Source organism: Mariniphaga anaerophila (assembly GCF_900129025.1).
GTDB lineage: Bacteria > Bacteroidota > Bacteroidia > Bacteroidales > Prolixibacteraceae > Mariniphaga > Mariniphaga anaerophila.
In genome coordinates this window covers 115,344-173,014 of record NZ_FQUM01000003.1, presented here as the reverse complement: position 1 = coordinate 173,014, position 57,671 = coordinate 115,344, and the positions used below count along the sequence as shown (strand labels likewise).

The 57,671-nt window shown below is 42.9% G+C and carries 40 protein-coding genes, 1 tRNA gene and 1 other RNA gene (2 of these 42 cut by a window edge); 11 read left to right on the top strand and 31 right to left on the bottom strand.

From position 1 onward, the window contains the following. The 3 genes from BUB08_RS06800 to uvrA form a co-directional block, all read left to right on the top strand. Positions 1-255: the 3' end of an alpha-N-arabinofuranosidase gene (locus BUB08_RS06800; RefSeq protein WP_083570629.1), read on the top strand. It extends 1,290 nt beyond the left edge of the window; the window shows 255 of its 1,545 coding nt (coding positions 1,291-1,545); the start codon falls outside the window, past its left edge; the stop codon is at positions 253-255. Positions 256-443: 188 nt separating this feature from the next. Further along, positions 444-1,376 (top strand): lytic transglycosylase domain-containing protein, encoded by a 933-nt coding sequence (locus BUB08_RS06795; protein ID WP_073000163.1) that lies wholly within the window; start codon positions 444-446, stop codon positions 1,374-1,376. A 58-nt stretch (positions 1,377-1,434) separates the two neighbouring features. After that, positions 1,435-4,311, top strand: a complete 2,877-nt coding sequence (gene uvrA / locus BUB08_RS06790; RefSeq protein WP_073000835.1) for an excinuclease ABC subunit UvrA — start codon at positions 1,435-1,437, stop codon at positions 4,309-4,311. Positions 4,312-4,421: 110 nt separating this feature from the next. Here uvrA and BUB08_RS06785 read toward each other — a convergent pair. The 8 genes from BUB08_RS06785 to BUB08_RS06750 form a co-directional block, all read right to left on the bottom strand. Next, positions 4,422-4,498, bottom strand: a tRNA-Asp gene (locus tag BUB08_RS06785). 137 nt (positions 4,499-4,635) lie between these two features. After that, positions 4,636-5,577, bottom strand: a complete 942-nt coding sequence (locus tag BUB08_RS06780; RefSeq protein ID WP_073000162.1) for a metallophosphoesterase — start codon at positions 5,575-5,577, stop codon at positions 4,636-4,638. Between the two features lie 115 nt (positions 5,578-5,692). Next, entirely contained in the window at positions 5,693-6,373 is a 681-nt protein-coding gene (locus BUB08_RS06775) for an NUDIX hydrolase (protein ID WP_073000159.1), read from the bottom strand. A gap of 168 nt (positions 6,374-6,541) precedes the next feature. Next, entirely contained in the window at positions 6,542-9,835 is a 3,294-nt protein-coding gene (locus tag BUB08_RS06770; RefSeq protein WP_073000158.1) for a S41 family peptidase, read from the bottom strand. Between the two features lie 201 nt (positions 9,836-10,036). Next, the gene (locus BUB08_RS06765) at positions 10,037-10,600 is read right to left on the bottom strand and encodes a manganese efflux pump MntP (RefSeq protein WP_083570628.1); all 564 of its coding nucleotides are present in this window, start codon (positions 10,598-10,600) and stop codon (positions 10,037-10,039) included. Positions 10,601-10,861: 261 nt separating this feature from the next. Continuing rightward, entirely contained in the window at positions 10,862-11,287 is a 426-nt protein-coding gene (locus BUB08_RS06760) for a NirD/YgiW/YdeI family stress tolerance protein (RefSeq protein WP_073000154.1), read from the bottom strand. A gap of 73 nt (positions 11,288-11,360) precedes the next feature. Beyond that, entirely contained in the window at positions 11,361-12,593 is a 1,233-nt protein-coding gene (locus BUB08_RS06755) for a sensor histidine kinase (protein ID WP_073000152.1), read from the bottom strand. Further along, complete coding sequence (locus BUB08_RS06750; RefSeq protein ID WP_073000150.1) at positions 12,580-13,275, bottom strand: response regulator transcription factor; 696 nt, start codon at positions 13,273-13,275, stop codon at positions 12,580-12,582. The genes BUB08_RS06755 and BUB08_RS06750 overlap by 14 nt, the downstream gene beginning before the upstream one ends. 80 nt (positions 13,276-13,355) lie before the next feature. On the opposite strand from BUB08_RS06750, the gene BUB08_RS06745 reads away from it, so the two are divergent. Beyond that, the gene (locus tag BUB08_RS06745) at positions 13,356-13,733 is read left to right on the top strand and encodes an SRPBCC domain-containing protein (protein ID WP_073000148.1); all 378 of its coding nucleotides are present in this window, start codon (positions 13,356-13,358) and stop codon (positions 13,731-13,733) included. 72 nt (positions 13,734-13,805) lie between these two features. Then, positions 13,806-14,204, top strand: a transfer-messenger RNA (tmRNA) gene (ssrA, locus tag BUB08_RS06740). A 578-nt stretch (positions 14,205-14,782) separates the two neighbouring features. Here the strand turns inward: ssrA and BUB08_RS06735 are convergent. The 8 genes from BUB08_RS06735 to BUB08_RS06700 all read right to left on the bottom strand — a co-directional run bounded on the left by BUB08_RS06735 (position 14,783) and on the right by BUB08_RS06700 (position 28,731). Beyond that, positions 14,783-18,958 carry a leucine-rich repeat domain-containing protein gene (locus tag BUB08_RS06735; protein ID WP_083570627.1) on the bottom strand — a complete coding sequence of 1,392 codons (4,176 nt, stop codon included), beginning with the start codon at positions 18,956-18,958 and terminating at the stop codon, positions 14,783-14,785. 631 nt (positions 18,959-19,589) lie between these two features. Further along, positions 19,590-20,717 carry a helix-turn-helix domain-containing protein gene (locus BUB08_RS06730; RefSeq protein ID WP_073000145.1) on the bottom strand — a complete coding sequence of 376 codons (1,128 nt, stop codon included), beginning with the start codon at positions 20,715-20,717 and terminating at the stop codon, positions 19,590-19,592. Between the two features lie 343 nt (positions 20,718-21,060). Next, complete coding sequence (locus BUB08_RS06725; protein ID WP_073000143.1) at positions 21,061-22,482, bottom strand: hypothetical protein; 1,422 nt, start codon at positions 22,480-22,482, stop codon at positions 21,061-21,063. Positions 22,483-22,796: 314 nt separating this feature from the next. Then, positions 22,797-23,711 carry a sugar phosphate isomerase/epimerase family protein gene (locus BUB08_RS06720; protein ID WP_073000141.1) on the bottom strand — a complete coding sequence of 305 codons (915 nt, stop codon included), beginning with the start codon at positions 23,709-23,711 and terminating at the stop codon, positions 22,797-22,799. A 9-nt stretch (positions 23,712-23,720) separates the two neighbouring features. After that, the gene (gene galU, locus BUB08_RS06715; protein WP_073000139.1) at positions 23,721-24,590 is read right to left on the bottom strand and encodes a UTP--glucose-1-phosphate uridylyltransferase GalU; all 870 of its coding nucleotides are present in this window, start codon (positions 24,588-24,590) and stop codon (positions 23,721-23,723) included. A 7-nt stretch (positions 24,591-24,597) separates the two neighbouring features. After that, positions 24,598-25,596 carry a mevalonate kinase family protein gene (locus BUB08_RS06710; RefSeq protein WP_073000138.1) on the bottom strand — a complete coding sequence of 333 codons (999 nt, stop codon included), beginning with the start codon at positions 25,594-25,596 and terminating at the stop codon, positions 24,598-24,600. A 15-nt stretch (positions 25,597-25,611) separates the two neighbouring features. Further along, on the bottom strand, positions 25,612-27,519 hold the full coding sequence (locus BUB08_RS06705) for an AMP-dependent synthetase/ligase (RefSeq protein ID WP_073000136.1): 1,908 nt from the start codon (positions 27,517-27,519) through the stop codon (positions 25,612-25,614). 165 nt (positions 27,520-27,684) lie between these two features. Next, a complete protein-coding gene (locus BUB08_RS06700; protein ID WP_073000134.1) occupies positions 27,685-28,731 on the bottom strand; it encodes an aldose epimerase family protein in 1,047 nt (348 codons plus the stop codon). Positions 28,732-28,910: 179 nt separating this feature from the next. Here BUB08_RS06700 and BUB08_RS06695 point away from each other — a divergent pair, with 179 nt between their 5' ends. The 3 genes from BUB08_RS06695 (at position 28,911) to BUB08_RS06685 (ending at position 32,901) form a co-directional block, all read left to right on the top strand. Beyond that, positions 28,911-29,912: a GntR family transcriptional regulator gene (locus BUB08_RS06695; protein WP_175549966.1), complete on the top strand. Its 1,002-nt coding sequence runs from the start codon at positions 28,911-28,913 to the stop codon at positions 29,910-29,912. 170 nt (positions 29,913-30,082) lie between these two features. Continuing rightward, positions 30,083-31,372, top strand: a complete 1,290-nt coding sequence (locus tag BUB08_RS06690; RefSeq protein WP_073000133.1) for a galactokinase — start codon at positions 30,083-30,085, stop codon at positions 31,370-31,372. Positions 31,373-31,509: 137 nt separating this feature from the next. Continuing rightward, positions 31,510-32,901 (top strand): MFS transporter, encoded by a 1,392-nt coding sequence (locus tag BUB08_RS06685; protein ID WP_073000132.1) that lies wholly within the window; start codon positions 31,510-31,512, stop codon positions 32,899-32,901. A gap of 92 nt (positions 32,902-32,993) precedes the next feature. Here the strand turns inward: BUB08_RS06685 and BUB08_RS06680 are convergent, their stop codons facing one another. The 5 genes from BUB08_RS06680 to BUB08_RS06660 form a co-directional block, all read right to left on the bottom strand. Beyond that, on the bottom strand, positions 32,994-34,001 hold the full coding sequence (locus BUB08_RS06680) for an NAD-dependent epimerase (RefSeq protein WP_073000131.1): 1,008 nt from the start codon (positions 33,999-34,001) through the stop codon (positions 32,994-32,996). 9 nt (positions 34,002-34,010) lie between these two features. Continuing rightward, positions 34,011-35,930 carry a sulfate adenylyltransferase subunit CysN gene (cysN, locus tag BUB08_RS06675; RefSeq protein WP_073000130.1) on the bottom strand — a complete coding sequence of 640 codons (1,920 nt, stop codon included), beginning with the start codon at positions 35,928-35,930 and terminating at the stop codon, positions 34,011-34,013. Positions 35,931-36,002: 72 nt separating this feature from the next. After that, positions 36,003-36,911, bottom strand: a complete 909-nt coding sequence (gene cysD / locus BUB08_RS06670; protein ID WP_073000128.1) for a sulfate adenylyltransferase subunit CysD — start codon at positions 36,909-36,911, stop codon at positions 36,003-36,005. Positions 36,912-37,021: 110 nt separating this feature from the next. Next, positions 37,022-38,830 (bottom strand): SLC13 family permease, encoded by a 1,809-nt coding sequence (locus tag BUB08_RS06665; RefSeq protein WP_073000126.1) that lies wholly within the window; start codon positions 38,828-38,830, stop codon positions 37,022-37,024. Positions 38,831-38,948: 118 nt separating this feature from the next. Then, complete coding sequence (locus BUB08_RS06660) at positions 38,949-41,036, bottom strand: PAS domain-containing sensor histidine kinase (RefSeq protein ID WP_073000125.1); 2,088 nt, start codon at positions 41,034-41,036, stop codon at positions 38,949-38,951. Between the two features lie 248 nt (positions 41,037-41,284). Here BUB08_RS06660 and pruA point away from each other — a divergent pair, with 248 nt between their 5' ends. From pruA to BUB08_RS06645, 3 genes are all read left to right on the top strand, one after another. Continuing rightward, a complete protein-coding gene (gene pruA / locus BUB08_RS06655; protein WP_073000123.1) occupies positions 41,285-42,922 on the top strand; it encodes an L-glutamate gamma-semialdehyde dehydrogenase in 1,638 nt (545 codons plus the stop codon). A gap of 100 nt (positions 42,923-43,022) precedes the next feature. Further along, positions 43,023-43,334: an FtsB family cell division protein gene (locus tag BUB08_RS06650; protein ID WP_073000121.1), complete on the top strand. Its 312-nt coding sequence runs from the start codon at positions 43,023-43,025 to the stop codon at positions 43,332-43,334. A 92-nt stretch (positions 43,335-43,426) separates the two neighbouring features. Continuing rightward, positions 43,427-44,017, top strand: coding sequence for a YqgE/AlgH family protein (locus BUB08_RS06645; protein WP_073000119.1), 591 nt, complete (start codon positions 43,427-43,429; stop codon positions 44,015-44,017). Here BUB08_RS06645 and BUB08_RS06640 read toward each other — a convergent pair. From BUB08_RS06640 to icd, 10 genes are all read right to left on the bottom strand, one after another. Then, positions 44,007-44,831, bottom strand: coding sequence for an aminotransferase class IV (locus BUB08_RS06640; RefSeq protein ID WP_073000118.1), 825 nt, complete (start codon positions 44,829-44,831; stop codon positions 44,007-44,009). The two genes, BUB08_RS06645 and BUB08_RS06640, sit on opposite strands and share 11 nt — an antisense overlap. A gap of 9 nt (positions 44,832-44,840) precedes the next feature. Continuing rightward, on the bottom strand, positions 44,841-49,055 hold the full coding sequence (locus BUB08_RS06635) for a translocation/assembly module TamB domain-containing protein (protein WP_073000116.1): 4,215 nt from the start codon (positions 49,053-49,055) through the stop codon (positions 44,841-44,843). Between the two features lie 3 nt (positions 49,056-49,058). Continuing rightward, positions 49,059-50,888, bottom strand: coding sequence for a BamA/OMP85 family outer membrane protein (locus BUB08_RS06630; protein WP_083570624.1), 1,830 nt, complete (start codon positions 50,886-50,888; stop codon positions 49,059-49,061). A 160-nt stretch (positions 50,889-51,048) separates the two neighbouring features. Beyond that, positions 51,049-51,822 (bottom strand): GNAT family N-acetyltransferase, encoded by a 774-nt coding sequence (locus tag BUB08_RS06625; RefSeq protein WP_073000112.1) that lies wholly within the window; start codon positions 51,820-51,822, stop codon positions 51,049-51,051. Then, positions 51,819-52,310, bottom strand: a complete 492-nt coding sequence (locus tag BUB08_RS06620) for a hydrolase (RefSeq protein ID WP_073000110.1) — start codon at positions 52,308-52,310, stop codon at positions 51,819-51,821. The genes BUB08_RS06625 and BUB08_RS06620 overlap by 4 nt, the downstream gene beginning before the upstream one ends. A gap of 173 nt (positions 52,311-52,483) precedes the next feature. Continuing rightward, the gene (locus BUB08_RS06615) at positions 52,484-52,858 is read right to left on the bottom strand and encodes a hypothetical protein (RefSeq protein ID WP_073000109.1); all 375 of its coding nucleotides are present in this window, start codon (positions 52,856-52,858) and stop codon (positions 52,484-52,486) included. Positions 52,859-52,926: 68 nt separating this feature from the next. Next, positions 52,927-55,332 (bottom strand): heavy metal translocating P-type ATPase, encoded by a 2,406-nt coding sequence (locus BUB08_RS06610; RefSeq protein WP_083570623.1) that lies wholly within the window; start codon positions 55,330-55,332, stop codon positions 52,927-52,929. Between the two features lie 82 nt (positions 55,333-55,414). Beyond that, a complete protein-coding gene (locus BUB08_RS06605; protein ID WP_073000107.1) occupies positions 55,415-55,975 on the bottom strand; it encodes a helix-turn-helix domain-containing protein in 561 nt (186 codons plus the stop codon). 208 nt (positions 55,976-56,183) lie between these two features. Then, positions 56,184-57,506 (bottom strand): citrate (Si)-synthase, encoded by a 1,323-nt coding sequence (locus BUB08_RS06600; RefSeq protein WP_073000105.1) that lies wholly within the window; start codon positions 57,504-57,506, stop codon positions 56,184-56,186. A gap of 33 nt (positions 57,507-57,539) precedes the next feature. Next, positions 57,540-57,671: the final stretch of an NADP-dependent isocitrate dehydrogenase gene (icd, locus tag BUB08_RS06595; protein ID WP_073000103.1), read on the bottom strand. 1,131 nt of this gene lie beyond the right edge of the window; the window shows 132 of its 1,263 coding nt (coding positions 1,132-1,263); its start codon lies beyond the right edge, outside the window; its stop codon occupies positions 57,540-57,542.

Genomic DNA, 57,671 nt, shown 5'->3' with positions numbered 1-57,671 from the left:
GACGGGAAAATTCATCTCACCATTAGTAATTTGAATCCCAACAAAGCGGTAAGCATTTCATGCGAATTGCGCGGAATGGAGATGATTAATTTTGAAAAGGGTGAAATAATTACGGCAGATGAGGTGAATGCTTTTAACGATTTCGGAAAAGCAGAGCAGGTTATGTTAAAAAGTTTTGCCGATGTGAACGTCTCCGGAAATTCGTTGCAGGTAAATCTTCCATCAAAATCGATTGTGATGTTGGAATTGAATTAGATTAGTTCGCTTTCAAAATAGACGACTTTTTTTGATTGTGAAGTAGGAAAACATACTGTAAAATGACGTGCCTGTTTTTTGCTTGTTCAGTTTTTTAGTTGAAAAGGTTTTAATCTGCTAATACTGTTTTTCGTTGGCATCAAAAAACTAAAAGTGTAATTTTGTGTTTTTTAGAAAATGATACAACGATGAATAGTAAAAAGTGGGTGAGTTTTTTGTTGCCGGTGTTGCTGGTAATAAATGCAGGGATTGTTATTTTTTTGGTTATGGGTTCGTCAACCAGCGAAACATCTGAGGGAGGCTGGGAAAATGCGCCAGCGGCTTTTCATGCCGTTGAGGTTCCCGACTCGGTTACTTTTGCCGGAGAGCCCGTCCCGCTTTGGCGTTTCGATGTGCGTGAGTCACTCGATCGTGAGTTATTGGTAAACTCCTATTTTCATTCACAAACTATTCGGTACATAAAATTGGCACCGCGCTATTTTTCAATAATAGAACCTATTTTGAAAGAAAAAGGAGTGCCGGACGATTTTAAATTTCTGGCCGTGGCCGAAAGTGGTTTCAATCCGAGTGCGGTTTCGCCTGCGCGGGCAGTTGGCCTGTGGCAGTTTTTGCAGGGGACCGGTCGCGATTACGGGCTAGAAATCGGCAAAGAAGTGGACGAACGCTACCATGTGGAAAAATCGACTTACGCTGCGTGCGATTATTTGCTGGATTCATACGAACGGTTTGGCTCGTGGTCGATGGTAGCCGCAGCATACAATGCCGGAAATACCGGGGTTAAAAGACAGATTACCCGACAAAAAACAGAATCGTACTATGATTTGCTTTTTGGTTCCGAACCCAGCCGTTATGTTTTCCGGATTATTGCCCTGAAACTGATTATGGAGAATCCCGAAAAATATAATTTTGCAGTTCCCGAAGAAGAGAAATATCCTGTCGTTTCTACCCGGGAAGTAGAAATTACCGGGAAAGTGGAAGATTTTGCCGACTTTGCCCTGGAGCAGGGAATTAATTATAAGTTGCTGAAGAATTTCAACCCATGGTTGCGCGACAATTTCTTGACCAATTCCGCCAGGAAAACATACACGGTTCAAATACCGGTGATTGAAGAAAAGGACTAGTTTCAGCGGAGAAATTTTTCAGACAAAGACAGGAACAGTACAAACGGAACAGAAAAAGATGCAGGAAACAAAATATGCGGATGAAGTCATCCTGGAAGAAGAAGAAACAGAATCGGAAGAAAAAGTTATAGTGCATGGGGCGAGGGTGAATAACCTGCGCAATATTGACGTGGAAATTCCCCGTAACAAACTTACCGTAATAACCGGATTAAGCGGAAGCGGTAAATCGTCGCTGGCATTCGATACCATTTATGCCGAGGGGCAGCGCCGCTACATCGAAACGTTTTCCGCATACGCGCGTTCGTTTTTGGGAAATCTCGAACGCCCCGATGTGGATAAAATTACCGGTCTCAGTCCGGTTATTTCTATTGAACAGAAAGTAACTTCCCGTAACCCGCGTTCAACGGTGGGGACTGTTACCGAGATTTACGACTTTTTGCGCCTTTTATATGCCCGCGCAGCAGAAGCGTTCTCATACAATACGGGCGAAAAAATGGTGAAATACACCGAAGAGAAAATTCTGCAACTTATTAAAAGCGACTTTGCCGGAAAGCGAATTCATATTTTGGCTCCGGTAGTAAAAGGCCGAAAAGGGCATTACCGGGAGTTGTTTGAACAAATAAGGCGAAAAGGGTTCTTGCAGGCGCGTGTGGATGGTGAAATAACTGAAATAATGCACAACCACCGGGTTGATCGTTACAAAAACCACTTCATCGAAATTGTTGTTGACAAACTCGTGGTAGACGGCGTCGGAGACAAACGCCTGAAAGAGAGTGTGCAAACCGCCATGAAACACGGACATGGGGTTTTGATGATTTTGGACAGCGATACCAATCAGGCTAAGTATTACAGCCGTTTGCTGATGTGTCCCACAACCGGAATCTCGTACAGCGAGCCGGCGCCGCATAATTTTTCTTTTAACTCGCCGCAAGGGGCATGTCCAAAGTGCAATGGCCTCGGTAGGGTTACCGAAATAGATATCGATAAAATTATCCCTGATAAAAGTAAAAGCATTGGAAAAGGAGGGATTGCCCCCTTGGGGTCATATCGCAATTCGTTAATTTTTTGGCAGATTGAGGCACTAGGAGAAAAGTTTGGCTTTACACTAAAAACCCCGATTAAGAATATTTCGGAAGAGGGTTTGGATGCCGTGTTGTTTGGCACAAACGAACGGATTCAGCTAAAAAATACACCGCTGGGCTCCAGCATGAATTACATGATGAGCTACGATGGCGTGGTGAAATATATCGACAGCCAGCGTGAAGATAATCCGGCAAAACGGGCGCAGAAATGGGCCAATCAGTTTGTGAAAACCACGGTGTGTCCCGAGTGTGGGGGGCAGCGGCTGAAAAAGGAATCGCTGTATTTTAAAATTGACGGGAAGAATATTTCGGAGCTGGCACAACTGGATTTGAAAGAGTTGGGCGAATGGTTTAACGGACTGGAAGAACGGCTTTCTGAAAGACAGCGGAAAATTGGTGTGGAAGTGATTAAGGAGATTCGCGACAGGCTGGGCTTTATGTTGGGTGTTGGATTAGATTATCTGGCGCTGGACCGGACTGCTCAGAGCCTTTCCGGAGGAGAATCACAGCGAATCAGGCTTGCAACACAAATCGGTTCGCAACTGGTAAACGTGCTCTATATATTGGATGAACCCAGCATCGGACTTCACCATCGAGACAATCTGAAGCTTATTCAGGCTTTGGAGCAGTTGCGTGACAGCGGCAATTCGGTTATTGTGGTGGAACACGATAAAGATACAATGCTGCATGCCGACTGGATAATAGACATGGGGCCGCGTGCAGGTCGCCACGGAGGAGAAGTGGTGTTTGCAGGTTCGCCCAAAGAGATGCTCGAATCTCATACTTTAACTTCCGATTATTTGAATAACCGTCGAAAAATTGAAATTCCGGCAGAGCGCCGAAAAGGAACTGGCGATTTTTTGAAAGTAACCGGTTGCACAGGAAATAACCTGAAAAATGTTACCCTCGAAATTCCGCTTGGGATTTTTATTTGTGTCACCGGCGTTTCCGGAAGTGGAAAATCAACGCTTATAAATGGCACGCTTCAGCCCATTTTGAGCCAGCATTTTTATAATTCAGTAGAAGATCCGCTCCCGTTCAAATCGGTTAAAGGATTGGAGTTTGTCGATAAGGTAATCCGGGTGGATCAATCGCCCATCGGGCGTACGCCCCGCTCTAATCCGGTTACATATACCGGCGTATTTTCAGATATCCGGAATTTGTTTGCACAGCTTCCCGAAGCAAAAATAAGAGGGTACAAACCGGGCCGCTTTTCGTTTAACGTAAAAGGAGGTCGTTGCGAAGAGTGCCAGGGTGGCGGAATGAAGTTGATTGAGATGAATTTTCTGCCGGATGTTCATGTGCATTGCGATAAGTGTAATGGCAAACGCTACAACCGTGAAACGCTTGAGGTGCGCTACAAGGGAAAATCAATTAGCGATGTGCTGGAAATGACCATTAATCAGGGAGTGGAGTTTTTTGAAAACATTCCTTCTATTTCAGTCAAGCTAAAAACATTGCAGGAAGTCGGGTTGGGATACATCACACTGGGACAGGCTTCCACAACCTTGTCGGGAGGCGAGTCGCAACGGGTGAAACTGGCGTCTGAGCTGGCCAAACGCGACACCGGAAAGACCATTTATATTCTTGATGAGCCAACTACCGGCCTGCATTTCGAAGATATCCGTGTTTTGCTTGTTGTTCTCAATAAATTGGTCGACAGGGGAAACACCGTAATTGTTATTGAACACAATCTGGATGTTATAAAAGTGGCCGATCATATTATCGATTTGGGGCCGGAAGGCGGAAAAAACGGAGGCGAAATTCTTTGTAAAGGAACACCTGAAGAAATAATAAAAAGCAGAAAATCTTATACCGCCCGTTTCCTGAAGGAAGAGCTCGGTAGGGGGTAGTTGACTCTGGTTGTAATGTCGGGCGACTTGGTGTTTTAATTGACCCGAAAATTTTGCTGTCAACACAAGCTTTGGAGCATAAAAAAAAGCAGCTATAAAAGCTGCTTTTTTGGCGGTGACGACGAGACTCGAACTCGCGACCTCCGGCGTGACAGGCCGGCATTCTAACCAACTGAACTACGCCACCATTTTTCATCTTTTGTCTTTTCAGAACTCCCTTTTCGTGGCTGTTACCGTTCGAAAAGGTGATGCAAATATATACTTTCTTTTTTTTCCTGCAATACAAAAAAAAGATATTTTTTTACTCGTTTCAAACTCGTTGTTTTACAGTGTTTTGCTTGGGGATATTTTTTGAATTTTAACCAGATTCTCTGGATTCAGGCTGGTTTCACCGTTCCATCGGTACGCGAGAAGCGTCTTTTTTCCGACAATGCACCCGTCGAGACAGCAAATATTGGCTTTTATAATGTGCGGACCATTGCCCCGGCAGTAGTGTCCGAAGAAAACAATAGGAGCATCGGGAGGGTAGGGAAGGCTTTCGGGAGTGATTTCCGGGGGAACCGTGTATTCCGGCAGGCTAAATTTACTTTCAAACGAAAGCTCTTCAAATGTTTTGCCTTTGGGGTCTTCCCACCATCGCATTCTGAACGATCGGGGCGAGACTCCTTTGTTATTGATTATTTTCAGATCTCCCGGCATTTTAAACTGAAGCCCCTTGGTTAGAAGCCAGATGTTTTTTGCCAGCTCAGACCCCGGACTTTTGTATATTTTTTTGAAAACTTCCTTTTTGATTTTTCCGGGAGGAAGGTTGTTTTTTACAAATTCTACCGCGAGATCTGACCAACAGGCGTGAACAACCCTGATTCCGTCCAAATCCAGAAAAAGCGGGAGTGTCCGAAGCCAGCGCAAATTGCTTTGCCACTCTTCGGGGGCATCGGCAAACTCGTTAAAGGTTTTCAATCCCGAAAGGAAATTTTTCAGGGGCGGTTTTACCAGCGGATTGCCTTTTTTGTCTTTCAGGTAGGAAATAATAATGTTGACTTCGTGGTTCCCCAGAACAGCCAGCGCGTTTCCGCTTTCCACCATTTTTCTGATAATGCGGATGGTTTTTCTGATTTGAGGCCCGCGATTTATGAAATCCCCCACAAAAACAGCTTTCCGGTCAGGATGAGAATATCCTCCGTCGGTTTTTTCGTAACCCAGTTCCAGTAAAAGTTTTTTCAGAAGCTGGGCATGGCCGTGCACATCTCCAATTATATCGTACATACGCTAAAAATGAACATCTAAAATAAAAAATAGCTGCCAGAAATAACGAGTATTTCAATGGTTATTTTTGAGCTGATTTTGCCTGAAGTGAGCATACAAAGTAATCGATTTTGAATTAGTATTTGATAATGCGCTCCAGTTCCAACTCTGTTTTGTCTGGTTTTACCCGGTAGTAATAGGCTCCTTTTTTTGATTCGGTTGAATTTTTTTGATCCAGCTTTTCCAGTGCCCCCAACGACAACATTTTTTTTCTGAAGTTCCCCGGGTCGAAAGAGCGCTGGTAAATTGCTTCATAAAGTTTGCGCAGTTGCAATAGTGTGAATTTTGAGGGGAGCAGTTCACTGCCTACCAAACTGTGCCCTGCTTTTTGCTGTAGTTTTTTGAGCGACTGCAGAACCATCTCGTTGTGGTCGAAAATGAGGGGCGGCAATTCGTTTACCGGCCACCATTTTGCCCCAAACTCCCGGGTTTTGTTTTTTTTATACCTTTCGATTTTGATGAGCGCAAAGTAAGCAACGCTAATTACCCGTTCGGACGGTTCTCTGTCGGATGCCGAAAATGTGCTTACCTGCTCAAGGAAAATTTCGTTTAAGCCGGTAGTTTCTTTTAAAACCCTGGCCGCAGCTTCGTCTGACGATTCTGCCTGCTGGATGAAGCCTCCCATTAACGACCACTTGCCTTTTTCCGGTTCAAAAGCCCGCGGATAAATAAGCAGTTTCAGTTCCCCCTCCTCGTAACCGAAAATTACACAGTCAACTGCAACCAAAAACCGGGGATGTTGTACGTAAAATTCCATTTTCAGAAAATAATCGTAAATCTAGAAAAGTATTTTTCACTGTTTCGGCTTTTCGGTTTTTTTCTGAAAAAAATCTATAACAGGGCGAAAAAGGCAAAACTCCGGAATTCCATAATCTGTTTAATTCGGTATGTCTGAATTATGGTTCGCCGGAGTTTTGCTTTTTTTTTATTCTTTTCGAAGTCCTTTTGCTGTGCGATCTTCGAGCGGAGGAGCGGGTGTCATTAAATGTTTATTCTCTTTGGTGAGTTTGAGAACCTCTTTTACCACCTTCTCCATTTGCGGGTCACGACCTTTTATCAGCATGTTTGGGTCGTCCCACACTTCGAAATCGGGCGAAACACCTTCTCCTTCCCAGAACCAGTGGCCATCATTGTCGTATAGGCGGGCGCCGGGCACTGTAATGTAGCCGCCGTCGATGAGCTGGTGCTGGCTTGCCGGTCCAACCAAAATGCCAAGCGTGCGTTCGCCAACAATTGGGCCTGCTTTCAGTTCCTGAAATGCCCATGGCAGCCCGTCGCCACCCGAACCTGCCCAGCCGTTAATCAGCATTCCTACCGGGCCGGTGTTCGTTTTAATGGGGTTGGTGTGGTCTTTCCCGTGGCGCCAGTGTAAGTTGTAGGTAACCGGTCGTTGTAGCAGTTCCAGAAAACGGTCGGCCAACTGTCCTCCGCCGTTAAAACGTTCATCCAGGATAAATCCTTTTTTGTGGAGCTGACCGTAAAACATGCGAACCAGTTCCAACTGACCACGCGATGAGGTGTTCGACATGTAAATGTACCCCAACTGTCCGTCAGAAAGTTCATCTACCATTTTTCGGTTATTTTCAATCCACTCCAGGTAACGCAAGTTATTTTCTTGGCCGGCCGACAAACATTTCACTACTACATCCCTGGCATCGGCTTCTTTTCCGGTAGTGCTAACCTGTAGTTTTACGGTTTTGCCTGAAAGGCCTTCAAAAGCAGCATACGGTTCTTTTGTCGGATCAAGCGAAATTCCGTTTACGGATAAAATATAGTCGCCTTCGTTTACTTCCACTCCTGGTTTGTCGAACGGGGAGCGGACTTCGGTGTCCCACTCTGCAGGTTTTACAATTTTTTTAATGCGATATTGTTTCCCGTCCGGTTCCCAGTCAACTCCCAGAAAACCGTTTGACCGGGACGAAGCTCGTTCTGTATCGCCGCCGCCGGCATAGGTATGCCCGGCACTGATTTCAGCCACCAGATTCAGTTGTAAATTTGTAACATCCCATCTGGTACGCGCGTCGTCGAGCAGTTCCCCGTAGCGGTCGCGCAGTGCTTCCCAATCGAGCCCGTGCATATTCGGATCGTAGAAAAAATCGCGGTGCCTGCGCCAGGTGTCCATAAAAATCTGTCGCCACTCCTCTTTGGGAATCAAATCCATTACCAGTCCGTCGGTTGGAATGGGCTTTTCAATTTTTTGTCCGGCAGCCGGTTTTATAATTCCATATTTATTTTGACTGGAAACTATTAGCGATTTGCCATCGGCAGTTGCTGCAGCCCGGCTTACCTGTCCCATCATTTCTTTTTCTTCGCGTTCTTTTAAATCATAAAAATGAAGCGATGAGTGCCGCTCTCCGGAGCCGGTGTTTGGCCTGCGCAAGTACACCAGTTTCCCTTCAAAAGGAATTAGTGCCGAAATATTTCCGGCCTTTGGAGGTAATATGGAAAGACGCGTTTCCAGGTTTTCGAAATCGATTTCTACTTTGTTGTCATTTTCTTTCTCCTTGTTTTCGTCCTTTTCCTGGTCCTTTTTCTTTTTCTCGTCGTCATCCTTCTCCTTATTTTCTGCTTTTATTTCAACCTCATCGTTTTTGGGAGCCAACAGCGAAGGAGTATCTTTTTTTAATGAAAGTGCTGCTATTTCTGTGGAGTTGGGATAAATCCATGTGCCATCGCCAAGAGATGAGTAGGCTGCACTCATGTTTCGGTTGGTGAGGTAGAAAAGGTATTTCCCGTCGGTGCTGAACACCGGGAAGCTGTCGTCGTAAAAACCGGAAGTGACCTGGTGCAGTTGGTTGTCGTCGGTATTAAAAATGCAGATGGCAGCATTTGAATTGTCGAGCCCCTGCGTAAAAGCCAGCCATTTGGAGTCGGGCGACCACGAAAGCGGAAAATTGAAACGCTGGCCGTGCCCAAGGTTCCAGCGGTAGTTCCCGGCCTCGGTAATTTCACCACTCTCCGCATCAATAATCTGGATGGTGTTTGTTTCGTCAATGAATGCGATTTTTTTACTGTTGGGCGACCAGAATAGTTTGTAGCCAAAACCTTTGCCTCGTTGAGTGAGCTGCTTGGCAGGATTTTTCCCGTTGGAGTCTTGCAGGTACATTTCATATTCGCCCGATTTGTCGCTCCAGAAAGCGATGGTTTTTCCATCGGGTGACCATGCCGGGTTCTGGTCAAAAGATCCGCTCGAACGGGTCATGTTCAGCGTGAATCCCTCTTCTGTCGGTGCATTGAACAGTTCTCCCCGCGCTTCGAAGATAACCCGTTTGCCTCCCGGAGAAGCGGTTACGTTTGAAATGCGGCTGCTTACATCTTTGCTGTGCGGCATTTCTACCGATAAATCGCTAATAACATTCACCTTAATTTGTCTCGGTTTTAACGAGGCTAAATCCATCAGATAGAGGTCGCCTCCCATTTCGTAAACCAAATCGTCGGGGCCTGCCGACATAAAAGAGATGTCGAAATTTTTATAGTTGGTAATCTGCCGCATCTCTTTGGTTTTCGTATCGTACTCCCAAATATTGAGGCGCATGTTTTCGTCGCGGTCCGAAAGAAAGTAAATTTTGTTTCCGGCCCAGGCAGGTTGCCCGTCGTTACCGGGGTAATCGGTTATCCGCTCGGCAGTGTTGTTTTTTAAATCGAAAATAGTAATGTCGGAGGCCAGTCCGCCAAGATAACGTTTAAACGGGTAATTTTCGGTTATTTTAGTGATGTAAGCTAATTTGTTTCCGTCGGGCGAAAAACTGGCCAGCTCGCCATAAGGAATTTGAACTTTTTCAGGGAACCCTCCATCTTTGCTGGTCAGGTAGAACTGATTCAATCGTGAAATTCCGTTTTCGCGCGCAGATGCAAAAAACAATTTTTTCCCGTCGGGATGCCAGTCGACCATCCGGTCGGGAAACACATTAAAGGTTATTCTGGTAGGAATGCCTCCTGTTACCGGCATCACAAAAACATCTGAGTTGCCGTTGTAGTTTGCCGTAAAGGCCAGGTGCGTTCCGTCTGGCGAAAAACGCGGCCACGATTCTTCTCCGGGAGAGTTGGTGAGCTGAATTGCTGTTCCTCCATTTTTGTCAACCAGCCAAATGTCGCCTCCGTAAACAAAGGCAATCTGGCTTTCAGAAACATCAGTGTAACGCATCAGTTTTGCGTTAATTTGTCCGTTTGCACTGAACATCAGGAAGAGTGCAGCAGAAAGTAAAAACAGATTTTTCATGCTATTAATGTATTTGTTCCCCGGCTGTTTTGGGGAGGTGTTATTTCAATTACGTTTCAGATGCTGAATTGTTCTGCTCTTTAGTATTGAAATTGGTTTGAAAATTACTGAATCAGGCCGAAAACATGTATTCGTTTGTTTCAGTATATTTTTAGCGAAATGAAAAATTTGGTTTGCTGAGGATGTGTTTATGTGTTCTGTTTAATTTATGGGAGGAAGCTTTAAAAGCAGGTTGACACAAATTCCGATGAGCAAAAAGCCACCCAGAATTTTTGTGTGAAAACTCAATTTGGATTGCGGGGCTTTTCCCCAAAGTATTCCCGCAATTGTTGCCAAAAAAGTGAGCAAGCCGACAACGAGCAGAGTCAGTAATAGTTTTTGACTGAAAAATGCGAAACTAATTCCTACAAGTAACGCATCGATGAGGATGGCCAGAAAAACGCCGGGCAGCATGGTAACCGACAATGATCTGATTTTTCCTTTGTTGTTAAAATGTCTGAGGCTTTCGAAAATCATTTTAATTCCCAGTGCACTCAAAAGTGCCAGCGGAACCCAGCGGTCGTAACTATGAATAAGATCTTCGAACTTATTGCCTGAAACCCAGCCGATGAGGAAAACAGGAGTCTGCAACAGCACCAGAATGAATGCAATTTTCACAGCCTGCCAAAACCGGATTCTTGAAAGTGCTTTTCCGGCGGACATCGATATTTCGAGTATGCCAAGTGAAATGGCAATGGCAATTAATATTAATGTTAAAATACTCATTATCTTTTGCTTGTTTGCATTTGCCGATAAACTGTTTTTAAGGGCAGATTCAGATTTTAATAAGTCCGAAAAATCGGGATTTTGTTTGGAACTCTAACCTATCTTCCCCGAATTTTATCAACCGCTTTTTGTTACTTTTTTACCGGAAGCTGCATTTCTTTTGTGTTGAACAATGCAGCTTCCCGGGTAAAATATTGTAACTCTGTAGTGTTGGCTTCTCAAATGGATTTAAAGAAGCCGGAGTTTTTGACAATGCTGAAACTAACGCGGAGTGCTTTCCTTTGCGTTGTTTTGCACAGCGGCTCCCGGTATTTCTATTTTCTTTACTTCAATTTCAGTTCCTTCAAGTAAATCGTAGTCTACCTCGCCGATAATAACCACTTCGGTTTTGTCGTTGAACGGAGTAGCAGGCAGGTGTTTTTTATCGATTTCCACCCTGATTTTTCCGGTTGAATCCTGGAACCAGTAATTTTCGTCTTTGATTTTTTCTACAATAAAACCTTTTATTTTTACCATTGTGTCTTTTCGATCGAGTTTCAGCGCATTGTCTGAAACCTGTTTTACCGTGTGGTCGGCAGCTTGCGAGCCCGGACCGGTGTACTGTGCGTTTGCATTTCCGAAAAAGCCGGCAAAAAGAACGGCCAACATTGTTTTTTTTACGGCATTAAAAATTGTTTGCTGTTTCATCTGTTTTCTGTTTTAAAATTATTGATGAAACAAAAGTAGAAACCAATTTGGGAGAGATTTTGGAGATTTCCCGTCACCCGAAAAATATGGTGATTTTGTGTATTGCGTTTTTAATTTCGTATTGAATTTTGAAGTTGTAGAGATCGCATATTTCTTTTACAATGGCCAGCCCGATTCCGCTGTTCCCGTTTTCTCCTTTTGAAAATCGCAACAGCAACAACTCCGGGTTTCCGGCATGTGGCGTTCCGCTGTTTTCGATTTCAAGCATATCGGCTGTTAGTTTTATCGAAATAAAACCTTTTTGAATGTTGTGCTTTACCGCGTTTTTTACAAGGTTGTTTGCCAGTACTTCAGCCAGTCCGGCATCCATAAAAACATTGCAGGGTTCGGTGGAATGTGTTAGTTCTATTTCCCGAATGTCGATGGTCTCTTCAAAAAGGCCGAGCACATTGCGGAGCGGCTCTTCAAAGTTTAGGTTTACGTTGTTGCTGAACTCGCGGTTGTTGATTTTGCTAAGCAGCAGCAACGATTTTTGTACCTGCGAAAGCTGGGTTGCTGCCGAATAAATTTTCCGGACGCTCTCCAGTTCTTCCGCATTTCCTTTTGGACTGCTTAAAAGAGCTTCTGCATTTGCTTTGATTACAGCGAGGTGGGTTTGTAATTCGTGTGACGCATTTTCGTTAAACTCCTTGTTGTGGCGGTAATCTTCAGTTGTTTTTTTTAGCAACACATTCAACGTAGAGTTCAGCGCGTTAAATTCGTCGATATCTGACGAAGAGAAACGGGGAACGGGTTCGCTGATTTTGAACCGGGTAATTTTGTGTAAGGTATCGTAAAACGGGTTCCAGATTTTTCCGGTAACGCGGGTTACCGATAAAAACGTGAAAAATACGACAAGAAGGGCCAACCCCGAAATAATCAGAAAGGCTCCGCGTGCGATGTCGTCCCGGCCCAGCAATAAATGTTGAAGCACCAACGTAAAATCGCGGCCGTTGTGGTTAATTGAAAACCAAAGCTGGCGGTAGGGAACCATTTCGTTGTCGCCCGGTTCCAGTATCAGTGTGTCTTTAAAAACAGGCGAATCGTATTTTACATCTTCAATTACTTTTTCCAGTTTATGAAAATCCGGCAAGTCGTTGTACTCTTTGTGGTACTTCACCAAACGTTCCATTTCGTAGGTTAAAAACTCATCAACTTCTTCGTACGCAATAAATTCTATAATGAAGTAAGAAAACAAGCTGCCAATAACAATAATGGGAATTATCCACAGCGAAGTGTATTTGTAGGTTTGTTTAATCAGTTTCATGGGGTGGGGTTGTATCGAGTTTGTATCCAATGCCGTAAACCGCTTTTATGGGAACATTTTTCACGGCAGCCGCAAGTTTTTTCCGAAGGTTTTTAATGTGAGAGTAGATAAAATCGAATGAATCGGCTAAATCCATGTTGTCGCCCCAGATATGTTCGGCAATGCTTTCGCGGGTTAAAACACGATTGGGGTTTGAAAAGAAAAAAAGCAGAATGTCGTATTCGCTTTTGGTGAGTTCGATGTGCCGCCCGTTTGCAAAAACCTGACGGCTGGCGGTGTTTATTGAAATATTATTAAATGAAATGATGTCAGTTCCTGAAAAGTTTCGTCGCCGGAGCAATGCCTTAATGCGGGCCACCAATTCGGCCATGTCAAACGGTTTGGTGATGTAATCGTCGGCACCTAGTTCAAGTCCTTCAATTTTATTACTAAGTGAGTTGCGGGCAGAAATAACAATAATTCCGGTGGACGGATTTTGTTTTTTTGCTTCGCGAATCAGGTCGAGTCCCGAACCATCGGGCAGGTTAATATCTACAATTAAAATATCGTATTGATAAAGGAAAATTTTTTCGTGGGCCGCGCTAAAATCGGTGGCTGTTTCGCACAGGTATTTTTCGGTTTGGAGAGTCTGGGTAATTGCTTCTAAAAGTTTCAGGTTGTCTTCAATAATCAATAACTTCATTGCAATTTTTTTTCAATGGTAAGAAGAAAATCTGGATTAATTCTGGAGAATCAGTTACTTTTGAATAAACAATTTAGCAAATGAAAAACTTGAAACGTTATTACAACCTTCCGGCAGAACCGAAAGATGTGTACAATGCACTGACAAACAAAAATATGTTGGAAATATGGACCGGCGAAGATGCGGTGATGGAAACAACGCCAAACACCGAGTTTTCTTTGTGGGGAGGAAGCATTACCGGTTTAAACCTGGAGTTTGACGAGAACCGGAAGATTGTACAGCAGTGGTTTTTCGGTGAAGAAGAGGAGCCGTCGGTGGTTACAATTGTCCTTCATCCCGATAAAAAGGGAACCAGTATTGAGTTGCGGCAAACCAATATCCCCGAAGAAGCGTTCGAAAATATTTCTGATGGCTGGGATGAAGACTATTTTGGAGCGCTGAGGGAGCTGTTTATCTGAGCCGTGTTTTATTTCCTGTATAATTTGTGTATTTTTGCAGCTTGTTCTTTGGCAAATATTGCCTGTTTTACCGGGGCTGATTGGTTTTGACAGCGGGTAGAAGAGGCAGGTAAGCATGCAGGGTTTTGGTTGTTGACCCTTTAAAATAATGATCAAACCATAATTGGCGAAAATAATTACGCTCTTGCTGCGTAACCGAATCACAGTAGGTTAACTGCTTAATCCCGATGCAAGGCGTTGGGACAAGACATCGCCCGGGTGCTAATGCTTTGAAGCGGCCCGAACCGGCGGTGCAAGTAAATCGAAGCTAGTGGAAATGAGGCTCCGGCATTTCTGCGAAAATTAAGGAGATAAGATAAACGTTGGTGGCCTTGATCCGGTGTTTATTCGAAAATTAAGTCGGGGCTAAGCATGTAGAAAGCTTGTTGCTTCCTCGTTTGGACGCGGGTTCGACTCCCGCCAGCTCCACTAAATGTATTTATTTGTTGCAGGTTGAATGACTGGCGTGCAATGAAGTTATTGCCAGTAAAAAACAGCTTGTAAATTATTCGGCTTTGAAGTTTCCCCTTGCCATATTAACCATATTAATGCCGCTTCGTATAACCCAGAATTTCCGTCGGTTTGTTTAGCCGCTTGGGTTTTCTGTATGTAAAAACCAATATAACTTAATAGATTTAAGCTGGGTCTCGCAGGGTTCGAAAAAAAGATCTGAACTCTGGCCTGGCAAGGAAAAGTTTGAGGTATTTTGGATGAGCGTACGTCTGGATATGAAAACTTCTGGGGTTTACCACATGCTGGTTGCAGTAACTGATAATTTGAATGGTTTTATCGCTACCATCCGGACTGTTTTTTAGGAACCAGAAATACGTTTGACATAATAGTATTTGCTGTAATTTTGAAAAGTTGAACTCATTCAGCAGACTCTCTTCATTATAAAAAAAATATAAATAAAGAGGTTACAGGGGGCAAAGCTTATAACCTCTTTATTGGCAGATAACACTGCCGTTCAGACGAATTTTATATCCGGGTAGGGTGAACCGTTCGCATATTTATTTTCGGACTACCAGCTTTTGAGTTGTTGTACCAATTTGTACAAGATAAACGCCGGGTGTTAGACCGCTTATATCTATTGGAATTTGATTGTCGGTTATAATTGTTTGAAGTACTATCGCTCCTGAAATATTATATAAAACCAGGGAACTGCCTTCCGGCGCATTGACAACGGTAATTTTATGGCTCGCAGGGTTCGGATATAATTCAATACTTCCGGCTTCAATTTTGTCAATTGCCGTCGAGATATCGGTTGTTACCATTAAAGGGTCGCTTGCCGGCGAAGCATTATACGTGGCTGTTTCGGCATAGCGCTGGATGAGCATATACTCTGTGTTATCATCCAACCCTTTAAAAAGAGGAGTGTCTTGCCAGGTTGTTCCGTTGTCGATGCTGTACTCGCACCCTTCCAACACGTTCAGAACAATGCTGCTGTCGGTTTTGCTTGCCAGAGTGGGTGCCGAGGGAGCAGCTTGCTGCGCTTTGTCGGTTACAACGGTCAATGGGGCACTTGCCGGAGAAGCATCGTCTGTATTGGTTTTTGCATAACGTTGCGTTAAGGTATAAGATGTGCCACTTTCCAGTCCATCGAAAAGAACATCGTTTTGCCAGGTTGTCCCACCATCAATACTGTATTCGCAACCTGTTACTGCAATTAGTGTAATACTGCTTTCTGTTTTTGAAGCGAGTGTGGGTGCCGCAGGAGCAGCTTGCTGCGCTTTGTCGGTTACAACGGTCAGAGGGACACTTGCCGGTGACGCATAATCTGAGTTGGTTTCGAAATAACGTTGTACAAACGTATAGGTTGTATTGCTTTCCAATCCATCGAAAAGAACTTCACTTTGCCAGGTTGTACCGCCATCCATACTGTATTCGCAACCTGCCACTGCATTCAAGGTAATACTGCTTTCTGTTTTTGAAGCGAGAGTGGGTGCCGCAGGAGCTGCTTGCTGCGCTTTGTCGGTTACAACGGTCAGTGGTTCACTTACCGGTGACGCATAATCAGTATCGGTTTCGAAATAGCGTTGTACAAACGTATAGGTTGTATTGCTTTCCAATCCATCGAAAAGAACTTCACTTTGCCAGGTTGTACCTCCATTAATACTGTATTCGTAACCTGCCACTGCATTCAAGGTAATACTACTTTCTGTTTTTGAAGCCAGCGTTGGAGCGGCAGGAGCTGCTTGTTGAGCTTTGTCGGTTACAACGGTCAGAGGTTCACTTGCCGGTGATGCATAATCAGTATCGGTTTCGAAATAGCGTTGTACAAACGTATAGGTTGTATTGCTTTCCAGTCCATCGAAAAGAACTTCACTCTGCCAGGTTGTACCTCCATTAATACTGTACTCGCAACCTTCCACTGCATGAAGAGTAATGGTGTTGTATGTTTTACCTGCCAGTGTTGGGGCAGCAGGGGCCGGGCGGTCTGAGATTAGGGCGGTGTATGAAGTTGTAAAAACATTTACGGTATAATTACCACCGTTTAGATATACCATTGACCCGTTACCATCTTTCCATCCGGTGAAACCGGGTGTTGCTTCGTGCTTGGGCAGGTTGACGGATGCTAGATTACCATTATAAGCAAATGCGTTTTTACCAATACTTAGCAGTTGTTCAGAAAGTGTAACGTTTAATAACTTGTTACTACTAAAAGCGGATTCGCCAATGCTCGCCACTGTTTCAGGAAGGGTTATGCTTGTTAGCCAGTTATAAGCAAAAGCCCGGTACTCAATGCTTGTCAGTGAGGACGGAAGTGTTATGCTTGCTATGTTGTTCATTTCAAATGCGTTTGCGCCAATGCTTGTTATGCTGTGCGGAAACACAACACTTATCAGCCCCCTGTTTTCAAACACACCTTGGCCTATTCCGGTAATGGTGATTTCCGTCCCGTTTTTATTTAGGGTTTGGGGTATGGTTAGCTTTGTGCCTTTCAGTATATTGCAACTTACAATACACCCTTCGTTGTCAATTGTTACGTCATCGGCAGTAAGAGTATAGGGTATTATGGCGTAGTAGGGAACATAGAAATTTGATATGGTATAGTTGCCCTCTTCGGTTTTTGTCACCTTTTGCTTATTGCTGTCAATCCATCCTTCGAAACTTGGGGTTGACTCGTGCCTGGACAGGTTAATTGATGTAAGGTTGGTATTGTTGGCGAATGCACTTTCGTCAATGATAATTAATGTTTCCGAAAGAGTTACACTTGTTAACTTGTTATAGGTAAACGCGTAGTCGCAAATGTTTAGTAGTCCGTTAGGAAGCATTACGCTTGTTAAGTCGTTATAGCCGAATGCCCAGCTTCCAATGTTTTGTAATCCTTCGGGAAGCGTAACGCTGGTTAAATGGCAGCTATAAAAAGCCTTATCTCCAATGTTTTTTACTCCTTCGGGGACTACTACACTTGCCATGCTAAGATGCATAAAAACGGCATCGTTAATGCCGGTAATGGCTATATCAACGCCCTCTTTATTGATGGTTTGGGGGATAACGATATTTCCAAATGCGTAGTCTTCGGTATTAAAATCGGTGATATTGCAGGATGTAATCACACCGTTTTCATCCACTGTAATATCGGCAGCTGTGAGGGGGTAGAAGTTAGAATTTATTTGGGCAGTGTAAGAGGTTGAAAAATTGGTTACAGTATAGTTGTTGTCTGTTAGCGGCACCGGCTGTTCCATACCGTTAACCCATCCTGTAAATCCTGGAGTTGCCGCATGTTTGGGCAGGTTCATGGATGCAAAGGAATTATAAGAAAAAGCGTATTTGTCTATAAATGTCAGCGATTCGGGTAACTTTACGCTCGTTAGGCTATTATAATAAAATGCATTTTTCCCGATGCTTGTTAAGCTGTTCGGGAATGTTACTTCTGTTAACTTGTTTCCTGAAAAAGCAAATCCTCCGATACTTATCAGCCCTTCAGGAAGAATTAGGTTTGTTAAGTCGTTATTGGCGAAGGAGCTTTCGCTAATGCTTGTTACACTGTTTGGAAGCGTAATCTCCATGAGCCCCCTGCCACCAAACACACTCAGGCCTATCCCGGTAATGGTGATTTCTGTCCCATTTTTATTTAAAGTTTGTGGTATGTGTAGTTTGGTGCCTGTTAGTGGTTTACAGCTTATAATGCAGCCCTCGTTATCCAGTGTTACGTCGTCGGCAGTAAGGGTATAGGGTACTATTGCAGTGTAAGAGATATCGAAATTGCCAATGGGGTAGTTACCGTCTTCGGTTTTTGCAACTTGCTGCCCGTTACTGTCAATCCATCCTTCAAAACCGGGTGTTGACTCATGTTTGGGCAGGTTAATTGACAAAAGATCATTATTAGAGGCAAATGCTTTTTCTCCAATACTTATAATTGTTTCAGCAAGTGTTACACTCGTTAAGTTGTTAGAGGCAAACGCATGTGATCCAATCTTTAGCACCCCTTCAGGAAACGTTATGCTTGTTAAACTGTTACTCAGGAATGCATTATCGTCAATGTTTATAATGCTATTGGGAAGATTTACACTTACCAGCATCCTTCGGGCAAATTTGTAGCCATTTATGTCGGTAATTGTTTGCCCGTCCAGTATTTGGGGAATGGTTATTTTAGTGCCTTTTAGGGTTTTGCAACTGACTATGTGCCCATTTACCACTTCAACATCATCGTCTGAAAGGGTGTACGGCAATATGGCAGCGTAAGCACGAAAAGTATTGCTTAGGATATAGTTGCCATTTTCGTCTGGTTGCACTTTATCCCCGAAGCCGTCAATCCATCCTTCGAAGCCGGGGGTTGTGGCATGTTTGGGTAATTTGATGGATGTGAGGTTGCTGTTGCCCCAAAATGCACTCTCGCCAATGTACCTCAGTGCCTCAGAAAGTGTTACACTTACCAGCTTATTATTGGCAAATGCATTTTCACCAATACTTATCAAACTATTTGCAAGTTTGAGACTTAATAAGTTTTTGTTACTGAACACATTGTCGGCTATACTGGTAATGGTAATGGCCTGCCCGTTTTTATGTATTGTTTTGGGAATGGTGAGATTAATAAGTAACCCGGGCAATGGCTCACAGCTCGTTATACAGCCATCGTTTATTTCAACTTCTGAGCCGCCAAGTGTGTAGGAAGTTGGCAGTTGTGCATTAACGGCTGTTACAGCCATTATAAATGCGAAGAAAAGTAAAATATGTTTCATTATTATTTAAGGTTTAAAGTTTTTGCGTTTCGAAGTTCGGTAGCCTATGTTCTGTATGCGGTTTTTCCCGGTATTCTTTGTTATCACTGATATGTGGTGACCGTTCGGAGCGCTTTACGCCCGCATTCTAATTTTATTCAATTTTTATCAAAACCGGTAAATGAAAATTACCCTGAATACGGGCAAAGTGGAACAATAGAAACGGGTGTTTAGCGAATGATTTTAACATTATTCTGACAATTAAAAGATGAACACTAAAATAGATAGCCCTTCTGCTTTTTGGGTGGTAGGATTAACAAATAATTAGGGTTGAAACAACAAAAATGCGGGGTGGAAACAGCAAATACAGGCGGTAGAAGCAGCAATGCCCTGAGCTTCTGTAAGTATGATTTTAGAAGGAAAGAAAAACAGGAGACATGCTTTGTCAATTTGCCTGCTCACTTTGAGATGGGAATACCGAAACGACGAACCCGGAAATCAAGCGGCGGATTCTTACTTATCATCTCCAGTGGAAATGAGGATATTCATGCCATTTTAATGTGCTGGCCAACGCAGAAACTTTTTCAGAGTTCTGCTGCCAGCTTTTGTTTCGGATTTGGCGCTGAAAGAAAGCCCGGCTTTTCTTACATCACTAATTTTCCGTGTTTCGTTTTTTGGCAAGTTCTCGTTTTCTCCAAACCAGAGCCGAGCTTCCCGTTATTTTTACAAATTGCTTGTTAAAGTTGCTGCTGTCGGTATAACCTGCCAGTCCTGCTACTTCAACCACCAGCATTTCCGGATGGGTCAACAGTAATTTTTTGGCTTTGTCGATTTTTAGGTGGTTAATCCAGGAGCGAAACGATTGCTGTTCTACCTGGTTAATGTATGCGGACAGATACGTTCGGTTGGTGCTTAGTTCAGTGGAGAGGTCTTCAATGGTAAGTCCCTGTTGTGTGAATCGTTCCTGAAGAACCCAACGGGTGAGTGCTTCTCCTATCATTTCAGCTTGTTTCTTTTTGTCATTGTTGTTTTCCGGTAAAATTTCGTGTGGATTTTCAGTAGTATCCAGTGGCTCAATAATTTTGTAACGGTAGGAATAGTTGATAAAACCTATCCCGAAATACGAATAAAGCAGAACGAAACAAAAAATGAAGAGGGAATAAAAAAAATCGCTTTCCGGAAGTATAAGCAACACCAGCAACATTAACCCTACGGTAAACATGCCAAAGAAGGAGTAGTAGATCCAGCGCAGGCGCAGGGATTCTTCCCCGGAATAATAGTTGTCTGCCCTGTTGAAACATGCACGGTATTCTTTTAGAAATAAAACCAGGTAACGAATGAGTAGCGACACGTAATACCCCAAAAATAAGAAGAAACTTATTTGGAAGGCAGCCGTATTGGCGGCCCAAATATAGCTTGTCAGCAAGGCAACAATGAAGACTGAAATTGGTGCAATCTCCCAAAGTATTTTTTTGCGGCTCACAAAATGGGTGTTGAAGAGGGAAATAAAAGTGTAGGTAAAAAACAGGGCTTGCAAAGAACCTACAATAAGTTTGATTGATTTTGAAAGCGGATAACTGATGTCTGGATTATGAAAAATAATTTCGACCAGATAAAGTAAGGATAGCCCCAGGTATGCAGATGCCGCTGTTTTTCGGGCAATCCGGTATCCTTTTAAAAACGTACTTTGGGGGATATACAGAAAGAGAAAACAGAGGCCTAAAACCAATGCTCCGCCGCTGGCCAGTGCCGTTACGATAAAGTATATTTTATCAATCATTTTTTCATTTTTTCGAGGCTATGACAAAATTAAAAATAACCCGTAAATATATAGCAGAAGTGATGGTGACTCTCATAACTTCTTTTCTTTATGTGGACTCGAAGTATATTGAGCTTTTTAAGACTTGACTATCTCTCGTTTAATAAAAATGGCTACTCCAAGAAACAGTGCTACACCACCACTAACATTGCATAAATTTTTTGTAGCCAGAATACGACTCATTTCTGTCTTCTCTTAAAATTCTTGTTTAACAATAAGGGATTACTCTTTTCATCCGCAATAAAACTAGGGCCGATCCGACCTTTTGCATCTGACTAAATTAATCGGTTTCTTCTGTGCCCGGTTATTGTTCGTTGTAAAACAACTTCTTCGTTTTTGTGATTCTCCAATAGTATAATAGTTCTGCTTTTTTATCTGATTTTTTGTAGTCAAAATTGTTTGACCAAGACATTACATAACAGTTATTTGAAATAGCTACAACGCTGTCCTGTGATGTTGCTATTTTCTTCAGCGCCATTCGTTCACATCTGTTTTTTCCTATTCCTTTTGTGTCTGAAAACGTGAAAATTGCTAGAACCAATACAATAAATGTGTAGTATCGGGCTTTCCTCCTTTCTTTCAGATTGTTAATAAGGTAGTATGTAGTAGCCCCAAAATAGAACATTAGTGCAACTGTGACGGGCAAAATAGTGTCGTACCGGATTATTCTGGCTCTATATGGTCGGTACCCGCCAAAAGGTAATAGAATGATGTATATAAAAGCAAATACTCCTATCCATTTGAACACGTTGATGAATTTGACACTCTCCTGTGGATTCAGCTTTCTGATTAGGAAAATGTTTATTGCAATTGTTGTTAGTAATAAAGGAATTCCCAAAGAATGAAATAGCTGCGAGAATATTCCTTCTGGTAATTTGAGAAACCTTGCTAATACCGGAATCGTTTCAGATTGGTAATTGGAATCATAAAAACCAAGAACCAATGAATATAAACTCCATAAGCTTGCAGGAATAAGTACAATGTACATTACGCTTGGCACTTTTTTTAAATAGGATCCGACACCAGATTGCCTCCAATAGTAAATTAAGACGAGAAAAGTTATTATCACAATTAATGCCGGTATGAGCGGGCCACTAAAAGGTAGTATGATTATTAACGGGACAAGATACAGATAAGCGGTATTTCTGATTTTTTTGTTACGAATGACGTGATTAAAAACCGGAGATAAAAACAGCATTAAAGCTACTATCGGAATGGAATAAAAAAAGTTGTATGCTATAGATTGGTCGATAATTCCCATTCTGCTCCAATAGCCGTATACCTGAAATAGAGGTGTTATTATTACGGCAGCTGTTATAAACTCTCTGCTAAATATTTTCGTTTTGCCACTGATGAACGCCGACAGAAAAAAGATAAAAAATACCTGTACAATAACTTTTATTATTGCGCAGGATAAATAAGCTGAAGAAATGGGGCTTACAAAATGCTGCAGCCACAGCGGCACGTTTTTGAAATACTCTGAAAAGAAGTAATGTGAAAAAAATCTATTTGGATTAACCCCTTTTTCACCAGTAATGATTTTTTCAAAACCAAACGGGTCATCAAAAATGCTTCGAACATCTTTGTCCGGCAGAATTCCGTTTTCTAAATCTCCATATAGAGGTGTGTTGTAATGCTGAACAAAAGAAAAAGAAAGGTCGGCTAGTAGAAACAGAATAAACAGCGTTTGTATCCACCTTTTATGTTTTATGGGAATTGAGTTCATCTTTTTAGGGTTAATCACTATTCGCGAATAATTGGGCGCTTCAGTGTTTTTGGTTTTAGGTGTTGTTTTATTTAAATCGGCATTTTTAGTGGAACCAATACAATTGCTATCGTCGCATAATTACAGGTGATAAAACTGTTTCTCAATATTTCGTGTGTTCTAAATGGTAAAAGAGCACTTAATTAGTCCCTTAAAAATAGAAAAAAAATACCGGGGACTGCAATCCTCGGTATTAACTTTTTTCGGCAAATAAAATAGTGCTATTTTGTTGACGCCTATATATTTTGCTGAGCTTTATTTGCAGCGAAAACCAATTATAGGTAACCAATAATTTTATCCATCCGTTCGGAAATTTCTTTTAGCCGGGTTTTGTCCCCGCCACTAACCTCTGCTGTAATCCACCCACCTTTGTAGTTGATGTTTTTTACAGCCTGCATTACAACCGGCCAGTTGTTATCGCCTTCCGTTAGCTTAACCTGAAATCCTTTTCGTAAACCTTCTTCGTTCATCAATTTTCGGCTGAACTCTTTTACATGCAGTTTCATTATTCGGGAATTCAGGGTTTGAATCCAATGTTCAGGCCAGCCGTAACGCAAAATGTTACCCACGTCAAAATACCATCCAACCAGAGGATGGTTAATTTCGTCGACAAAACGTTTGGCTTCTATGGGACTTAGCAGAAAGTTGTTCCATACGTTTTCCAGGGCAATCTGAACTCCGGTTTTTTCGGCATAAGGAATGAGTTCCCTAATGGAGTTCATTGCCGTATAATATGCCTGTTCGTAGGGAATTTTTTCATTAACAACTCCCGGAACAACCAGAACCGTGTCTGCATCAAAATCTTTTGCATCTAGTAACGATTGTGCAACCGACTGAATACATTGCTGCCTCACTTCCGGATTCGGGTCGGAAAGCGGTTTGCGCCAGTGGTCGCTGTTAACAACGCTTGGCAGTTCTATTCCCGAAATCTCTTTCGCTTTCAGAATTTCTGATTTGTTAAGGTCGGTAGGGCTGTTCAGTTCTATACCGTCAAATCCCAGATCTTTCACCAGTTTAAACTTATCAACAAGGGACAACTCTTCCTTAATCATTCCAAAGCCCAGTCCTTTTTTTAAGGGCATTTTGGCAGTTTCGTTGCTTCTTGAATTTGCCGATGAAACAAAAGGAGAAACTATTGCCGATGCCCCTGCAATGAGGGAAGCCGACCTGATGAAATTTTTTCTGTTCATTTTCTGGTTTTATAGTTTTTTTGAAAATTCTCTTAACCATTCACGCAAAGGAGCTCCAATCTCTTCGTGTTCCAGCCCGTAAATAATATTGGTTTTCAGAAAGTCGAGTTTGTTCCCGATATCGTATCGGGTGCCCTGAAACTGCAAACCATACATTGCGTATTTTTTTACCATTTCTCTCATGGCATCGGTAAGCTGTATTTCGTTGTTCTTTCCCGGTTTTGTTTCGTCAAGGTAATCGAAAATCTCAGGCGTAAAAACATACCTGCTTGCAATTGCCAGGTTGGAAGGCGCTTCTTCTTTTGCCGGTTTTTCAATAAAATCTTCTGCAATCAGAACATTGTTTTCCAGTTTTTTACCCTGAATAACGCCGTAGCGATGAACATTTTCGGGCGGTACTTCTTCGAGAGCCACAACCGAACTTTTGTAGCGGTCGTAAACATCAATAAGTTGCTTTGTAATTGGTGCACCTTTTCCGCTGATGAGCGTGTCTCCGAGTAGCACGGCAAATGGTTCGCGGCCCACGTGGTACCGGGCATAACTGATGGCGTCTCCCAATCCGTTCATCTCTTTCTGCCAAATGAAATGAATGTTTGCCAGGTTCGATATTTTTTTGATTTGCTCCAGTAATCCGAGCTGTTTTTTTGCAATAAGAGATTCTTCCAGTTGCGGGCTGCGGTCGAAATGTTCTTCAATTGCCCGTTTCCCTTTTCCAATTATCATCAGAATGTCTGTAATTCCGCTTGCCACTGCTTCCTCTACCACATATTGAATAACCGGGGTATCCACGATTGGAATCATTTCTTTGGGTTGAGATTTTGTGATGGGTAAGAATCGTGTTCCCCATCCGGCGGCAGGAATTACTGCTTTTTTTATCATTTTAAAATTAGTTTACAATGTTGGGTTTTATCACTTCAATATCTTTTTTTGCCAGAGCTTCGGCCAGTTTGTTATACATCTGCTCGTCTTTGTATGTGCCGATAATTGCTCCTCCCGAACCCGTAAATTTTGCCGAAGCACCAACAGAACGAGCCGCTTCCACCATTTCTATGTTTCCTTTGGTAATGGCAATAAGGCTGCGGCGTAAATCAAAATTGGCATCTATCAGTTGATGCATGGTTTTGCAATCGTGTGATTTTAGTGCTTCCCGGAAGTTTTCGGTGTACCCGGCCCATTTTCCCATGGCATCAAGTACTTTTTGTTCGCCAATGTTGAACCGTGCCCGCAGGTTGTTGTGAAGTACTTCGGTACCTTCTGACAGGTTTTTTCTAAATGCGATGTACATATTCGGAAACTGTGATGCATCTAAAACTTCGTAGTTTCCAAACCCCTGTTTTTGCATGGTTTCTTTGTCGAAATCCATATAAACAGGCTGGCCGTATGCTTGTACAACTCTGTCTTGCAGTCCGGCAGCAATGCCCAGCTCTTTGTCTTCAACACTAAGCACCAGATTGGCAAGGATAGGGTGGGGAATTGCTACGCCGTAAAACGAAATCAACGCTTTCATACATGCGGTGATTATGGCGCTGCTTCCTGCAAGGCCCAGGCGTAACGGAATGTTGGAGTCGTACCTGATTGTGAAATTTCGTTTATCCAACTGAATGTGGCATTCCTGGCAGTAATCGTAAAAAACTTTTATGGTGGCTTTTAACAGCCTGATTCCACCGTAATAGCCAGAGCTGTTAACGTTTTCTACCAGTTCCTTAATGCTGCTGAAACTGGTTTTGTCAAGCCGCTGTGGCTGAATATCAAGCTCTGGAGTTTGGTAGAGCTGAACTTTTGCCTGAAAATTTGAGAAAAGAAAGGCAATGGTTTTCCCGAAATATCCGTCAGACGGGTTTCCGATAACCGCTGCCCTTGGGTAGCAAAAAGTTTCAATAATCATTTTTGTTGATTTTGATTATTTGGCGTTCCATTTTTTTATGGCAGCAACATTTACATCGTTGGTAAGGTTGCGGGCCAGAGGAGTGTATAAAAATTCAAGCTCTTTGCTAAAGTAGTCGCAAATTTTTCCGCGTACCATTTTCATGGTTGTATTCATCAGTTCGTTTTCCTGTGAAAATGCTTCGGGCAGAACTACAAATGCCGCAGGTAGCCAGCGTTCTGGGAACATATCCTCGTACTGTCCGCCTTTTTTGTATTCCTGAATTTCTTTCGAAAGTATTTCCAGCGATTTTTTGTTGCCTTCTTCGCTCCCTGGTTCAATGTTTTGTTTTTTCAGGTCGCGGTTAATGGCATCAATGTCGGGAACTACCATTGCTGTGGTGTACGGATTTTGATTGTTGTAAAGCATCATCTGCTGAATGTATGGCGACTGGTCTACTATCGCTTCTTCAATCCCTTCCGGACTAAATTTTTCCCCGTCATTTCCAATCAGCAGACTTTTAAAACGGCCAAGCACATAAAGAAAATCGTCTTTCCCCATGTAGCCCATGTCGCCGGTGTGCAACCATCCGTCTTTTATTGTATCTGCCGTGGCATCTGGGTTATTCCAGTACCCCTTCATTACATTGTCACCTTTTATCACAATCTCACCCTTTTGGCCAATTGGCAGTTCGTTGCCATCGTCATCCATAATTTTCAATTCGAGGTACTTGGGTAAGCGGCCCGAAGACCCGAATTTTATTGCATGAAGTGCGTTGGATGAGATAACCGGAGAAGCTTCTGTTAATCCGTACCCCTGGCAAATAGGAATACCAATTGCGTAAAAGAAGCGTTGCAGTTCTACATCCAGAAGCGCACCGCCCCCGATGAAGAATTTCAACTCTCCGCCAAACCCTTCCCGTATTTTTTTGAAAAAGATTTTATCAAATGTCCACTGAAGCGGCTTTAAGAAAAAGCGCCATCCTTTGCCACTGTTGTGTCCCATGCCGTTGTGGGCATACCCAACCTTGATCGCAAACTGAAAAACTTTGTAAAGTGTTTCTCCTTTTTTTCTGATTTGCCCCTCGATGTTTTGTTTGAATTTTTTCGAGAAAGCCGGCACGCTCATCATTAACGTGGGCTTAATTTCTTTTATGTTTTTAGGAATATTTTTTAGCGTTTCCAGCGGTGTTTTTCCCACTTCAACCGATGCAATGCTGGCGCCTTTGTACATAAATGCGTACAAGCAACAGGTGTGCGCAAAGGCATGATCCCACGGCAGAATAGCGATGGTACGCCAGTCAGATTTCAGCTCCATCAGCGTATTTGATTGCACTACATTTGCTGCATAATTCAGGTGGGTAAGCATAATTCCTTTTGGATCTGCCGTTGTTCCTGATGTGTAACTAATATTAGCCACATCGTCGGGCTGAATATTTTTCCAGACAGCATCAACTTCCTTCGCATGGGTTTTCAGGTACTCTTCGCCTGTTTGCATCAGGTCGCTGTAGTTGATATCGTTTTCTCCGGGGTTCTCTTTCCCATCTAAAAAAATAATTTTTTCCAGTTCGGGCAAAGAAGAACGAATAGCTTCCACTTTGGCGGCGTGAACCCCGGAAACAAAAATATATTTGCTTCCGCTGTGTTTTAGTCTGAATATCAGTTCGTTTTCTTGAAGTCGTATGGAGAGTGGAACATTGATGCCACCTGCGTAGAGCATCCCTAATTCGCTGATAATCCAGTCGTTTCGTCCATCTGATACAAGTCCGGAACGATCACCTTTCTGCATTCCGATGGAAATTAACCCGGCAGCGAGTTTTAAAACCTGAACTCTGGTTTCTTCATAGGAAGTTCCCTGGAATTTTCCGTCTTTTTTTTCCCAGAGGTAGATGTTGTTGGGATAGTTAGCAACTGTTGTTTCAAAAAGTTCGATGATGGTTTTCATTACTTTCGATTTCGTAATTATATTTTCGAATTCAAATGTAAAAAAAAAAGGGAAGATTTAAAGGATTGGGGATGTTAGCGGCAGAACTGAATAGAATTGCTGCAAAATGGCTCAAAAAAAACACCTGGTAACTTTCGCGTCATCAGGTGTTTTCTTGTCTGTTTATCAAATTAATGAAAACTTGTAAACTGTTTTCTGATTGTATTTTTCTCCCGGTTTTAGCAGGGTGGTAGGGAACTCCGGATGGTGAACCGAGTCGGGATAATGCTGAGTTTCGAGTGCTACGCCCGAATAACTGCCAAACTTTTTGGCTCCGTCAACGGTGAACTCAGGAATCCAGTAGCCTGTGTAAAGCTGCATTCCCGGCTGGGAAGTGAAAATTTCTACCTGGCGGCCGCTGCTTTTTTCGCGTAGTGTTCCTGTGTATTTCAATTCTCCGGTTTCGTTGTTGAGCACAAAGTTATCGTCGTAACCGGTGGGCAACTGCGCCAAATCCTTTGCAAATGTTTTGAATTCACTAAAATCAAAAGGAGTGCCTTCTGTTTTCAGAATTTTTCCGGTGGGTATCTGGTCAATCATTTCGGTCATTTCCCCGGTAGAAAGTTTCAGCTCGTGATTCAGAATGTTCTCTTTCCCTCCGGTGAGGTTAAAATAAGTATGGTTGGTAAGATTTACAACTGTTGCCTGGTCTGTTTCGGCTATATATTCCAGCACCAGTTCGTTGGTTTCGGTTAACGAAAAAATGCATCTTACTTCCAGGTTGCCAGGGTAGTTTTCTTCCATGTGCGGACTAACATAATAAAACTCAACACCGGAAACACCTTCTGCCTGGTAGGGTGTTGCTTTCCATAACCGCCGGTCGAATCCGGTGATGCCACCGTGCAAATGGTTTGGGCCGTTATTAACAGCCAGGTCGTATGATTTACCTTCAATTTCCAGCTTTCCGTTGGCAATTCGGTTGCCAAACCGCCCTATTATTGCTCCAAAGTATGGATACCCGGCCAGGTACTCATCGCTTAAATAGTTTTCCAGTTTATCAAAACCGCAAACGATGTTTTCTTTTTGCCCGTTTTTATCGGGAGCAAAAATTCGCGTAATTACTCCTCCGTAATTTGTAATATCTACTTCCAGTCCGTTTTTATTTTTCAAGGTGAAGAGTTGTACGTCTCTTCCGTCCGGAAGGGTTCCGAACTTTATTTCTTGTACGCTCATTTTAACTATTTTTTTTTGATTAAAATTATGTTCTTGTTATGCAGTGAACTTCTTTTTCTGAAAGTCCGGTACAAAAATGCAAATTTTGAACCGGCAAACTGGTAGGTACTGGTAGTGTTTTAAAACATGTTTATATTTAAGGGTTTCCGCTATTTTTGCCGAAACCTAAATCCGGAATATTGATTAGATTTATAAAAATAGACACAAATTCGTCCCAGCCCAAGTACCGGCAAATTATTGAATCGGTTTACAGGGCAATTGAAAAAGGCAATTTTAAAAAGGGAGATAAAGTGCCTTCGATTAACCAGATTTGCGCCGAATTCGGAATGAGTCGTGATACGGTAATGCTTGCTTTCAGTGAGCTGAAATCGAAAGGAATTTTAATCAGTCAGCCGGGAAAAGGGTACTACATTTCTGCTACTGAAACCGGTAGAGAGGAGAAAGTTTTTATTTTGTTTGATGAGCTGAACGCGTTTAAGGAGGATTTGTTTAATTCTCTGGTAAGTTCAATGAAGGGGAAAGCAAGCGTGGAATTGTTTTTTCATCATTTTAATTACAAGATGTTTAAAAACTTTCTGCTGGAAAGCATTGGTCATTTTACTTCTTATGTTATTATGCCGGCAACATTTGATAACACCAGTCATTTAATTTCGAAACTCCCCACCGACAAAGTTTATATAATTGACCGGTTAAAGGCTGACTTGAAAGATTATCCTGTTGTTTATCAGGATTTTGAGCAGGATTTTTACGATGCATTAAAAGAAGGTGCCCGGTTGCTGAAAAAATACAGGAAACTGATTTTTGTAAATTCCGGAGGAAAAGAGCCGGTTGAACGCGTTAAAGGGTTCGAGCGTTTTTGTAAAGAGGCCAATTTTGAATATAAAATAGTAAAATCAATAGACGGGGTGCGCCCCGAACTTTACCAGGCCTGGTTTCTTACTTCAGACCGCGATTTGGTTCAGTTGGTAAAAATGGCCAAGGATTATAAATTCAAGCTCGGGAAGAAATTTGGCATTGTTTCGTTTAACGACACGACGTTGAAGGAGGTGGTTGCCGGCGGAATAACAACCATATCGACAGACTTTAACGAAATGGGAACTACGCTGGGCGCCATGCTCTTAAATCATTCTCGCGGAAAAATACGTAACCCCTCAAAATTGATAATTCGGAAAAGTTTGTAGCTCAAAAATAGTGTTGTGAAACATTTTTTTTTGAGTACACCCTTTTTGTTTTTAAGTATATATTTGTACCTACCAGTACCTACCAGTTGGGGCTGGCATATCATCATTCAAAAATACATGAATAGCAAAAAATTTATTTGTAGAGAAATTGTATAATCAAATTATAAATTATGACAAAAATTTGCAGTTTAACAGAAAAAATAAACGGCGGAAATAATCTGCTTTTTAATGAGTTATACGGAACCGATAAAACAGTATTGAAGGAACAGGCCGAACGGTATGAAGGTTTGATGAATGATTTTCAGAAAGCCTATGGAACAGACGATGTTCAGTTGTTCAGTTCTCCCGGACGAACAGAAATAGGAGGAAATCATACTGACCATAATCACGGGCGCGTTCTTGCCGGTGCAGTAAACCTCGATAATATTGCAGTTGCCGCTCCTAACGGCACTAATATTATTCGGATAAAATCAACAGGTTACCCGGAGTTCCAGGTAGATATTTCCGAATTGGTTATTGATGAGGCAAATTTTTACACGTCCAGCTCGTTGGTAAAAGGTATTTGTGCCAAAATGAAAGAGAATGGTTACGAGATTGGCGGCTTCGATGCATGTATCGACGGGCGGGTGCCAAAAGGTTCCGGACTCAGTTCTTCTGCATCGTTTGAGGTACTGGTAGGTGCAATCGTCAGCGAATTGTTTAACGATGGAAAAATGTCGGCTGTAGAAAATGCCATTATCGGACAGTGGTCAGAGAACAACTACTTTGGAAAACCATGCGGGCTGATGGATCAAACGGCCTGCTCTGTGGGCGGATTAATTACTATTGATTTTAAAGATCCGGCAAATCCTGTTGTAAAAGAAGTGGATTTTGATTTTGTGTCAACTGGTTTTTCATTGGTAATTACCGATGTTGGCGGCGGACACGACGATGCTGCATCGCAGGCTGAATACGCGTCTCTTCCAACAGAAATGAAATCGGTGGCAGCCGAACTCGGTGCAACTGTTTTGCGGGAAGTAACCTGGCCACAAATTGTAGAAAAAATTCCTGAAATCCGTAAAAAAACAGGCGACCGGGCCATTTTGCGCGCTTACCATTTTCATGGAGACAATCAGCGTGTTGCCGATCAGGTTGCGGCTCTCGAAAACAACGATTTTCAGTCTTTCCTGAAAATGGTGGTAGAATCGGGGTACAGTTCTTTTATGTACAATCAGAATATTTACGACATCGTTCATAAAGACGAGCAGGTTGTTTCCTTGGCGCTGGCACTTAGCGAAATGGTATTGAAAGGAAGCGGCGCATGGCGTGTTCACGGTGGTGGTTTCGGTGGAACTATTCAGGCTTTTGTTCCCAAGGAAAAACTGGATGAATATGTGAAAACGCTGGAGCATGTTTACGGAGAAGGCAAATGCCACAAATTGTTTATTCGAAGCAAGGGCGCTGTAAAACTTGAATTTTGAAAAGTTACTGCCGTTGCGCGGTATTATGAAAACAATAATTTTATACTTTTACCGTCAGCGGAGTATTCCGGTAAATTCAGCTTTTGACACCAAATTGTAAATAGATAGAGAATAATTAATCCATTAAAGTATTTATTATGAATAAAAGCAAGAGTTATGTGCTGCCAATTATTATGATGATCCTACTGTTTGGTATGATCTCATTTGTTACCAACCTGGCGGCACCAATGGGAATTGTGTTGAAAAACCAGTTCAATGTTCCTAACTCCCTGGGAATGTTGGGGAACTTAGCAAACTTTATCGCCTACGCTGTTATGGGTATTCCGGGAGGAATTCTTCTTCAGAAAGTAGGTTATAAAAAAACTGCTTTGATTGCAATAGCCATTGGATTTGTAGGGGTCGGCATTCAATACCTGTCGGGGCATGCCGAAAGTTTTGGAGTGTATTTATTAGGAGCATTCATCGCAGGTTTCTCCATGTGTTTGTTAAACATCGTTGTAAACCCGATGCTGAACACTCTTGGTGGAGAAGGAAATACTGGCAACCAGCTGATTCAGGTTGGTGGGTCATTCAACTCTGTTATGGCTACTTTTACTCCTGTTTTTGTAGGTATCCTTATTGGCGAAGCTACAAAAGCAAGAATTAACGATGTATTCCCGATTATGTATATCGCAATGGGAGTTTTCGCCCTGGTATTTTTCATTTTGTGGGCTACTTCTATTCCTGAACCACATTCAGATCAGCCGGACGAACCGCTGGGAAGCCTGATGTCAGGAGCTTTAAAATTCCGTCACTTTGTATTGGGTGCGGTAGCAATATTCGTTTATGTAGGTGTTGAAGTTGGAACTCCGGGAATTGCGAATTTGTATATGACTACGCCAAGCGTTGAACAGGCGCAGGCAATTGTGGCAGCCCACGGTAATTCTCAGGCAGCAGTGTCTGAAGAAGCGTTGGAAACTGCACAGCGGATTCTCGATGGCAGAGACACTGCCGGATTGGGGATTGCAACCGGAATTGCTGGTGGAGTAGTAGGTTTCTATTGGTTATTAATGCTGGTTGGCCGTTTGTTCGGTGCAGGTTTTGGGCATAAAATTTCCAGTAGATCGATGTTGAGTACAGCTTCTTTTGGAGGATTGATTCTGGTTCTTCTGGCGATTTTCTGGCCTGCAAAAACCATGATTTCAATGCCGTCGTTTAGTGTAGACGCAGGTGCCTTGCAATTTGGACTGGTTCCTGTGCCCATTAAGTTTTTCTTCCTGGCACTGGTCGGATTGTGTACCTCAATTATGTGGGGAAGTATATTCAATTTGGCAGTTGAAGGCCTGGGTAAATACCTGGCAGCAGCATCTGGTATTTTTATGGTATTGGTTTGCGGTGGTGGTATCCTTCCTGCAATTCAGGGATGGGTTGCCGACGTTGCCAATTATGAAATGAGCTACTGGGTGATTGTCGCAGGACTCGGTTATCTGTTGTTCTACGGTGTAGTTGGAAGCAAAGTAACCAAGAGAGCAGAAGAAATGACTTTATAGAATATCAATTCGAAGTTATAACAAAAAAGGTTGTCAGAAATGGCAACCTTTTTTATTATTATGAATATTTTATGATTTGCTGATATGCTGTTTTACTCTTTATAAAACGATTTGTACCAGGCAACAAACTCTCCAATTCCTTTCTGTAAAGATGTGTTTGGCGAGTACCCGAAGTTTTTCTCCAGCTCACTTACGTCAGCATATGTTTTATACACATCACCGGGCTGCATGTCGTAAAATTCTTTTTGAGCTTCTTTGCCAAGGGTTTTTTCTATTGTCTCAATAAAATCCATCAGTTTAACCGGAGAAGAATTTCCGATGTTGTAAACTTTATAAGGCGGGGTGCTTGCGGGCGGCGCCGGAAGTATTTTTTCTATCCCTTCAACAATATCATCAATGTATGTAAAGTCGCGGTACAAATCGCCGTGGTTGAAAACCTTAATTGGTTGTTTTGCCAGGATAGCACGCGTAAAATTAAAGTAGGCCATGTCTGGTCGTCCCCACGGGCCGTAAACTGTAAAAAAACGTAGCCCGGTTGTCGGAATTCCATACAGATGACTGTAGGTATGCGCCATCAGTTCGTTGCTCTTTTTTGTGGCAGCATATAAACTAACAGGATTGTCAACAAAATCGGTTGTGGAAAGCGGCATTTTTTTGCTGTTCCCGTACACACTGGATGAGCTGGCATAAACCAGATGCTTGATGTTGTTGTGGCGACATGCTTCCAGAATGTTAAAGAATCCTACCACATTACTTTGAATATAGGCTTTTGGGTTTTCAATGCTGTACCGTACTCCGGCCTGAGCAGCCAAATTGCAAACCAAATCAAAGTTTTCCTGTTCAAACAGTTGGTTGATCTCTTTTTCATCTTCCAGATTCATCCTGAGAAATGAATATTCGGGGTTGCTGCCGGTTATTTTTTTATGCCACTCGGAGGCTTCTTCGGAAATACCTGCCTGCCTGAGCCGTGCAAATTTTAATTCGGTGGAATAATAGTCGTTAATGTTATCAATTCCTACAACCTGATAACCTTTTTCCAGAAGCCGGTTAATAAGATGAAATCCTATAAACCCAGCTGCTCCGGTAACTAATACTTTCATTTTTTTGAATTATTTTAACGGGAAAACCTTGTTCTCTTCAAGGTAATCCAGTATTCTGTCGATATTGAGCTCGTTTTCTGCCGGGTTGAAAGTTAACACAGCATTGGCAGGAGCATCGTAATCCAAGTCAACTCCCGGAACATTGTCTGCCTCTCCTTTTTCTGCTTTTTCGTAGAGCTCGGGTTTATTGTTGCGGCAATACTCCAGCGAGGCTTCCATGTAAAACAGGTGGAACTGCTCTTTTCCTATAATATCAGCAACCTGATTTCTTATCGCGTCGTTTGGCGAGATGAAAGAGCAAATGGCAATAATGCCCTGGTCGTTTAATATTTTGGCAACATGTGCTACCCTGCGAAGGTTTTCTGCGCGGTCGGCCGGCGAGTAATCCAATTCTCTGTTAAGGCCGGAGCGAACCGAACTTCCGTCGAGAAGTACTGCAGTTGCACCGTTTTCGAACAGGCTTTTTTCCAGGCTGAATGCCAATTCATTTTTCCCTGAACCGTGAAGGCCGGTAAACCACAAAGTAGCCCCTTTCTGGTTCATCTTTTTCTGGCGGCTTTCAGTAGAAACCAGGGATTTCCCTTTTTTTATGGCTTCTTTATCAATATCAGATATTCGCGATGGCAGGTTTTTGCTGTCCAGTTTGTCCAGAATCATCCCTACCGCTACGGTGTTGTTCGTAACCGGATGAATGAGTACAAACGAGCCGGTGCTTTTATTTTTTTTGTACGGGTCGAAAAACAATGGTTTGGCAGTTGTAAGAACGGCCCTTCCAATTTCATTCAGGGTAAGTTTTTCTACCTCCGATTTTTCCAGTGAGTTTACATCTACTTTGTAACGCAACATGTCGATGTGGGTGCGCGTGGTATTAGTGGTCTGTTTCAGAAAAAACTGAGTGGAAAGATCCATCGGCGTTTCATCCATCCAAACCAGCATGGCTTCGAAATGGCGCTCCATGCGCGGCAGATTATCCGGGTTTACCAGCATTTCACCTCTCGAAATATCAATTTCATCTTCCAAAACCAGTGTTACCGATTGTGGAGGAAAAGCCTTTTTGAGGTTTCCGTCGTACGTGGGGATGGATTTTACCTTCGAAGTTTTTCTCGAAGGCAAAGCCATTACTGTATCGCCAGGCTTAACAATTCCCGAAGCTACTTGTCCTGAAAAACCGCGGAAGTCGCGGTCGGGGCGCAGCACGTATTGCACCGGGAAACGGAAATCTGCATAATTACGGTCGCTGCTGATGTGAACAGCTTCCAGAAATTCGAGCACGCTTTTTCCGTGATACCACGGCATATTAGTTGAGATTTCCACCACATTGTCGCCTTTTAAAGCTGAGAGCGGAATAAATTCAACGTCAGGAATATCAAGTTGGGTGACAAAGTTTTTGTAATCGGCGCAGATGTCATCAAACACTTTCTGTTTGTAATCCACCAGATCCATCTTGTTCACTGCCAGCACAACGTGTTTTATTCCAAGTAACGAAACCAGGAACGTGTGCCGCCGGGTTTGCGTAATTACTCCTTTTGTGGCATCAATAAGAATAATGGCCAGGTTGGCAGTAGAACCGCCGGTTATCATGTTCCGGGTGTACTGTTCGTGCCCGGGAGTGTCAGCAATAATAAATTTTCGTTTGGCGGTTGAGAAATACCTGTAGGCAACATCAATTGTAATTCCCTGCTCGCGTTCTGCTTTCAGTCCGTCCAGTAGCAAGGCATAATCGATGTCTTCTCCCGCATGCCCAATGCGTTTGCTGTCGCGCTCCAGAGCAGCAAGCTGATCTTCGTACAACATTTTACTGTCGAACATCAGGCGGCCAATGAGGGTCGATTTTCCATCGTCAACCGAGCCGGCAGTCAAAAGGCGTAACAAATCTTTTTTCTGATCCTGATCAAGGAAAGCTTTTATGTCAAGATTATTTGTAGTCATGTTGTTGTGCTTATTTCTTGTTTTTTTGTTCTTATTGCCTGTTAATCAGAATTAGGCAACAGGAAGCTTTGGCTAAAAGTAGCCTTCCCGCTTTTTTTGTTCCATACTTGCATCCTGGTCAAAATCGATGACCCGGGTAGTACGTTCCGAAACAGTTACTGTCATCATCTCTTCCACAATTTTTTCGATGGTGTCTGCTTCCGATTCAACAGCACCTGTAAGCGGGTAGCATCCCAGTGTGCGGAAACGTACTTTGCGCATTTCGGCTTTGGCGGCCAGCTCTTTCGGCATGCGGTCGTCGTCTACCATAATCAGGTTGCCGTCCATGTTAACCACAGGGCGCTCTTTGGCAAAATAGAGTGGAACAATCGGTATGTTCTCCAGCCTGATGTACTGCCAGATGTCTAGCTCAGTCCAGTTGCTCAGCGGGAAAACCCTGATAGATTCTCCCTTATGAACTTTCGCGTTGTAAATGTTCCATAATTCGGGCCGCTGATTTTTAGGATCCCATTGGTGAAACTGGTCGCGGAACGAGAAAATACGTTCTTTTGCACGCGATTTTTCTTCGTCCCGGCGGGCTCCTCCAAATGCTGCATCAAATTTATATTTTGAGAGCCCTTCAAGTAATGCCTGTGTTTTCATCACGTCGGTATGTACTTTGCTCCCATGGGTGAACGGGCCAATTCCGCTTTCGAAACCTTTTTTGTTGTAATGCACAATTAAATCCCAACCTTTTTCTTTGGCATAACGGTCGCGGAATTCTATCATTTCGCGGAATTTCCATTTCGAGTCGATGTGCATAAGCGGAAAGGGAACTTTCCCGGGGTAAAAGGCTTTTTCTGCCAACCTTACCATAACCGACGAGTCTTTCCCTATCGAATATAGCATTACCGGGTTTTCAAATTCAGCAGCTACTTCACGGATAATATGAATGGCTTCTGCTTCGAGTTCCTGTAGATTTGTTAAACTGTATTCCTTCATGGATAACATTTCAAAAAATTCGTTTTTAGAGCCAACAAATATAGAATTTTTATTCCAACCCGTCCTTTGAACCGGGGGTGTTGCTTGCAGTAAAACTGAAACTTAAATATTTAGAAATGCCAGAAGAATGGGATTAGCAGCAGCGAAAGAATAAATGAGAGGATGTTTAGCGGAAGCCCTATTTTCAGGTAGTCGTTAAATTTGTAGTCGCCAATAGCTTGTACTATCAAATTGGTTTGATACCCGATGGGCGTTGCAAAACTGGCCGAAGCAGCAATTGTTATTGCTACAAAAAACGGTTTGGGATCAACATTGAGCTGCTGGCTTGCTGCTAAAGCAATGGGGAAAACCAGTGCTGCCGCAGCATTATTGGTTATTATTTCAGTAAAAATTGTGGTGATGATGTACATTGCCGCTAAAACGCCAATTGGTCCAAGGCCTGCCGAAAAATTGATGGTAGTGCGGGCCAGAGACTCTGCTGCCCCCGAGTTTTGAAGGGCCTTGCTAATTGCAAAAGAACAGGCAATTGTAATTAACACATCCCAGCTGATGGATTTTGTGTATTTCTGGTGAGGCATAATTTTTAGCCAGACAAGCAGCACGGCTGCCAAAATGGAAAAGAAAAACATATCGAATGTTAATCCGGCAGGAGACTCAAAGTATTGTCCCACAGTTGCGCCGATAATCATAACCAATAGTATGATAAAAGCCAGCCACTTTTTCCAGAACGTTCCGGTTGTACGGTAATCGCGAATGTAAGAGGTGAGGTAAAATATTTTCGAATCGCCCCAGTTTTGAATGAATTTGTCGGTGGTGAGCAGCACCAGATTGTCACCTGCCCTGAGTTTAAACGTGTTCAGGTTTGATGTAATGCGTTCGCCATTTCGGTGAATTCCCAGAACCACAGCCTGGTAGTGTTCGTAAAAATTAAATTCGGGAATGGTTTTTCCTATCCCCGGAAAACGCGGAGAAATGACAGCTTCGTACTGTTTGAGTTTTTCTTTCGGAACATCTTTTATCAGGTCGAAACCACTGAGTTTTACGTTGTCGTTTCCCAAAATATAATTGAGCTGCTCCGATTTTCCGGCAAGCAGAAGTTTATCGTTTGCTTCAATTTTGAAACTGCCTTTGTTCGCTTCTATAATTTCTCCGTTGCGTTCAATGCATTTTACAAAAAGCTTATTTAGTTCTTTAATCCGCCCGTTCTTCGTTTCCAACCCGATGAGTTTACTGTGCTCAGGAATGGAAACGTCGTAATAATAATCTTTATATTCAGCCGAGCTTTTTGCTTTGAACAGGATTTTTTTTCCGGGCAGTAATTTATTGCCGGCAATAGCAATGTAAATGGTTCCGATAATGGCAATAACCAGCCCCACCTGTCCCAGTTCAAACATTCCGAATCCCGGCAGTCCGTTGTCAATCATTAACCCGTGAACCACTAGGTTTGTGGAGGTGCCAATCAGTGTGCAGGTGCCTCCCAGAATGGTTGCGTAAGAGAGTGGAATCAGGAATTTTTTTGGGGAAAGATTCAGCTTTTCAGCCCATCTTTTTATGATGGGCGCAAAGATGATTACCACCGGAGTATTGTTAAGAAAGGCGGATAAAACAGATACTGGCAGCATAATTCGCGGAATCAGGAAGACCATCCGCCCTCTTTTTCGGGGAAGATAGGTTTGTGCCAGCCTGTTAAGAATGCCTGACTGACGAACTCCCTCACTAACAAGAAAAAGCACGCCAACAGTTATCATTCCTTTATTGGAAAAACCGGCAAGCAGTTCATTGCTCGAAATTATGCCGGTTGACATTAAAATAACTGCAGAAGAGAAAAATACCAGCCCCGGGCGCATCAGCTCCTTTGCCAGCGCACCAATGGTTAAAATTACCACTGCCAGTACAATATAGCCTTCTAGGGTTAGCAAGCCGTTAATGGGTTTTTAAAGCTTCTCATTCCTGAATTTGCTGCTGTTAGTAGCAGTCAAAACTAATTATAAAATTGAATCCTTCAAAAAAAGATACGGATTTAAATGCGCCGGAAAATCAGCTTACCACCCGCAAAAAACCTTTTCCTTCTCTGAATGGCAAATCAAAAGAAAAGGTTGAACCTTTGCCCGGAGTTGATTCGAGGTGCAGCTCGCCTCCCAAAAGCTGAATATAATGCTGAGCAATGGAAAGGCCTATTCCTGAGCCGGAAGTAACATCATTAATTTCGTTTCTGATGCGATAAAAACGGCTGAAAATATTTTCGAGTTCATCTTTGGGAATTCCAATTCCGGTATCGGAAACAATAAACCTAACGGCATCGGTCCCCAGCATTTCGTAGCCCAGATGAATTTCTCCCTGCTTTGTGTATTTAACGGCATTGTCGACCAGAATCTGCATGGTTTCCAGCAGTAACCGGCGGTCGGTCACAAATCCGAAAGACGAATTGGGAACATCCTGGTTCATACTCATTCTTACCTGTCTCCCATCGGGTATGAGCGGCCTGTAGTGGTTGTAAATGTCGCGAACCAGTGAGTTAACCGGGCAGAAGTTCATGATGAGGTCAACAGAGTCAGTTTCAATTTTTGACAAGTGGATGGTATTGTCAATCATGTTCAGCAACTGGGTTCCGTTTTGTGAAATGGCATCAGAAAGTTCCGTCCTTTCAGAACTTCCCAGTCCGCCTTCGGCCAGCATGCGGGTAAAGTTGGTAATAATATTGAGCGGTGTCCTGATTTCGTGCGAAAGATTGGCCAAAAATGCCGATTTCAACCGGTCGCTCTCTTCTGCTTTTTTCTTTGCCCGTTCGAGGTCAAACTCAGCATTTTTGCGGCGGGTGATATCGCGTGCCACAGAAATAACAGACCTGGGACTTAGCTTTGCCAGCCTCATTTCGAAAAGATATGTTCCGTTGGGCGTGGCCAGCGAGTACTCGATGGCTTCAATGGAGTTGTTTCGGAGGCAGGACTGGATGCATTTTAAAATCTTATCAGCCATGTTTTCGGGGAATCCCACATCGAAAATGGTGCTTCCCACAATATTGGCGTCTTCGAGTTTGTAAAGGTCGCTCTCTTTCACCACAAAATCTTCGTAAGTTCCGTCTTTTCCAATCACAAAGAACATATCGGGAATGGCTTCAAGCAACACTTTGTAGCGTTTTTTACTGTTCTCCAGCTCGGCCAGTTTTTTCTTCTCTTTTGTAATGTCTTCAAAAATTACGAAAAAAGTATTGGGGTCGGGTTTGAGTATGTGGATTTTAAACCAGAGTTCGAGTTTTGTTGCGTAAAATTCTTTTGTTTTATTGTTATCGAAAAGCACCAGCTTGTTTAAATCGAAATTTTCTTTTAAAACCAACTCGAAAATATAGTTGGCTTCCTGTTCTTTTACTTCATATAATTGAATGTTAAACAGCGATTCGAATGAGTTATTTACTTTCTCGATTTTTAAATTAACCACATTCCCTTCTTCATCGCGGGTTGCTTTTATTTCAGCAACCGGAAAACCGGTTTCCCGCACAACTTTAGATATCCCTGTCCGGGTTGCTTTTAGGTTTTCTGACAGCTTCTTAACTATTTTTAAATACTTCCGCCTGAGAAAAAAGCCGGCACCAAAAATCAGAATTAGCGCAACAAGCGGGTGGGGAATTGATTCGGACGCGCCGTTAAACTGTCCGAAAAACTGGTTGGCTTTCAACAGCTGAAATACTACGGTAGCTACCGAAACTATTGAATAGAGAATAATTTTTGATTCGGATTCAGCAAAATAGAACAACACAAATGCTCCGGCCAGCAGCCACCCAACTGAGTAATAAACCGTTTCTGACGGCTGAATATGGATGGAAAAATCTGAAATGTAATACGCATAAACAAAAACAGGGACTGTAAAAAAAGTATTTAATGCGCAATTTATTTTCGAATTCAACAGGCAGGTAATGGCCAGAAAAGCAAACAGAACAAGGCCAATATCGCAGATTAAACAGAACCGCTCTCCGGCGGCAAACAACTCCATCCCCAGATTAACAATTGATGCCACCTGCAAAATGGTAACTGCAATCAGCAACTCAAAAAGCTTTTTTCTGTTTTCTCCTGAACTTTCGGGCCAAAGCTTTTCTGTAATGATATGGTAGTACGGTTTGCTCAACGGCATAAAAATAAGGATAAAGGCATAAAAAAGCTCAATTTCTCAAAATAAATTGAAGTTACAAAGTTCTTTTCGAATTTCGATTTTAAAAATATGACTTTTGTTTTGTTTCTATTTTTTGATTTTGTAATAAGCTTGTTGTTAGCGTTTTGCAGAGTAGTAAAAACGGAGCGTAATGATTTTTGTTATGATTTTCCTGAATGCGAATCTTTAGCTTTGTGTGAAACGGAGAATAAAATTTAAATAGAACAGATATGTCAAAAGGATTTTTTAATGTACCCGTAGCCAAAAACGAACCGGTTTTGAGCTATGCTCCCGGTAGTCCGGAAAGAGCAGAGGTAAAGAAAATGATTGAGGAACTTCGCTCGAAAGAGGTGGAGTTGCCAATGGTAATTGGAGGAAAAGAGGTTTACACCGACAGAAAAGTGAGAATGTTTCCGCCGCACGAAATTAGCCACACGCTGGGATATTACAACCAGGGGGATGCCAGTCATGTTGAAATGGCCATTGATGCAGCTATCGATGCCCGCAAAGAATGGGCGGAACTTCCGTGGCAACATCGTGCTTCAATCTTTTTAAAAGCAGCCGATTTGTTAGCTGGCCCGTACCGTGCAAAAATTAATGCAGCCACAATGCTGGGGCAGTCGAAAAATGTATTTCAGGCCGAAATTGATGCGGCTTGCGAGCTGGCAGATTTTTACCGTTTCGGAGTAAAAGCCATGATCGATATTTATAAGATGCAACCCGAGTCTGCTCCCGGAATATGGAATTACAACGAATTCCGTCCGCTGGAAGGGTTTGTGTTTGCACTTACGCCGTTTAATTTTACTTCCATCGCCGGAAACCTGCCGGTTGCTCCGGTAATGATGGGTAATGTTTCGGTGTGGAAACCATCAAAAACAGCAGTTTATTCTGCCGGCGTTATTATGGAAGTGCTTCGCGAAGCTGGTCTTCCTGATGGTGTAATTAACCTGGTTTTTGCTTCGGGGCCGGTTGTTGCCAACGAGGTGCTGACCCATCCCGATTTTGCCGGAATCCATTTTACCGGATCAACGGGCGTTTTTCAGGGAATATGGAAAACCATAGGTGACAATATTTTTAAATACAAAACGTACCCGCGCATCGTTGGCGAAACAGGCGGTAAAGACTTTATTTTTGCCGATAACACAGTGAAAGCACCTGAGCTGGCAACGGCTATTGTTCGTGGTGCGTTCGAATATCAGGGACAGAAATGTTCGGCAGCGTCGAGAGTTTATGTTCCGAAAAGCATTTGGGCAAAACTTAAACAACAGTTGGGAGATGTGCTGGCAACAGTAAAAATGGGACCGCCAGAAGATTTTACCAATTTTGTGAATGCAGTAATCGACGAAACATCATTCGATAAACTGAAAGGTTTTATCGACAGGGCTCGCGAAGACAAAGACGCTGAAGTCATTTTTGGCGGAAAATGCGACAAATCTGCTGGGTACTTTATTGAGCCGACAGTTATTTTAGCCAAAAAACCGGATTATGTAACCATGCAGGAAGAGCTTTTCGGGCCGGTGCTTACGATTTATGTTTATGCCGACGAAAAAATGGATGAAACGCTGGATATTTTAGATGAAACTTCTCCTTACGGATTGACCGGCGCTGTGTTTTCACAAAACAGATATAACATTGAGAAAATTACAAAACGCCTGACCAACGCCGCCGGCAACTTTTATATTAATGATAAGCCAACTGGTGCAGTGGTTGGACAGCAGCCGTTTGGCGGCGCGCGCGGTTCCGGTACAAACGATAAGGCAGGTTCAGTGTTTAACTTCCTGCGCTGGGTTTCCATTCGCACGATTAAAGAAACTTTTGTTCCTGCTACAAATTATTTGTATCCGAGTTTTTTACCGGATGAAGTTTAGTTAGTTAACGGAAAAGTGTTTATAAAAAGGGGGATGAATTGATTTGTCCCTCTTTTTTTTGCATTTGAAATGTATTACTTTTGAACACAAATAATTAAGCGTGGAAAACGAAAAAAAGCATAAAAAAATCTGGATTAATGCCTTGAAAAACAAATATCTGATTGCTTCAGTTTTGTTTTTGACGTGGATTGTTTTTTTTGATGAAAACAGTTTTGTTTCCCATTCTGAAAATAAACGCCGGCTTAACGAGTTGACCAAACAGAAAAAATATTACATAGAACGAATTGAGGCCGACAAACAAAAGCTGGAAGACCTGAGCGCCGGGGAAAAACAACTGGAAAAATTTGCCCGCGAACAATATTACATGAGCAAACCCGATGAGGATCTGTTCATTGTTATCGAAGAAGAGTAGAAATTCCCGACATTAAAAATCGCATAATTTTTGTAGCTGCACAGGCAGACTGTTTGATGGATAGTCGTATTTTTCTTATATTGCTTTATAGTATGAAAGACAATTTAGACATATTCAGAATTCAAACTAACAACGTAGAGCCTAAGAAAGGAAGGATTTTAATTGCAGAACCGTTTTTGCCCGGGAACTATTTCAGCAGGTCTGTGATACTTCTTGTGGCATACAGCAACAAAGGTGCAGTAGGGTTTATTTTGAATAAAAAGGTAGACCTGGCGTTACGCGATGTTCTTCCCGGATTTCCCGAATTTAACACCGATATTTACCTGGGTGGTCCGGTGGCGACCGACTCCATTTATTTTATCCATAAATTGGGGGATAAGCTTCCCGGAAGTATTCATGTTCTGGGTAATCTGTATTGGGGAGGCGATTTCGACGTATTGAAACAACAGATTTCAGGTGGGCTTATTCATCCTTCAGACATCCGCTTTTTTGTGGGGTATTCAGGATGGGATTCGGGCCAGCTGGAGCGCGAGCTCAAAGAGGACTCGTGGCTGGTAACTGATATTGAAGAGGAAACAGTAATGCGTGACTTGCACCAGGAATCGTGGGTCGATTTTGTAAAAAAAGCCGGGAATCGTTACACTGTGTGGGAGAACTTTCCCGAAAATCCTGCTATGAATTAGGCTGCAGGCTGTTGATTAACAGGTTGTAAATCTCTTTAGACCCGTCGTGTAGGAAACGCTTGTTTTCTATTCCCAAAACCCATTGTATTCCGACTGACTCAGAGGCGACGAATATTTCATCCGCGTCAAGCGTTTTCGTTTTATCAAAATTTGTTGGCTCTGAAATGTTCAGCCCTGCCTGTTTGGCCGCTTTCAGAATGTGTGGGCGCAAAACATCGAAGTAGCAGCCTGATGCAAGAGCAGGTGTAATCAGTTCATTTTCTTTAATCAGGAAAATATTGCTGTGCAAACTCTCGCAAACCCAATCGTTTTCGTTCAGAAATATAACCTGCTGAAAAGGGTTTTGGTGTATTTCTGAAAGGCCGGCCTGCCAAAGTGTTTCGTTGAAAAACGGAAACCGGTTAAATGCACTTTTGGAGTTTTTCGATAAAGAAGAAAATGTTACCAACACCCCGGTTTCAGAAAACGGGAAATCGAATTCTGGAAAAGCATTTGCGGTGATAAGCGTTTGAACCTGCTTCTCTTTCCAAAATAGTTGAAAATGAACATAACCGGAGCGGTAAAGCTTGTTCTTGTTCAGCATGCGTTTGGTCAGTCTGAACAGCTCATGTTCGTCTTTAAATTCCTTCGGGAAAGGAAGCGCCAGCGCTTCGGCCTGCTCTTTTATTTGTGCCAGGTTTTCGTAAAAAAAAGGAATTCCACCGTATCCGTACCAGGCTTTTTGCGACAGCCGGAACTCAGTATCGGTTAGTAAATGATTCAGGTTTGTTTCGTTTTTTCTTTCTATATGTCCGTTTGTAATCAGAAATTCCATCTCTTTTGGTTATTTGACGTCAAATTTAAAAATAACATCGAAACCACTCGACCTGGACGAGTTGTTCAGTTGAAAAAACAGAAACCGGAAAAGCTCGTATTCCAGTTTTACTTCATATTTAACAATGTCATTTTCGTGGGTTTCTCCAAACCGTTGTTCGTAGCTTACAAACAGGTCGTTGGTGATGTATTTTCCTACCACAACGGTGGCATTATCAAATCCTCCGTCACTTTTTACTTCAATGTAATCTACTGCCAGCTTATCTCCTAAAAAGCTGGTGAGCTGCGAAGTAAGAATTGAAGCGGCAGCTTTACCGGCGAGATCTTTTCCACCGGCACCTGCTATGTTGCTTTGCTCATCAATCGAAAGTTCGTCCATGCTTTTTCCAAACAGAATATACGAAAGCGCGTCTCCTTCGCTGACCGAGCTGCCGTCGAGCAGAAAATGAACTTCCGGCGATTCTGCTGTCCCGCTGATTTGAACCGAAAGTTTCTGCTCGGCGCGTTGTTGGTTTCTGAAAAGATACGACGCTTTAATGTCCATTGTGGTTTCCATCTCTTCTCCGCCCTGAAAGCGGATGGAACCTTCGTCAATAACAAACGTTTTTCCCAATAAACTGTATTGCCCCCTCACAACGTCCACCACACCAAAAATCTCAAAGTATTCATTGCTTTTTATCAGGTCAACGTCGCCCGAAATTTCAACATACATATCTTCATTTTTAATCCAGGTGTTACGCGGAATGCGAATATTCAGTTTCCCCTTGAATTTGTCGAAGTAGTCGGATTTTATGCTGTCTGATTTTGCGGCTACGATTATTTCTGAACCGGCAGAATCTGCTTGTTCCTGCATTTTTTCCAACTCTCTCACCAAAATAGGCTTCGGCAATTCCGGAACGGTTGTCTGTCCGAACATGCGTAAAACAGTGGGGATATTTATTTCTGAACGGGGAATTGAAATATTGCCGCCATAAACAACTTCGCCTTTTTTGCCGCCGAGCGTGATGTCACCGTCAATTTCCATATTAAACTGCCGGTGATTAAAAGGCTCAAACCGGTTGAATTTTAGTGCAATTTCAGATTGACTGATATCTCCTTTGAAAATATCAGAAGCAAAATCAATTTGTCCGGATCCTGCCAGGCTTCCTTCCTTGGTTTTTATCAGGAGGTCGTTTAACACGACTTTGTTGCGTCCGAAATTGAGGGAGAACCCGATGTCCTTGTAATCAATTCCATACTCCGGCATTTTTACCAGCGCATTTTTAAGGTGGATGTTCCCTTCCGGATTGGGCGATTCCATTGTTCCGGACAATCCTACATTTCCATCGATGAAACCGCCCAGCGTGCCAGACGGATTTACGGCATGCAAAATTTGCAACGGTAATTTGTCTATAAAAATGTTGCCGGTTATCGGGTCTTTGGGATTGATGTTGATTTTTAGGGAGTCAATATCGTAGTGGACAGGAATTTCGGCAACTGCTTCCAGTCTTCCGCTATCCTGGGGGATTGCAGTTACGTTGGCAGAAAACAGGTTGTTATCAAACTTCATGCTGCCTCCAAGCTTCCGAAGCCGGTAATTGTTATACGCCGTATTTAGAAAATCGAACTTCCCGTTTAGAACAGGGTCTTGCACGGTGCCATTAAGATTAATACTGCCATTCAGATAACCGGTAACATCGTCCGAAATTTCCATCTCTTTTAGCAAGTCGAGTGCTATTTTTTCGATGTTTATTTCGCCTGAAAGTTGGTCACTTCGGGGAACTTTAAGTTTTATGCTGTCCAGATCAACTTGCAGCGGAAAAGCTGAAGCTATCTCGATTTTTCCGGTGTCGTTCGGAGCAACGAGAGTTTTTAGATTCAGTTGATTGTTGGCAAATGCAAGTTCCCCCGAAATATTTTTTATGCGAAGTTTATTGATTTCTGCATCAGTAACCAAATAGTTGGTGTTCATAATCAGTGAGTCGTGCTTTCCCTGAAAATTAAGCCGGGTGTTGAATGTCCCTGATACCGGTTGTTCCACGTTGAGGAGTTGTCCGAATTCTTCCAGATTCAGGTTTTTTATTTCCATCTGGAAATTCTGAGTGCCGGTACTGTTTATTAACCCGTTTATTGAAATGAATTCTTCTGATTCACTTGAAATGGAAGCCATTCTAAAATTGGTTACCCTGTATTTTTGGTCTTCAATTTCGATAGTGACCGGAGTTTGTTGCAATTTCCATTTTTGATTTCCAGAGTTAATTTCCCAGTCTGCAAGGCTTATTTTCAGTGAGCTTTTCGGAATAATCCCTGTTTTTATTTGCGTGGATAAATCGCCTGCAACTGCGTTGGCCGAAAGGAACAGAGAGTCAGGGGAGCCTTGGGCGCGCGCACTAATTGAGTCAACCAAAAAGTTCCCTGCCAGAATTTTTTGTGCAACCAGTTGGGTCTCAAAAATGGTGTCGGAAGCAGTTAGTTTTCCTTTTGCATGCAGTTGCATTTCTTTTACAGACAAATCGTTGTACCCGACAGAATCCAGAACTACAGCTGTTTCCAATAAAAGCGAGTCCGGTCGTCCCCGCAGATTGGCCGCAATTGTTCCACTTGCCTGAAAACTGCTGTCGGGTAGCCAGGCATAAAATTCTTCTACATCCGAAAATCTGGCATCCAGTTGCAAATCCGACTGAGCGTCGAAACTGTAATTTCCGTTTGCCGTAAGCAGAGCGTTTTTTGTTTTCAGCAGGAAGGAATCAACCACCAGGTTTTGGCCCCGGTAATCGGCAATTGCAGAAAGCGTGTCAAACTGAAGGTGCTGAATCCGGGAGTGCAGCATGTTTATTTGTGCCGAAGCAAAAAGCTTTTCCGGGTCGAATCCTTCTCCTTTGATTCCGGCTGTTAAATTGATATCAGAATCTAAATTTTTGATTCCCGAGAGCTGTTCCAGATTAAGATTTGTTGAAGTGATTTCTGTTTCGAACTCCGGCTGTTCAAGCAGGCTTCGGATGGTGGAATTCATTTCAAATTTTCCGAAGCTCCCGTTTCCTTGTATTGTTCCGTCTAAACTTCCTTCGTTCATCGCCAGGTCAAAAAGTAATTCCCCTGTTTCTGCTTTTTTGTATATCCAATCGTTTAGTTGTCCGTTTAGCGAAATTTCTGCTGTTTTGGGATCTGTGCCGCGTCCGCTGGCTGATATTTCGCCGTTCAGAACATAGGGCAGTTCCGGGTTTCCCAGCCAGCCGGCCAAATAAACCTGTTCCATTTTCAGCCCGGCTGACCACAAAAGCGTTGTTTCTTCGGGCAGCGAAAGAAATTCCGAAAGGTTTTCAGAAGTAATTTGTAATGAAATTTTTTGTTTCTGATTCTTCAGTTCAAGTGTTGCAACGGCAGCGTTTTCTTGCATGTCTGCACTCATCTTAAAATCGGGAGCAACCGGAATTTTCAGATACGGTAGGAAATAACTGAATTCTGACAGTTTCAGTCCCGGGCTTTCAATAAAAGCATCACCTGTTTTTTGCTCCTGCGAAAAGCCTGCTTCGGCATGGAGTTGATTTAGTTCGGTTTCGATGCTGAAATTTTTGAGTTCAATTACGCGGTTATTATTTGACAATGCGAATTGGATCTGTTTCAGATTGAAGTCCGGGTTTTGGGTAGAAAAAGAAAACTGTTTTAGCTCGGCCTGCTGCTGGTTGTTGCTCCAGTAACCCGATAGTTTAGCGTTAAGGTGTTCAACCTTTTGGGGAATAATGGTGTCGGGAGTTGCTGTTTTTATGAAACCGTCAATCAGGCGAAAATTTGCCAGGTTTATTTTTAGGCTGCCTGGGCTCCCACTTGCGGGTTCTGTGGTGTTTTGTTCCTGCTTCGCAATTTGTTGTACATTCCATGCCGAATCATTGATTTGTTTCAGGAAAAGCTGAGGACGAATGATTTCTACTGTGTGAATATCCAGTAAATTTCGTAAAAGTGGCCAGAGGTTGTATTCGGCGTTTATTTCGTCAATTTGTGCCAGCGTATCCTGTTCTGTTGTAAGCAAAATATTTTTTACGGAAAGGTGGGTAAAAAAATTACCCTCAATTTTTCCGATTGACAGATTTCCATTTAGGGATTTGGATACCTGAACTTCTGCGATTTTTGCAATTTTGTGTTTGACCTGCCCCGTTTGAAGAAGAAGGGCGGCAAGGAGCAGCAAGAGTAGAAATCCCAGAAGCAGTGTGCCCGGGATGACTAATCCGTATTTTATTCCTTTCTTCATTTTTTAGAATGCCTGTCCAACACTAATGAATAACTGTGCACTTTTTTTCTCGTTCCACAGCGGAACGCCCACATCTAAACGCACCGGGCCAATGGGCGTTTCAATCCGCAACCCCGAACCTGCTGCGTACCCCAACTGATTAAAGTTGTAGGTGTACTGTTTTTCCCACACGTTGCCAGTCTCAAAAAATGCGACCATGCTCAGGCGCCAAACTATCGGCACTCGTATTTCGATGTTGCTTTCGAAAATGCTTTTGCCCCCCAGCGGCGTTCCGCTTTCGCGTTTAGGCCCCAGTTCTGCCCGGTTCCAGCCGCGGATGGAATTTGCTCCGCCGGAGTAGAACCGGTCTTCCACAGGAATAAATCCGCTGCTGTCGGCAGAACTGATTCCGCCGGCCATTATTCGGAACGCAAGTACTGTACTGCCCAGTTTTTGGTAAGTTCTGAAGTCAGCCCAAAGCTGTGTGTAGCTGAAATCACTGCCAAAAATGTATCCGTTTATTTTGTATCCGAGTGAAAAGTTAACTCCGCTGGCCGGCGAAAATGCCGGTTTCGAGTTATTGAACAGGGCGCTAAGCAGAACTCCCGATTTATCGTACAGAAATTTATCGCTTTCCATATCTGAAAATTCCGAATCGCCTTGTTCTAGCTGTTGCTGCACATTTTCGAGGTAGTACGTTATTTTTCCGGTTGTTGAAGGCGTGAATTGGTACCCGAGCGGGATGTTCACTCCAAATGTACGTGTGTCGTAGCCGGGTTCTTTATTTCTGATGAGAAACGGGCTGACAGAAATGTTACTGTTTGTTCCCAGAAAACGGGGCTGTGCCCACCGCAGGCGCACAGAATACGGCTCAAGCGCAGAGTGTTTCAGGTAAAGATTTAAATTGCGTGCTCCTCCGAGAAACCCCCGGTAATTTAAATCGAGAAAGGTGCGAAATTTGTCTTCGGTGCCGTACCCTGCGCCAAAACGGGTGCTTAGTCGCGGCGCTTCTTCGATGTATATTTTTACGGGGATCGGGCTTTTCTGAGTTTCGGGCTCACGCTCAGGCAACACAGAAACTACACGGAAAAGCTGCAGATTGTATAAGTTTTGTCGTGTTTTGTCGAGCCGGGATTTGTCGTACAAATCTCCTTCTTCGTATTTCAGTTGTTTTTGAATAAATTTATCGGAAACATGTTGATTCCCCGATATTTGTGTTTTTCCAATGTGGGAAACCGGGCCGGGAGAAACAGTGTAACGCACATCGGTAGACAGTTTTTGGGGGTTTAAGTTGAGCTCATAAGTAGATGATGAGTACGCAAATCCCAGGCTTCTGAAAATGTCCTCCGTAAAACGGGTGTCTTGCTCCAGTGCTTCATCGCGAAACCGTTTTCCTTCTTTGAGCGCCAGTTTCCCTGAGATTTTTCTGAGCAGGGAGTCTGCATCCGGTTTGTGTGTTTCTCCATTAATTTTCAATGAAATACGATTTATTGTTATCGGCTCGCCTTCGTTGATTCCAATAACAAGCTTAACGGTTTGTTTTTTTTCGTTGATGATAAGCGGGAGAAGAGAAGCCTCAACATTTAAAAAACCTTCGGTTTGATATATTTTTTTCAGCCGTTCCAAATAGAGATCAGTGAGTTCCCTGCTGTACAAATACGGTTCTTTTTTTGTGAATGTTTTTTCGAGCCAGGAGACCTCCTGCAGCGCCATTTTATCGAGTAGAAAATCTTTTTTAAGGGTTTTATTCCCGACAAAAGTTATTTTACGCACTTCATAATTTTGCTGGGCGAACAACCGGGGCGTTGCTGCCAGAAAAAAAATACCCATGAATAAAAGCATCCTGTAGTGCATTAGCTGCAGATTTATTTTCAGATTTGAAGCTAATATAAAAAACGTGAATTTGTACCAATTGTTTTTTGTGGAAAATTATTCGGCACCCGAAACATTCTGTTTTTTAATGCTTTTTTTGCAAGGAGTTAGCTTTTGAAATCGCGGGGTGTTTTCGTGCAAATCAGATGAGCTTTTCTTTTTTCAGAATGTTGTTGAACCGTGTGAGTGAAATGTATCTGTCGGAGAGTAGTTTCCCGTTGTAAATAAGGTTGAATACGGTATTCAGAGATGGTGCGTGTTGGGCTTCTGCCGGGGTTTGTAATTCTGTAATCTGAATGTTCAGTTGCTTTGCTGTTTTGGAATCCGTCACTTCCTTAACCATTCTGGCCACCCACGGGCACTGTTTTGAGTACACAATATGCAGTCCTTTGTATTTGGTAAGTTCTGTTTTCCAGTCGTTAATAACCGGAAGCGGTTCGTCTTTCAATTTGTGCAGCAACAAATCGTTTCCCTGTCCGTCGGTTTCCAGCAGGCTGAATCCGTTTTTATAAAAAAGTTCTGTGCCTGCCATGAAAGCACCGTTCCCGGCTATTACCGCAACACCGTTCATGCTTTTTTGCCGGGCTTCTTTTATGCATTCGGAAAGCAGCATCGAGCCCAGTCCCTTGTTTTTGTTTTTATTGGGATAAACATAAAGGCAATGAATAAACAGATAGCCTTTGGCTGAAACCGCGCGCCAGGCATTTTCTCCGGGAACGTATTCGATAAAGCCGGCTGCTTTTTTTTGCCCCGGAACATAAGCGAGCTTAATTCGCAATCCTTCTGAAAATCTTTTTTGCAGCCAGTTTATTTTTTGCGGATGCGCCGGATGCCTGGCATTAATGAAGCAAATACAGTCGGGGTAGTCAGCAATGTTTTTTTTGTCGACCGTAATAATTTTCGGGTCTGAACTCATGCTTTTTCAATTTCGGCAACATATACAACGTAGTTTTTGCCATACTTTTTGGCGCACTTCGGACAGGTTGTGTACCACAAGTAAGTTTTTGCCGGCTTGTAGTTGTTTTTTTCGCACCACGATGCAAAATCTTTCCCCCAGTTGCCTATCTCTTTAAAACTACCTTCGTAAACTTTAGAAGCAAAATCCCCGTTCATTTCCAGGTTTTGAGCGTCCGGGATTTCTTTGTCTACTGCCAGGTAAATATCCATATTCCACCCGGAAGTATGTTCTGCCAGGCACATCCAGTCGGGAGATTCTGTCTGGGCTGCTTCCATTTTCTTGTTCATTCTTCCCAATACTTTTGCAAAATTCACAGGCATATAAAAGAAGGTGAAAACATTGTCTTTTATAAACTTCTTGTTTTTCCAGTTGAAAATTTTTTTATTCCACGGAGTTGGATCGAATTCGGGACAGCAGATGTCGGTTTCGGTTTTTTCCTGAGTCATGATATCGATTTTTAGTTGTTGATTTCTGGTCGCTGAAAATTCAAATACAAGTTACAGAAAAAAAGCTGAATCACTATTTATTTTCAGGATGTTTCGGAGTGTTTGGTTCTTCTTTTTTGCATAAAAAAAACCGGAACAGCAAGCTACTCCGGTTTTTTTATTGTTCGACAAAATTACCTTGTTTTGAGATTGCAATTTCCTCCACTGCCATCGCGCAGTCTTTTGCCGTTGCCTTTGTTGCGTCCGGCTCCGCTTCCGTCAAGTTTCCGCTGTCCGTTTCCACTGCCGTTTCTCAACCCTGAACCCTTTCCAAGTCCTTTGCCGGTTGCCTGTCCCAAGCCCTGTCCGTTTCCTGGGCCCAATCCTTGTCCTGGGCGCTGTCCGTCGTAGTTGTCACACACCCCGTCGCCGTTGGTATCAACATATCCCGATTGAACGCTTTGTGTTGTCTTTTTTTGAGGAGGGTCAATTTTTGACGCCTCTGCGAAATTTGTTCCTAAAAAGAAAAGTCCGCCAAGAATAATTAAAGGGAAAATCAATTTTTTCATGTTTTCTATTTTAAAATGTTTGTATCCCTTGGACACAACCTTGCAGAAAAACTTGCGGATGAATCAGGTTAATTTTTTCTTTTTAGTCTGAGGCTGTTGCTAACAACACTGATGCTGCTCATGGCCATGGCTGCCCCTGCAATCATTGGGTTTAGTAAAAAACCGGTAAACGGAAAGAGTATGCCTGCTGCTATCGGAATCCCAATAATATTATAAACAAAAGCCCAAAACAGATTTTGGCGGATTGTTTTGACGGTTTGTTTCGAAAGCTGAATAGCTTCGGGGATTTTATTTAAGTCTGACGAAATAATGGTCATGTTGGCCACATCCATTGCAATGTCGCTGCCTTTGCCCATTGCAATACTAACGTCGGCCAGGGCAAGTGCCGCGCCGTCGTTAATACCGTCGCCAACCATTGCAACTACTTTCCCTTGCTGTTGCAATTGCTTTACAAAATCAGCTTTTTCCCCGGGTAATGCTTCGGCTTTGTATAGGTTAACTCCAACTTTTGCAGCTATTGTTTTTGCAGTATTTTCGTTGTCGCCTGTGAGCATATAAATTTCTATTCCTGCCTTTCGAATTCGGCGGATTGCCTCTGCTGAGTTTTCTTTTACTTTATCGGAAGCGGCAACTACGGCCAGCGCATTTTTACTGTCGGCAAACCATATTATTGATTTGGCTTCGTTGCTCCATTTTTTGGCTGTTTCTGCAAGCCGGGCTTCAATGCAGATGTTGTTTTCTTCCAGAAGTTGTTTGTTCCCGACAAACCAGCTCTTTTCGTTTGCATTTGCCCTGACTCCTTTGCCTGTAATGCTTTCGAAGTTGTGCAAAGGAACGGTTGACTGGTGGTTAAGAAATTTGGCTACTGCTTCTGCCAGCGGGTGTTCCGACTGTTTCTCAATGCTGAGAAAGACTGACTTTTCGTATTCATCATTGTTGAGCCATTTAATTCCCGTAACTGTTGGTTTCCCTTCGGTAACTGTTCCGGTTTTATCGAGAACCACAGCATTTACTTTTTTTGCCAGTTCCAGACTTTGGGCATCTTTAATTAAAATTCCTTTTCCAGCGCCTTTACCTATGCCGACCATAATTGCTGTAGGCGTGGCCAGCCCGAGTGCACACGGACAGGCAATTACAAGAACAGTTATTGCAGCCAACAGTCCGTAAGTGAAGCCGTTTGCTCCACCAAAAGCAATCCAGATGATAAACGTCAGCATTGCAATGCCAATCACCACAGGAACAAAAACAGCTGCAATTTTATCGGCCAGTTTTTGTATTGGCGCTTTGCTGCCCTGAGCATCTTTTACCATTTGAATAATTTGTGACAGCATTGTTTCTGCCCCGATTTTTTCTGCCCTGAACAGGAAGCTGCCTTTCTGATTAATGGTTCCGGCAAAAACCATTTCGTTTTTTGTTTTTAATATGGCCACGGGTTCGCCGTTTAGCATGCTTTCGTCCACATACGAGCTGCCTTCGATTACTCTTCCGTCAACAGCAATTTTTTCGCCCGGCTTTACAGCAATAATATCACCCTTTTTTACTTCGTCAATCGTGATTTTTACCTGCTCCCCATTTTTCGAAATTTTGGTTACAAATTTTGGTTGAAGTCCCATCAGGTTTTTCAGGGCTTCAGATGTTTTTCCTTTTGCTTTCTCTTCCAGCATGCGCCCCAGTAAAATGAAGGTGATGATAACCGCTGCCGCTTCAAAATAAACGTGAGCCGGCATTCCTCTCTGCAACCAGAAATCAGGGAGAAGTGTGTTGAAAACACTGAAAGTGTACGCTACTCCGGTGCTTAGCGCAACCAGTGTGTCCATGTTGGCAGTGCGGTGCGTTGCCTGTTTCCATGCATTAATATAGAAGTCTTTCCCAAACCAGAGCAAAACCGGCGTGGACAGAACCCACATGATTTGGTTGGCGTAAGGTAATTTCATAAAAAACATTCCGATAATAACGATGGGGACGGACAGTACAAGGGAACCGATTGTCTGCTTTTTCAGCGATGTATATTTCTGTTGATGGATGTTTTCCAGTGTTTCCTGTTCTGGCCTGGAACTTTCTATTACCATGTCGTAACCTCCTGCCTGCACGGCTTTTTTTAGTTCGGCCGGTTGAATGAGGTTGGGAATAAATTCTACAGTTACGGTTGCTGCGGCAAAATTGATTGCTGCATCAATTACACCAGCCTGCGATTTCAAAATGCGTTCGATGTTGGCTGCGCACGATGCACAACTCATTTGCAGAACAGGAAAAGTTTGTTTTTTTGTTTCAGTGCCTTTTTTAAGTTCCTGCCTGATTCTTTCAGAATTTGCTTTTTCGGGAGCAAGTTGTAGCGACCCAAATTCCATTCGCGGGGGATTCATTTTAAGTTCACTGAATCCGGTTGTCTTTTTGTGTTGCATACCGCTGCCGGAAAGTATTGTCTGGCTTTTCTTTTCAGAAGGTTGTTGTGAATGTTTATTTGTGGTTGCCATGTTTTTTATGCTTTGTGTAGTACAAATATGGCAACAGAAGCAGGAATTTGTGTTATACTATTTTGGGGAAAGATTATAAGTTTTACACCTTGTCGAGCGGGTTGCGTTTTTTGTTTTTGATGTTTTTGAAGTGCGAGGGGGTGAGGCCGGTTACTTTTTTAAACTGACTGCTGAGGTGCGCTACGCTGGAATAATTGAGCTGCCAGGCAATTTCACTCAGGGTTAGTTCGTCGTAAACCAGCAATTCTTTTACCTTTTCGATTTTCTGGGCAATGAAATATTTCTCGATTGTTGTGCCTTCCACTTCGGTGAAAAGGTTGGTCATGTAATTATAGTCGTGGTTGAGCCGGCTGCTCAGGTAATCAGACAGGTTGGTTTTTAGTAAGCTGTTTTGTTGGTGCACCAGTTCAATTATCAGGTTTTTTATTTTTTCGATGAGTCTGCTTCTTTTATCATCTATCAGTTCAAAGCCTAATGCTTCCAGCTTTTTTTTAAAAACGGTTTTTTCTTCGGATGACAGTTCTTTGTCGAGAACAACTTCTCCTAATTCAACCGAAAGCGGTTGGTGCCCCAGTTGTTGCAGTTCTGCTTTTACCACCATTTTGCAGCGGTCGCAAACCATATTTTTGATGTGGAGTTTCATTGCTGTTGTTGAAACGATAATACTAAGTGGAGCGAGATAAAAATCCTTAATTTTCGAAAAAACTTATTAGCCATAAGGCGTGTAATGGTGCGTTCTTTTTCTTTCTCAGTATCATAATGCAGAAAAGCCGACTAATCAAAATTTCTTTTCCATTTTACGTAAAAGGTTGAAAAACAAAAAAGCCGGTTTTTTAACCGGCTCTAAAATTTTAGCATCTTGTTCCATTGTCACCATCAACCATATCGCGGTACCAGTGAAGCGGGTGGGAGGTTGGCCGTTCAATCGGCATTCCGTAAACCCGGTCGTTTATTAACGAAGCCAAAACACCCAAAGCTCTTGAAACACCAAACAGTACGGTGTAAAATGTGTATTCTTTTATTCCGTAATGGTACAGCAGCGAACCGCTGAATGCATCCACATTTGGCCATGGATTTTTTATTTTGCCAACATTGGAAAGGATTGGCGGAACTACCCGGTACAGCTGATTTACCAGGTTAATCATCGGGTCGTCCTTAATGTATTTTTCCGCAAATTCTTGCTGGGCGGTAAAGCGCGGATCAGTTTTTCTTAAAACAGCATGTCCATATCCCGGAATCACACGGCCTTCTTCCATTGTTTGTTTAATGTATGCCGCAACCTGTTCGTCGGTTGGAGTTTCCGTGTCCAAATCTTCTGTCATCTGGAATATCCAGTGAATAACATCCTGGTTGGCAAATCCGTGCAGCGGGCCGGCAAGTCCGGTCATTGCAGCAGCATATGCATAATACGGATTACTCAGCGCCGAGCCTACCAAATGCGCTGTGTGTGCCGAAACGTTTCCTCCTTCGTGGTCGGCATGAATGACCATGTACAGGCGGAATAACCGTTTTACATCTTCTGAATCGAAGCCCATCATGTGGGAAAGGTTTCCTGCCCAGTCGAGCCGCGGATTGGGTTCAATGTGTTGTTCGTTGTGGAAATTGCGGCGATAAATATACGCAGCTACGTGAGGCAGCCGGGCAATGAGGTTCATTACATCTTCGTATGTTGAATCCCAGTAGTATTTTTTGTTTACGCCTGCGCGGTAGGCTTTCTGAAAAATGGATTCTGTTGCCATAGCCAAAATAGCAGCGCTGAACTGGGTCATTGGCCGCGAGTTTTTAGGCATTGCATCAATTACATCAAATACGTGTTGCGGAACGTGGGCGCGTGTGGCAAAATCTTTCGAAAGGTTAGCAACATCTTCCTGGGTAGGAATTTCTCCAATCAGCATCAGGTAAAACAATCCTTCGGGAAGAGGTTCTCCGTCGGGAGCAATTTTGGGCAGCTTTTCGCGTAATTCGGGAATTGAATATCCTTTAAAACGGATTCCTTCGTTGGGATCCAGCTTCGATGTATCTGTTACTAACAGAGGAATGCCTTTCATGCCGGTTAAAACTTGCCCGAGCGTTACCTGGGCGATTACCTTGTCGGCGTGTTGGTTTTTGATCCGCTGAAACTCTTTGGAGCATTTACTTGCCTTTTCGAAAAAACGGTACTTAATGTATTCCATATCGTATATTTTTTTGTTTTGATTTAATTTCCGTTAATGAATATTCCTGATAATCTCGTCTGCAAAAGCAGAAGTAGTGAGCTGTGTGGCTCCCTCCATCTGGGCGAAAAGGTCGGAAGTAACTTTTCGTTTGGCAAAAACATGCTCCATCGCGTCGTAAACATG

Excerpts from the sequence above, each read along its gene's own strand:
- BUB08_RS06600 (WP_073000105.1), bottom strand. The coding sequence starts at position 57,506 with ATGGAATACATTAAGTACCGTTTTTTCGAAAAGGCAAGTAAATGCTCC.
- BUB08_RS06640 (WP_073000118.1), bottom strand. The coding sequence starts at position 44,831 with ATGGAATTTCTGATTACAAACGGACATATAGAAAGAAAAAACGAAACA.
- BUB08_RS06755 (WP_073000152.1), bottom strand. The coding sequence starts at position 12,593 with ATGAAACTGATTAAACAAACCTACAAATACACTTCGCTGTGGATAATT.
- cysN (WP_073000130.1), bottom strand. The coding sequence starts at position 35,930 with ATGACTACAAATAATCTTGACATAAAAGCTTTCCTTGATCAGGATCAG.
- BUB08_RS06735 (WP_083570627.1), bottom strand. The coding sequence starts at position 18,958 with ATGAAACATATTTTACTTTTCTTCGCATTTATAATGGCTGTAACAGCC.
- galU (WP_073000139.1), bottom strand. The coding sequence starts at position 24,590 with ATGATAAAAAAAGCAGTAATTCCTGCCGCCGGATGGGGAACACGATTC.
- BUB08_RS06765 (WP_083570628.1), bottom strand. The coding sequence starts at position 10,600 with ATGAGTATTTTAACATTAATATTAATTGCCATTGCCATTTCACTTGGC.
- BUB08_RS06605 (WP_073000107.1), bottom strand. The coding sequence starts at position 55,975 with ATGAAACTCCACATCAAAAATATGGTTTGCGACCGCTGCAAAATGGTG.
- BUB08_RS06630 (WP_083570624.1), bottom strand. The coding sequence starts at position 50,888 with ATGCACTACAGGATGCTTTTATTCATGGGTATTTTTTTTCTGGCAGCA.
- BUB08_RS06610 (WP_083570623.1), bottom strand. The coding sequence starts at position 55,332 with ATGGCAACCACAAATAAACATTCACAACAACCTTCTGAAAAGAAAAGC.
- BUB08_RS06685 (WP_073000132.1), top strand. The coding sequence starts at position 31,510 with ATGAATAAAAGCAAGAGTTATGTGCTGCCAATTATTATGATGATCCTA.
- BUB08_RS06645 (WP_073000119.1), top strand. The coding sequence starts at position 43,427 with ATGAAAGACAATTTAGACATATTCAGAATTCAAACTAACAACGTAGAG.
- BUB08_RS06625 (WP_073000112.1), bottom strand. The coding sequence starts at position 51,822 with ATGAGTTCAGACCCGAAAATTATTACGGTCGACAAAAAAAACATTGCT.
- cysD (WP_073000128.1), bottom strand. The coding sequence starts at position 36,911 with ATGAAGGAATACAGTTTAACAAATCTACAGGAACTCGAAGCAGAAGCC.
- BUB08_RS06700 (WP_073000134.1), bottom strand. The coding sequence starts at position 28,731 with ATGAGCGTACAAGAAATAAAGTTCGGAACCCTTCCGGACGGAAGAGAC.
- BUB08_RS06720 (WP_073000141.1), bottom strand. The coding sequence starts at position 23,711 with ATGAACAGAAAAAATTTCATCAGGTCGGCTTCCCTCATTGCAGGGGCA.
- BUB08_RS06660 (WP_073000125.1), bottom strand. The coding sequence starts at position 41,036 with ATGCCGTTGAGCAAACCGTACTACCATATCATTACAGAAAAGCTTTGG.
- BUB08_RS06620 (WP_073000110.1), bottom strand. The coding sequence starts at position 52,310 with ATGACTCAGGAAAAAACCGAAACCGACATCTGCTGTCCCGAATTCGAT.
- BUB08_RS06705 (WP_073000136.1), bottom strand. The coding sequence starts at position 27,519 with ATGAAAACCATCATCGAACTTTTTGAAACAACAGTTGCTAACTATCCC.
- BUB08_RS06725 (WP_073000143.1), bottom strand. The coding sequence starts at position 22,482 with ATGAACTCAATTCCCATAAAACATAAAAGGTGGATACAAACGCTGTTT.
- BUB08_RS06635 (WP_073000116.1), bottom strand. The coding sequence starts at position 49,055 with ATGAAGAAAGGAATAAAATACGGATTAGTCATCCCGGGCACACTGCTT.
- BUB08_RS06690 (WP_073000133.1), top strand. The coding sequence starts at position 30,083 with ATGACAAAAATTTGCAGTTTAACAGAAAAAATAAACGGCGGAAATAAT.
- BUB08_RS06615 (WP_073000109.1), bottom strand. The coding sequence starts at position 52,858 with ATGAAAAAATTGATTTTCCCTTTAATTATTCTTGGCGGACTTTTCTTT.
- uvrA (WP_073000835.1), top strand. The coding sequence starts at position 1,435 with ATGCAGGAAACAAAATATGCGGATGAAGTCATCCTGGAAGAAGAAGAA.
- BUB08_RS06680 (WP_073000131.1), bottom strand. The coding sequence starts at position 34,001 with ATGAAAGTATTAGTTACCGGAGCAGCTGGGTTTATAGGATTTCATCTT.
- pruA (WP_073000123.1), top strand. The coding sequence starts at position 41,285 with ATGTCAAAAGGATTTTTTAATGTACCCGTAGCCAAAAACGAACCGGTT.
- BUB08_RS06770 (WP_073000158.1), bottom strand. The coding sequence starts at position 9,835 with ATGAAAAATCTGTTTTTACTTTCTGCTGCACTCTTCCTGATGTTCAGT.
- BUB08_RS06780 (WP_073000162.1), bottom strand. The coding sequence starts at position 5,577 with ATGTACGATATAATTGGAGATGTGCACGGCCATGCCCAGCTTCTGAAA.
- BUB08_RS06745 (WP_073000148.1), top strand. The coding sequence starts at position 13,356 with ATGAAAAACTTGAAACGTTATTACAACCTTCCGGCAGAACCGAAAGAT.
- BUB08_RS06730 (WP_073000145.1), bottom strand. The coding sequence starts at position 20,717 with ATGATTGATAAAATATACTTTATCGTAACGGCACTGGCCAGCGGCGGA.
- BUB08_RS06760 (WP_073000154.1), bottom strand. The coding sequence starts at position 11,287 with ATGAAACAGCAAACAATTTTTAATGCCGTAAAAAAAACAATGTTGGCC.
- BUB08_RS06775 (WP_073000159.1), bottom strand. The coding sequence starts at position 6,373 with ATGGAATTTTACGTACAACATCCCCGGTTTTTGGTTGCAGTTGACTGT.
- BUB08_RS06750 (WP_073000150.1), bottom strand. The coding sequence starts at position 13,275 with ATGAAGTTATTGATTATTGAAGACAACCTGAAACTTTTAGAAGCAATT.
- BUB08_RS06795 (WP_073000163.1), top strand. The coding sequence starts at position 444 with ATGAATAGTAAAAAGTGGGTGAGTTTTTTGTTGCCGGTGTTGCTGGTA.
- BUB08_RS06710 (WP_073000138.1), bottom strand. The coding sequence starts at position 25,596 with ATGATTATTGAAACTTTTTGCTACCCAAGGGCAGCGGTTATCGGAAAC.